The organism is Traorella massiliensis, from assembly GCF_900104665.1.
GTDB lineage: Bacteria > Bacillota_I > Bacilli_A > Erysipelotrichales > Erysipelotrichaceae > Traorella > Traorella massiliensis.
Genome location: NZ_LT629966.1, coordinates 57,672 through 115,342 on the forward strand (window position 1 = coordinate 57,672; position 57,671 = coordinate 115,342).

56 protein-coding genes, 6 tRNA genes, 1 pseudogene and 2 riboswitches (2 of these 65 cut by a window edge) are annotated in these 57,671 nt (G+C 36.9%); of the genes and pseudogenes, 17 read left to right on the forward strand and 46 right to left on the reverse strand.

The annotated features are described in order from the left end of the window. From lepA to BQ5367_RS00525, 6 genes are all read right to left on the reverse strand, one after another. Positions 1 to 1,082, reverse strand: partial view of a translation elongation factor 4 gene (gene lepA / locus BQ5367_RS00500; RefSeq protein WP_071440643.1) — the 5' portion only. It extends 721 nt beyond the left edge of the window; the window shows 1,082 of its 1,803 coding nt (coding positions 1-1,082); the start codon lies at positions 1,080 to 1,082; its stop codon lies beyond the left edge, outside the window. A 243-nt stretch (positions 1,083 to 1,325) separates the two neighbouring features. Then, entirely contained in the window at positions 1,326 to 2,255 is a 930-nt protein-coding gene (locus BQ5367_RS00505) for a DHH family phosphoesterase (RefSeq protein WP_071440644.1), read from the reverse strand. Position 2,256: 1 nt separating this feature from the next. Continuing rightward, positions 2,257 to 3,453, reverse strand: a complete 1,197-nt coding sequence (locus tag BQ5367_RS00510) for an acetate kinase (protein WP_071440645.1) — start codon at positions 3,451 to 3,453, stop codon at positions 2,257 to 2,259. A gap of 12 nt (positions 3,454 to 3,465) precedes the next feature. Then, complete coding sequence (ylxM, locus tag BQ5367_RS00515) at positions 3,466 to 3,777, reverse strand: YlxM family DNA-binding protein (RefSeq protein ID WP_235858710.1); 312 nt, start codon at positions 3,775 to 3,777, stop codon at positions 3,466 to 3,468. Next, positions 3,764 to 4,741: a signal recognition particle-docking protein FtsY gene (ftsY, locus tag BQ5367_RS00520; protein ID WP_071440646.1), complete on the reverse strand. Its 978-nt coding sequence runs from the start codon at positions 4,739 to 4,741 to the stop codon at positions 3,764 to 3,766. Before ftsY ends, ylxM begins: the two co-directional genes overlap by 14 nt. Then, a complete protein-coding gene (locus tag BQ5367_RS00525) occupies positions 4,741 to 7,671 on the reverse strand; it encodes a chromosome segregation protein SMC (protein WP_071440647.1) in 2,931 nt (976 codons plus the stop codon). The genes ftsY and BQ5367_RS00525 overlap by 1 nt, the downstream gene beginning before the upstream one ends. Positions 7,672 to 7,947: 276 nt before the next feature. Between BQ5367_RS00525 and trhA the strand changes: the two genes are divergently transcribed. Then, entirely contained in the window at positions 7,948 to 8,646 is a 699-nt protein-coding gene (gene trhA, locus BQ5367_RS00530; RefSeq protein WP_235858711.1) for a PAQR family membrane homeostasis protein TrhA, read from the forward strand. On the opposite strand, the pseudogene BQ5367_RS00535 reads toward trhA, so the two are convergent. The 4 genes and pseudogenes from BQ5367_RS00535 to BQ5367_RS00550 all read right to left on the reverse strand — a co-directional run bounded on the left by BQ5367_RS00535 (position 8,643) and on the right by BQ5367_RS00550 (position 11,900). Then, positions 8,643 to 9,506: pseudogene (locus BQ5367_RS00535) on the reverse strand (tyrosine-type recombinase/integrase). The gene trhA and the pseudogene BQ5367_RS00535 sit on opposite strands and share 4 nt — an antisense overlap. A 63-nt stretch (positions 9,507 to 9,569) precedes the next feature. After that, the gene (locus tag BQ5367_RS00540) at positions 9,570 to 10,307 is read right to left on the reverse strand and encodes an amino acid ABC transporter ATP-binding protein (protein ID WP_071440648.1); all 738 of its coding nucleotides are present in this window, start codon (positions 10,305 to 10,307) and stop codon (positions 9,570 to 9,572) included. 1 nt (position 10,308) lies between these two features. Beyond that, positions 10,309 to 11,067: an amino acid ABC transporter permease gene (locus BQ5367_RS00545; RefSeq protein WP_071440649.1), complete on the reverse strand. Its 759-nt coding sequence runs from the start codon at positions 11,065 to 11,067 to the stop codon at positions 10,309 to 10,311. 2 nt (positions 11,068 to 11,069) lie between these two features. Then, positions 11,070 to 11,900: a transporter substrate-binding domain-containing protein gene (locus BQ5367_RS00550; RefSeq protein ID WP_071440650.1), complete on the reverse strand. Its 831-nt coding sequence runs from the start codon at positions 11,898 to 11,900 to the stop codon at positions 11,070 to 11,072. 66 nt (positions 11,901 to 11,966) lie between these two features. Beyond that, positions 11,967 to 12,131, reverse strand: a riboswitch (Lysine riboswitch). A gap of 208 nt (positions 12,132 to 12,339) precedes the next feature. Between BQ5367_RS00550 and BQ5367_RS00555 the strand changes: the two genes are divergently transcribed. Further along, entirely contained in the window at positions 12,340 to 13,617 is a 1,278-nt protein-coding gene (locus BQ5367_RS00555) for a helix-turn-helix domain-containing protein (protein ID WP_071440651.1), read from the forward strand. A gap of 429 nt (positions 13,618 to 14,046) precedes the next feature. On the opposite strand, the gene rplT is transcribed toward BQ5367_RS00555, so the two are convergent. The 4 genes from rplT to BQ5367_RS00575 form a co-directional block, all read right to left on the reverse strand. Continuing rightward, positions 14,047 to 14,406: a 50S ribosomal protein L20 gene (rplT, locus tag BQ5367_RS00560; protein WP_071440652.1), complete on the reverse strand. Its 360-nt coding sequence runs from the start codon at positions 14,404 to 14,406 to the stop codon at positions 14,047 to 14,049. 11 nt (positions 14,407 to 14,417) lie between these two features. Beyond that, the gene (gene rpmI / locus BQ5367_RS00565; RefSeq protein ID WP_071440653.1) at positions 14,418 to 14,612 is read right to left on the reverse strand and encodes a 50S ribosomal protein L35; all 195 of its coding nucleotides are present in this window, start codon (positions 14,610 to 14,612) and stop codon (positions 14,418 to 14,420) included. A 12-nt stretch (positions 14,613 to 14,624) separates the two neighbouring features. After that, entirely contained in the window at positions 14,625 to 15,221 is a 597-nt protein-coding gene (gene infC / locus BQ5367_RS00570; RefSeq protein ID WP_074021985.1) for a translation initiation factor IF-3, read from the reverse strand. 117 nt (positions 15,222 to 15,338) lie between these two features. Beyond that, entirely contained in the window at positions 15,339 to 16,085 is a 747-nt protein-coding gene (locus BQ5367_RS00575) for a class I SAM-dependent methyltransferase (protein ID WP_071440654.1), read from the reverse strand. Between the two features lie 77 nt (positions 16,086 to 16,162). On the opposite strand from BQ5367_RS00575, the gene BQ5367_RS00580 reads away from it, so the two are divergent. The 4 genes from BQ5367_RS00580 (at position 16,163) to BQ5367_RS00595 (ending at position 19,390) form a co-directional block, all read left to right on the forward strand. Then, positions 16,163 to 16,498 carry a DUF6176 family protein gene (locus tag BQ5367_RS00580; protein WP_071440655.1) on the forward strand — a complete coding sequence of 112 codons (336 nt, stop codon included), beginning with the start codon at positions 16,163 to 16,165 and terminating at the stop codon, positions 16,496 to 16,498. Between the two features lie 82 nt (positions 16,499 to 16,580). After that, positions 16,581 to 17,915, forward strand: a complete 1,335-nt coding sequence (gdhA, locus tag BQ5367_RS00585; RefSeq protein WP_071440656.1) for an NADP-specific glutamate dehydrogenase — start codon at positions 16,581 to 16,583, stop codon at positions 17,913 to 17,915. 71 nt (positions 17,916 to 17,986) lie between these two features. After that, positions 17,987 to 18,886, forward strand: coding sequence for an AI-2E family transporter (locus BQ5367_RS00590; protein WP_235858715.1), 900 nt, complete (start codon positions 17,987 to 17,989; stop codon positions 18,884 to 18,886). A gap of 18 nt (positions 18,887 to 18,904) precedes the next feature. After that, positions 18,905 to 19,390, forward strand: coding sequence for a hypothetical protein (locus tag BQ5367_RS00595; protein WP_071440658.1), 486 nt, complete (start codon positions 18,905 to 18,907; stop codon positions 19,388 to 19,390). Here BQ5367_RS00595 and BQ5367_RS00600 read toward each other — a convergent pair. From BQ5367_RS00600 to BQ5367_RS00640, 10 genes are all read right to left on the reverse strand, one after another. Next, on the reverse strand, positions 19,378 to 20,541 hold the full coding sequence (locus tag BQ5367_RS00600; protein ID WP_071440659.1) for a cation diffusion facilitator family transporter: 1,164 nt from the start codon (positions 20,539 to 20,541) through the stop codon (positions 19,378 to 19,380). The genes BQ5367_RS00595 and BQ5367_RS00600 overlap by 13 nt on opposite strands. Positions 20,542 to 20,623: 82 nt before the next feature. Next, positions 20,624 to 21,301 (reverse strand): TIGR00266 family protein, encoded by a 678-nt coding sequence (locus BQ5367_RS00605; RefSeq protein WP_071440660.1) that lies wholly within the window; start codon positions 21,299 to 21,301, stop codon positions 20,624 to 20,626. A gap of 284 nt (positions 21,302 to 21,585) precedes the next feature. Then, the gene (locus BQ5367_RS00610; protein WP_071440661.1) at positions 21,586 to 23,028 is read right to left on the reverse strand and encodes an IS200/IS605 family accessory protein TnpB-related protein; all 1,443 of its coding nucleotides are present in this window, start codon (positions 23,026 to 23,028) and stop codon (positions 21,586 to 21,588) included. Between the two features lie 209 nt (positions 23,029 to 23,237). Further along, the gene (locus BQ5367_RS13445) at positions 23,238 to 23,408 is read right to left on the reverse strand and encodes a hypothetical protein (protein ID WP_154667073.1); all 171 of its coding nucleotides are present in this window, start codon (positions 23,406 to 23,408) and stop codon (positions 23,238 to 23,240) included. After that, on the reverse strand, positions 23,401 to 25,503 hold the full coding sequence (locus BQ5367_RS00615; RefSeq protein WP_071440662.1) for a sensor histidine kinase: 2,103 nt from the start codon (positions 25,501 to 25,503) through the stop codon (positions 23,401 to 23,403). Before BQ5367_RS00615 ends, BQ5367_RS13445 begins: the two co-directional genes overlap by 8 nt. Further along, on the reverse strand, positions 25,500 to 26,219 hold the full coding sequence (locus BQ5367_RS00620; RefSeq protein ID WP_071440663.1) for a response regulator transcription factor: 720 nt from the start codon (positions 26,217 to 26,219) through the stop codon (positions 25,500 to 25,502). The genes BQ5367_RS00615 and BQ5367_RS00620 overlap by 4 nt, the downstream gene beginning before the upstream one ends. A 27-nt stretch (positions 26,220 to 26,246) precedes the next feature. Continuing rightward, the gene (locus tag BQ5367_RS00625) at positions 26,247 to 26,912 is read right to left on the reverse strand and encodes a TVP38/TMEM64 family protein (RefSeq protein ID WP_071440664.1); all 666 of its coding nucleotides are present in this window, start codon (positions 26,910 to 26,912) and stop codon (positions 26,247 to 26,249) included. 96 nt (positions 26,913 to 27,008) lie between these two features. Further along, positions 27,009 to 27,449: a hypothetical protein gene (locus tag BQ5367_RS00630; protein WP_071440665.1), complete on the reverse strand. Its 441-nt coding sequence runs from the start codon at positions 27,447 to 27,449 to the stop codon at positions 27,009 to 27,011. 36 nt (positions 27,450 to 27,485) lie between these two features. Further along, positions 27,486 to 27,944: a ribose 5-phosphate isomerase B gene (gene rpiB / locus BQ5367_RS00635; RefSeq protein ID WP_071440666.1), complete on the reverse strand. Its 459-nt coding sequence runs from the start codon at positions 27,942 to 27,944 to the stop codon at positions 27,486 to 27,488. 13 nt (positions 27,945 to 27,957) lie between these two features. Further along, on the reverse strand, positions 27,958 to 29,589 hold the full coding sequence (locus tag BQ5367_RS00640) for a putative manganese-dependent inorganic diphosphatase (RefSeq protein ID WP_071440667.1): 1,632 nt from the start codon (positions 29,587 to 29,589) through the stop codon (positions 27,958 to 27,960). A 139-nt stretch (positions 29,590 to 29,728) separates the two neighbouring features. Between BQ5367_RS00640 and BQ5367_RS00645 the strand changes: the two genes are divergently transcribed. After that, positions 29,729 to 30,202 carry a GNAT family N-acetyltransferase gene (locus tag BQ5367_RS00645; protein WP_071440668.1) on the forward strand — a complete coding sequence of 158 codons (474 nt, stop codon included), beginning with the start codon at positions 29,729 to 29,731 and terminating at the stop codon, positions 30,200 to 30,202. A 9-nt stretch (positions 30,203 to 30,211) separates the two neighbouring features. On the opposite strand, the gene pyrE is transcribed toward BQ5367_RS00645, so the two are convergent. From pyrE to BQ5367_RS00670, 5 genes are read right to left on the reverse strand one after another with little or no spacing between them, the layout of a single operon-like run. Then, a complete protein-coding gene (gene pyrE / locus BQ5367_RS00650; protein WP_071440669.1) occupies positions 30,212 to 30,841 on the reverse strand; it encodes an orotate phosphoribosyltransferase in 630 nt (209 codons plus the stop codon). Then, the gene (gene pyrF / locus BQ5367_RS00655) at positions 30,838 to 31,545 is read right to left on the reverse strand and encodes an orotidine-5'-phosphate decarboxylase (protein WP_071440670.1); all 708 of its coding nucleotides are present in this window, start codon (positions 31,543 to 31,545) and stop codon (positions 30,838 to 30,840) included. Before pyrF ends, pyrE begins: the two co-directional genes overlap by 4 nt. Next, positions 31,542 to 32,456, reverse strand: a complete 915-nt coding sequence (locus BQ5367_RS00660) for a dihydroorotate dehydrogenase (RefSeq protein WP_071440671.1) — start codon at positions 32,454 to 32,456, stop codon at positions 31,542 to 31,544. The genes pyrF and BQ5367_RS00660 overlap by 4 nt, the downstream gene beginning before the upstream one ends. Beyond that, positions 32,438 to 33,172 (reverse strand): iron-sulfur cluster-binding protein, encoded by a 735-nt coding sequence (locus tag BQ5367_RS00665; RefSeq protein ID WP_161940455.1) that lies wholly within the window; start codon positions 33,170 to 33,172, stop codon positions 32,438 to 32,440. The genes BQ5367_RS00660 and BQ5367_RS00665 overlap by 19 nt, the downstream gene beginning before the upstream one ends. A 3-nt stretch (positions 33,173 to 33,175) precedes the next feature. Further along, a complete protein-coding gene (locus BQ5367_RS00670) occupies positions 33,176 to 34,528 on the reverse strand; it encodes a dicarboxylate/amino acid:cation symporter (RefSeq protein ID WP_071440673.1) in 1,353 nt (450 codons plus the stop codon). 288 nt (positions 34,529 to 34,816) lie between these two features. Between BQ5367_RS00670 and BQ5367_RS00675 the strand changes: the two genes are divergently transcribed. Both BQ5367_RS00675 and BQ5367_RS00680 read left to right on the forward strand, forming a co-directional pair. Continuing rightward, on the forward strand, positions 34,817 to 36,070 hold the full coding sequence (locus tag BQ5367_RS00675; protein WP_071440674.1) for an MFS transporter: 1,254 nt from the start codon (positions 34,817 to 34,819) through the stop codon (positions 36,068 to 36,070). After that, positions 36,067 to 36,867 (forward strand): glycerophosphodiester phosphodiesterase family protein, encoded by an 801-nt coding sequence (locus tag BQ5367_RS00680; RefSeq protein ID WP_071440675.1) that lies wholly within the window; start codon positions 36,067 to 36,069, stop codon positions 36,865 to 36,867. The genes BQ5367_RS00675 and BQ5367_RS00680 overlap by 4 nt, the downstream gene beginning before the upstream one ends. Before the next feature lie 15 nt (positions 36,868 to 36,882). Here BQ5367_RS00680 and BQ5367_RS00685 read toward each other — a convergent pair whose 3' ends face one another. The 3 genes from BQ5367_RS00685 to BQ5367_RS00695 are packed head-to-tail and all read right to left on the reverse strand — an operon-like array spanning position 36,883 to position 39,850. Further along, entirely contained in the window at positions 36,883 to 37,872 is a 990-nt protein-coding gene (locus BQ5367_RS00685) for a transketolase family protein (RefSeq protein WP_071440676.1), read from the reverse strand. Positions 37,873 to 37,882: 10 nt separating this feature from the next. Continuing rightward, a complete protein-coding gene (locus tag BQ5367_RS00690) occupies positions 37,883 to 38,719 on the reverse strand; it encodes a transketolase (protein ID WP_071440677.1) in 837 nt (278 codons plus the stop codon). A gap of 9 nt (positions 38,720 to 38,728) precedes the next feature. Then, the gene (locus BQ5367_RS00695; protein WP_071440678.1) at positions 38,729 to 39,850 is read right to left on the reverse strand and encodes a 4-hydroxybutyrate dehydrogenase; all 1,122 of its coding nucleotides are present in this window, start codon (positions 39,848 to 39,850) and stop codon (positions 38,729 to 38,731) included. A gap of 176 nt (positions 39,851 to 40,026) precedes the next feature. Here BQ5367_RS00695 and BQ5367_RS00700 point away from each other — a divergent pair, with 176 nt between their 5' ends. Further along, positions 40,027 to 40,701 carry a GntR family transcriptional regulator gene (locus BQ5367_RS00700; RefSeq protein WP_161940456.1) on the forward strand — a complete coding sequence of 225 codons (675 nt, stop codon included), beginning with the start codon at positions 40,027 to 40,029 and terminating at the stop codon, positions 40,699 to 40,701. A 229-nt stretch (positions 40,702 to 40,930) separates the two neighbouring features. Here the strand turns inward: BQ5367_RS00700 and BQ5367_RS00705 are convergent, their stop codons facing one another. The 7 genes from BQ5367_RS00705 to BQ5367_RS00735 all read right to left on the reverse strand — a co-directional run bounded on the left by BQ5367_RS00705 (position 40,931) and on the right by BQ5367_RS00735 (position 43,103). After that, on the reverse strand, positions 40,931 to 42,373 hold the full coding sequence (locus tag BQ5367_RS00705) for an IS200/IS605 family accessory protein TnpB-related protein (protein WP_071440680.1): 1,443 nt from the start codon (positions 42,371 to 42,373) through the stop codon (positions 40,931 to 40,933). A 221-nt stretch (positions 42,374 to 42,594) separates the two neighbouring features. Next, a tRNA-Gly gene (locus tag BQ5367_RS00710) sits at positions 42,595 to 42,668 on the reverse strand. A gap of 6 nt (positions 42,669 to 42,674) precedes the next feature. Further along, a tRNA-Lys gene (locus tag BQ5367_RS00715) sits at positions 42,675 to 42,750 on the reverse strand. Positions 42,751 to 42,763: 13 nt separating this feature from the next. Next, positions 42,764 to 42,839, reverse strand: a tRNA-Gln gene (locus tag BQ5367_RS00720). A 7-nt stretch (positions 42,840 to 42,846) separates the two neighbouring features. Then, positions 42,847 to 42,931: transfer RNA gene (locus BQ5367_RS00725), tRNA-Tyr, on the reverse strand. A gap of 14 nt (positions 42,932 to 42,945) precedes the next feature. After that, positions 42,946 to 43,021 (reverse strand) — tRNA-Thr (locus BQ5367_RS00730). A gap of 6 nt (positions 43,022 to 43,027) precedes the next feature. Continuing rightward, positions 43,028 to 43,103: transfer RNA gene (locus BQ5367_RS00735), tRNA-Val, on the reverse strand. A 213-nt stretch (positions 43,104 to 43,316) separates the two neighbouring features. Here BQ5367_RS00735 and BQ5367_RS00740 point away from each other — a divergent pair. Further along, on the forward strand, positions 43,317 to 43,733 hold the full coding sequence (locus tag BQ5367_RS00740; protein WP_071440681.1) for a hypothetical protein: 417 nt from the start codon (positions 43,317 to 43,319) through the stop codon (positions 43,731 to 43,733). Beyond that, positions 43,733 to 44,851, forward strand: a complete 1,119-nt coding sequence (alr, locus tag BQ5367_RS00745; RefSeq protein WP_083383111.1) for an alanine racemase — start codon at positions 43,733 to 43,735, stop codon at positions 44,849 to 44,851. Before BQ5367_RS00740 ends, alr begins: the two co-directional genes overlap by 1 nt. A gap of 9 nt (positions 44,852 to 44,860) precedes the next feature. On the opposite strand, the gene BQ5367_RS00750 is transcribed toward alr, so the two are convergent. Then, on the reverse strand, positions 44,861 to 45,565 hold the full coding sequence (locus tag BQ5367_RS00750; protein WP_071440683.1) for a copper homeostasis protein CutC: 705 nt from the start codon (positions 45,563 to 45,565) through the stop codon (positions 44,861 to 44,863). 130 nt (positions 45,566 to 45,695) lie between these two features. Here BQ5367_RS00750 and BQ5367_RS00755 point away from each other — a divergent pair, with 130 nt between their 5' ends. Genes BQ5367_RS00755 through BQ5367_RS00770 form a run of 4 tightly spaced genes read left to right on the forward strand, consistent with a single transcriptional unit; the run spans position 45,696 to position 48,872 of the window. Continuing rightward, positions 45,696 to 46,898, forward strand: a complete 1,203-nt coding sequence (locus BQ5367_RS00755; RefSeq protein ID WP_071440684.1) for an ATP-grasp domain-containing protein — start codon at positions 45,696 to 45,698, stop codon at positions 46,896 to 46,898. A 1-nt stretch (position 46,899) separates the two neighbouring features. Further along, positions 46,900 to 47,652: an esterase family protein gene (locus BQ5367_RS00760; RefSeq protein WP_071440685.1), complete on the forward strand. Its 753-nt coding sequence runs from the start codon at positions 46,900 to 46,902 to the stop codon at positions 47,650 to 47,652. Between the two features lies 1 nt (position 47,653). Continuing rightward, positions 47,654 to 48,418 (forward strand): alpha/beta hydrolase, encoded by a 765-nt coding sequence (locus tag BQ5367_RS00765; RefSeq protein WP_071440686.1) that lies wholly within the window; start codon positions 47,654 to 47,656, stop codon positions 48,416 to 48,418. A 1-nt stretch (position 48,419) separates the two neighbouring features. Then, positions 48,420 to 48,872 (forward strand): GNAT family N-acetyltransferase, encoded by a 453-nt coding sequence (locus BQ5367_RS00770; RefSeq protein ID WP_071440687.1) that lies wholly within the window; start codon positions 48,420 to 48,422, stop codon positions 48,870 to 48,872. A gap of 20 nt (positions 48,873 to 48,892) precedes the next feature. Here BQ5367_RS00770 and BQ5367_RS00775 read toward each other — a convergent pair whose 3' ends face one another. Genes BQ5367_RS00775 through mgtA form a run of 3 tightly spaced genes read right to left on the reverse strand, consistent with a single transcriptional unit; the run spans position 48,893 to position 52,425 of the window. Continuing rightward, positions 48,893 to 49,114, reverse strand: coding sequence for a hypothetical protein (locus BQ5367_RS00775; RefSeq protein ID WP_071440688.1), 222 nt, complete (start codon positions 49,112 to 49,114; stop codon positions 48,893 to 48,895). A gap of 23 nt (positions 49,115 to 49,137) precedes the next feature. Beyond that, positions 49,138 to 49,722, reverse strand: a complete 585-nt coding sequence (locus BQ5367_RS00780) for an N-acetylmuramoyl-L-alanine amidase family protein (protein ID WP_235858713.1) — start codon at positions 49,720 to 49,722, stop codon at positions 49,138 to 49,140. 45 nt (positions 49,723 to 49,767) lie between these two features. Continuing rightward, the gene (gene mgtA / locus BQ5367_RS00785; RefSeq protein ID WP_071440690.1) at positions 49,768 to 52,425 is read right to left on the reverse strand and encodes a magnesium-translocating P-type ATPase; all 2,658 of its coding nucleotides are present in this window, start codon (positions 52,423 to 52,425) and stop codon (positions 49,768 to 49,770) included. 321 nt (positions 52,426 to 52,746) lie between these two features. Next, a riboswitch (M-box (ykoK) riboswitch) is annotated at positions 52,747 to 52,908 on the reverse strand. A 198-nt stretch (positions 52,909 to 53,106) separates the two neighbouring features. Here mgtA and BQ5367_RS00790 point away from each other — a divergent pair. Further along, the gene (locus tag BQ5367_RS00790; protein WP_071440651.1) at positions 53,107 to 54,384 is read left to right on the forward strand and encodes a helix-turn-helix domain-containing protein; all 1,278 of its coding nucleotides are present in this window, start codon (positions 53,107 to 53,109) and stop codon (positions 54,382 to 54,384) included. Positions 54,385 to 54,756: 372 nt separating this feature from the next. Here the strand turns inward: BQ5367_RS00790 and BQ5367_RS00795 are convergent, their stop codons facing one another. The 3 genes from BQ5367_RS00795 to BQ5367_RS00805 all read right to left on the reverse strand — a co-directional run. Then, the gene (locus tag BQ5367_RS00795) at positions 54,757 to 55,140 is read right to left on the reverse strand and encodes a desulfoferrodoxin family protein (protein WP_071440691.1); all 384 of its coding nucleotides are present in this window, start codon (positions 55,138 to 55,140) and stop codon (positions 54,757 to 54,759) included. A gap of 142 nt (positions 55,141 to 55,282) precedes the next feature. Beyond that, positions 55,283 to 55,474: a DUF4177 domain-containing protein gene (locus BQ5367_RS00800; protein ID WP_071440692.1), complete on the reverse strand. Its 192-nt coding sequence runs from the start codon at positions 55,472 to 55,474 to the stop codon at positions 55,283 to 55,285. A gap of 440 nt (positions 55,475 to 55,914) precedes the next feature. Next, a protein-coding gene (locus tag BQ5367_RS00805; RefSeq protein WP_071440693.1) for a discoidin domain-containing protein crosses the window boundary here: on the reverse strand, positions 55,915 to 57,671 show its final stretch. 4,066 nt of this gene lie beyond the right edge of the window; only the last 1,757 of its 5,823 coding nucleotides appear in the window; the start codon falls outside the window, past its right edge; its stop codon occupies positions 55,915 to 55,917.

The window sequence follows — 57,671 nt, forward strand, 5'->3', positions numbered from 1 at the left end:
AATTCTCTTTCAATACGTTCCTGAATGACATCCATATGTAATAAGCCTAAAAAACCGCAGCGGAATCCAAATCCAAGTGCCTGTGAAGTTTCTGCTTCAAACTGTAAAGATGCATCATTGAGCTGTAATTTATCCAATGCATCACGCAAATCATTATAACGGTTACTTTCTACAGGATACAAACCACAGTAAACCATCGGATTTAATTCCCGATATCCAGCCAATGGTTCAATGGCTGGTTCATCCTTTAAAGTAATTGTATCCCCTACACGTACATCCTTGATATTTTTTATCGAGGCAGCGATCCAGCCAACTTCACCACATACCAAAGAATCTTTTTTCACTTCTTTAGGAGTACGGATACCACACTCTAAAACTTCATATTCAGCACCCGTAGCCATGAATTTCATCGTATCGCCCACCTTGATCATACCTTCTTTGATACAAACCTGTACGATCACCCCTCGATAAGCATCATACGCACTATCAAATACGAGGGCTTTTAAACGATGATGACGATCTCCTTTAGGTGGTGGAACTAATTTTACGATCTGTTCCAATACTTCATGAACATTCAAACCACTTTTAGCACTGATCTGTGGAGCATTGTGAGCATCCAATCCAATGACATTTTCAATTTCTTCGATCACTCGTTCAGGCTCAGCACTTGGCAAATCAATCTTATTGATAACCGGTACGATTTCAAGATCATTATCGAGTGCCAGATAAACATTCGCCAATGTCTGTGCTTCAATTCCCTGTGCTGCATCTACCACCAGCACAGCCCCTTCACAGGCCGCCAGAGAGCGAGATACCTCATAGGTAAAATCGACATGACCTGGTGTATCAATCAGATGAAAGGTATAGGTTTCACCATCATCTGCTTTATAATTTAAAGCCACAGCATTCAATTTAATCGTTATGCCTCTTTCTCTTTCAAGATCCATTGTATCAAGCAGCTGATCCTTCATTTCACGAAGTGCCACTGTATCTGTCATTTCAAGTATACGATCTGCAAGTGTAGATTTTCCATGGTCAATATGAGCAATAATAGAAAAATTACGAATTTTACTCTGATCCATTCAATCCCTCCAATTCACTCACCTATTATAAAGAAAACATTAAAAATAAGCAATAAAAAAGAGATTAAGTTGGTACCGAATCTCCCCTTTCATAATATAATAGTAAGCAATTGAGCGACATTACAGACATTTATTTCGATTAGATTATAATACACATATAGATGAAAGCCATACTTTAGATAGTTTTATATACGAACGATAATGTCTAGATATTCTTGCATTTTTTAACAAAAAAAGCCAGAATTACTTCTGACTTTCATGCATACGATCAATCAGTTTTTGATTCGCTTTTTGAATATCTTCAAGGGTAAGATTTTTAGCGCCACTGGCAAAGTTATGCCCGCCACCGCCAAAATGAGCCGCAATATCATTTAATACTGTTCGTTTTGATCTGAAGGATGCGGAATAGTTTCCTTCAGGCTGTTCAGTATATAAAACATAAGATTCGATTTCTTCAACATTGGCCATGACATTCACTTTTTCTTTTGCTTTTTCAAATGAGATATCAAACTTTTCATAATCTTCTTTACTAGCGATGATATAAGCAAGCGAATCCTTGTAGATTACTTTATTGCGAAGATAATTTTCAAATTCATATTCTTTCAGATTGACTGAAAACATCTTTAAATTGCATTTTTGAATATCAACTCCAAAACTAACAAGATAAGAAGCAACTCTTAATGAACGTTCACTAACAGTTGGAATTGAAAATCTCTGTGAATCTGTCAAAAGACCACAGTATAGATACGTAGCTGTTTCTAAAGTTAATGTTTCCTGGTGATCCATCAGCATTTGCGCAATTACTTCACAGGCTGCACATGTCGTATCATCAACGATATTTAAATCGCCATAGCTATCTACTACCGGGTGATGATCGATTTTAATGACCTTGGCACATTGATCCCAGCCTTCACCATCAATTCTTTCACGGTTTGAAGTATCACAGATGATAGCCAATGCTTTTGAAAAATCAATCTTTTCCTGATCACAATCTGGGAAAAAGGAATTTGGTGTATCCTTTCCTAAAGCAACGACCTTTTTATTCGGATATTTGCTTTCGATCCATGATTTCATGCCAAACTGACTTCCCTTAGCATCACCATCCGGTAAAATATGACGATAGATGCAAATCGTGTCAAACTGTTCAATCAATTCTATGATCTGATCCAGCATATTAAAACCCTAAAATGCGATATGTATCTCTTGCAATCACAAGTTCTTCATTTGTTGGCACAACATAAACGTCTACCTTACTGTCATCATTGCTGATTTTCGCTTCTTTCCCATGAATCTGAGCATTCAGTTCTGAATTGATGCTTAAACCTAAACACTCTTTCATTGCATCTAAGATCAAACCTCTTAAGTGAGCGTCATTTTCACCTAGACCTGCTGTAAAAGATATCGCATCAACATGTCCTAACTGCATCACATAGCCACCAATCATGTTGATAACACGATTTACATACAGCTTTAATGTCAGAATAGCTCTTTCATTTCCTTCATGATAAGCTTTTTCGATATCACGGGCATCACTAGAAATACCACTGATACCTAACATCCCTGATTTCTTATTAAAGGCTGTATCCAATTCATCAGGAGTCATTCCAGCCTGTCTAGCCATATATACAGCTACAGCAGGGTCAATATCACCACAGCGTGTACCCATCATGATACCTCCTAATGGTGTAAGACCCATAGAAGTATTTACACACACACCGCCGTCAACAGCACTGATAGAAGCTCCATTTCCTAAATGACAGGTAATGATCTTTGTGTCTTTGATATCCTTGCCCATCAGTTCAGCTGTACGCTGAGAAATATACTGGTGACTTGTTCCATGAGCACCATATTTTCTTACTTTGTAATCCGTATACCATTCATATGGCAATGGATATAAGAAGCTTTCTGGTTCCATTGTCTGATGGAAGGCTGTATCAAATACAAATACATGAGAAATTTCTGGAAGAGCTGCTTTGAAAGCACGATATCCAATTAAATGAGCTGGATTATGAAGTGGTGCCAAAGGTGCCAATTCTTCAACCTTATTAACAACATCTTCATCAACCAAAGCACTTTCCTTAAAATAGTCGCCACCTTGTACGATACGATGTCCTGCTCCCTTGATTTCATCCAGACTTTCTACGACCTTGTAATCTACAAGCGCCTTCAAAAGTAAATCAACGGCAACCGCATGATCTGGAATCGGTAAATTCTGTACATGCTTTTCACCATTCACCTTGATTGTGAAAATACCTTCTTCCAAACCGATTCTTTCAGCATTACCACTTGTCAGAACTGTTTCTGAAGGCATGTCGAAAAGCTGAAATTTTAAACTTGAACTTCCTGCATTCACTGAAATAATTTTTGTCATGTTGTCCTCCTACTAATCTAAATCTTCAATTTTTTCTAAATACTGATTGACTTCTTTGATATTCAGCTTTCTTATTTTATCATAAATTTGCTTTCTTGAATGATATTTCTCAATTAAATGCATCTTTTTTTCATATTCGAACAGCATCTTCTCACTTCTTTTAACCGTATCCAATACTGCTGCCCGACTGATTCCATAATTTTCAGATATCTCTGATAAAGAAAGATCTTCTTTAAAATATAGATCACAGATATCCTGCTGCTTTTCTGTTAGCAAGACGCCATACCAGTCAAGGTATTCATTCATTTCCTCAGTTTTCTTCATGATCGATAAAACCTTTGCCAATCGAATAAAGATAACTTTCCAGATCAAATGGCTTCAAGTCCTCCAGCTGTTCGCCAAGGCCAATAAACTTAACGCCTAAATGAAGCTGATCCTTAATTGCGATGACGATGCCACCCTTGGCAGTCCCATCTAGTTTAGTCAGAACGACACCGCTCAGATCTGCTGCTTCATTAAATATCTCTGCTTGAGATAGACCATTTTGACCTGTTGTCGCATCCAATACAAGCCAGGTTTCATGAGGAGCCCCTTCGATTTCCTTGCCAACCACTCGTCGCATCTTTGCCAGTTCATTCATCAGATTCACCTTATTTTGAAGTCTGCCTGCTGTATCACAAATAAGAATATCCATCTTATGCTCTTTCGCATAGCGGCAGCCATCGACAAGCACACTGCTAGGATCAGCATTTTCTTTTCCTTTGACACAAGGAATATTCAAACGATCTGCCCATTGTGCCAGCTGATCGACCGCTCCGGCACGGAAAGTATCTGCCGCAGCGAGGCAAACACTTTTTTGCTGAGAAAGAAAATAGTTTGCCAGTTTCGCAGCGGTTGTTGTTTTTCCACTGCCATTCACACCGACCATCATGATCACTGTCACGCCTTCTTTATTTTCATTAAAAGGTTTTTCATCATCCTGACGATACAGATTGCTTAATACCTCGATCAGGCATTCCTCTATCTGATCCGCAGTCTTCAATTTCTGATCCAAGGCTCTGTTTTCAACCTCATCAACAACTTTTTGGGCAGTATGAATACCCAGGTCTGCCTCTAAAAGAACCATCATCAGTTCTTCTAAAAATTCCTCATTGACACCCGCAAAATTTAAAGATATCTTACGAATTTTTTCTGAAAAACTGTTTCTGCTTTTTTCAAGACCGCTTAAATAACGATCATGATCCTTTTTTGAAGAAAAAGAATTTTTTAACTTTGAAAGAAATCCCATTATTGACCTCCCTTTTCATCAATATAATCTAAAGCTTCATTCAGCTGAACTCGCAGCAATGAGCTAACACCTTTCTGTTTCATCGTAACACCATATAACGCATCACACTGTTCCATCGTACCTGGACGATGGGTCACGACGATAAACTGTGAACCATCTTTGAAATGTGAAATATATTTCGCAAAACGCTCTACATTAGCTGTATCTAAAGCAGCTTCCACTTCATCAAAGACACATAGCGGCATGACAGAAGATCTTAAGATTGAAAAGAGTACACAAATGGCCACCAAACTCTTTTCTCCGCCACTCAGAAGCGTCAAATTTTGAATATTCTTACCTGGCGGCTGTACATCGATATCAATTCCTGTGTTAAGGATATCATCCGGATCAACGAGTTTCAGTGAAGCCCTGCCTCCGCCAAACAGCTTTCTAAATTCATCATTCAGCTGAGCATTGATCGCATCAAAGCTTTCTTTAAACTGTTTGATCATGATTTCATCCATCTCATCGATTGCCTCTAAGATCTTATTTTTCGCATTTACCAGATCTTCTTTCTGATGCGTCAAAAATTCATAACGTGAAGAAACTTCTTCATACTGACTTGGCGCTTCAAGATTGATATTTCCTAATGCCGCAATCTCATTTCTAAGCTCTAATACCCTCTTCTTCGCTTCCGCTGTATCCTGATCGATACGCTGTGTTCTCGCAAACTCATAAGTCATCTCATAATGCGTGCTTAAACGATTGAGCGCATTCTCCAGGTTGGCTTCCGCTTTGGCCATCTCAACTTCCACATCTTTTTGCTGCGTATTAAGCACGTTGGTTTCTCGGCGAATCTGACGAATCTGCATATCAATTCTCTCCGATTCAGTTCCTGCCTTCATTCTTCTCTCACGCTTGATCTTGATCTGGGAAGTGATTTCATCACGTTTTTTATAAGCATCCGATAACTGTGAGATCAAAGTATCCTCATGAGAAATTTCAATTACCTCACCCTTAGGTGCCAATTCCTCATACTGTACTCTTAAAGAATCCATTTTTGATTTCTTCGCATCAACAATAGGGGTTAAAGTGGCTAAATCGATCTGAAGCTGAACAATTTCACTAGAGATCGTTTCTCTTTTTGAATTTAAAGAAGCGACTTTAGTATCCAGTTCATTGACTGTGAACTGACGTTTTTCAATCTGATCTCTGACATCTTTCAATTCTTTTTTCAAAGTCATCGGCGATGACTGACTTTTTGAACGGCCACCGCTCATCGATCCATCACGATTGACTGTTTCACCATCCATGGTGACGATCTTATATTTATAACGCAACGCCTTTGCCAATTCATTCGCATTAGCTAAAGTATCACATACTAAAACATTACCTAATAAATAACTATTTAAGATCTGATAGATAGGATCACAATCCACAAATTCGCTTGCAACTCCTAAATAACCATTCATATTTTCACATATGATCTGATGCTCCTTATTCAAAACTCGCTCTCTACATACGCTTAATGGCAAAAAAGTAGCCCTTCCTGACTGATTTTTCTTAAGATATGTAATTGCATGACGAGCACTCATTTCATCTTCACAAACGATATGATACATGGCTCCGGCAATCGCACTGCTGATTGCCTGTTCATAAGAATCATGAGGTTTTAAAACCAGAGAAACAACACCTAAGATTCCCATGAAAGAATCTTTAGCATTCATGATCGTCTGAACACCTTGCTGATGATTGAACGGTGAAGATACAAGGTTCTCTAATACAGAAGAACGATTCTTCAATCGATTTAAATAAGCACTCTCTTCTCGGAAAGAATCACGCTGTTTATTTAACTCTTCCAGCAATAAACGATCTTTTTCCTGTTTAGAAGCAAGAGATACTTTCAGATCGCTCACACGCTTCTGACGATCTTCATATTCATACGTGACTTCTTCCAGCATCGCTTTGATTTCCTTCAGCTTATCCTCATTTGTTGCTGTCTGAAGCGCATATTTTCTCTTCTCATCAATTTCGGTCTTACTAGCTTCAAGACGCTGAATATCATTCATGACGCTAACAAAGCTTTCCTGCAGTTTATTAATTTCCTGATCCAACTGACTCATTTCTTTTTTCAGATCAAGATTTTTAGCTTCGCCTACACCAATCGTCGTTTCATGAATCGCTTTTTTAGACTCTAATTCAAATGCCTCTTTCTTCAATTCATCAATTTTTTGAGTCAACGTTTCAATTTCATCTACTAAAACACTGATTTCAATTGTTTCCAGTTCTTTTTTCTTTTCTAAATATAAAGCTGCTTTTTTCGCCTGACGTTTCAATGGATTGACTTGTCTTTCCAGCTCTAAAAGAATATCCTCTAATCGATCTAGATTTTCCTGTGTTCGATTTAACTTTCCTAAAGATTCATTCTTTCTTTTCTTATATTTAGATACGCCTGCAGCCTCTTCAAAAAGACCACGTCGCTCTTCCGGTTTACTTTCTACAAAATTAGAAACCGTCCCTTGTGATATGATGCTCAGTGAATCCTTTCCTAATCCTGTATCCATGATCAAATCTTTGACATCTTTTAAGCGGCAAGGGGTTTTATTGATAAAATACTCCCCTTCACCTGTATTACGATGCAAACGTCGAGTAATCTCCACCTCTTCATAATCCACATGAAGATAATGCTTCGAATTATCTAAAACAAGTGTCACCTCAGCTACATTCACAGGCTTACGTGTATCTGTTCCATTAAAAATAACATCACTCATCTTTTCACCACGTAAACTTTTCACTGACTGTTCACCTAACGCCCATCGCAGAGCATCTGTAATATTACTTTTACCGCAGCCGTTGGGACCTACGATTCCTACTACTTCACTATCAAAGTTAATGATCGTCTTGTCCGCAAATGATTTAAATCCCTGCAATTCTATTCTTTTTAGAAACATAGATCCCTCCATTTGACTTAACTATAAAATTATAACATATTTCAGGCATAAAAGAAGTACACTTTCATGTTTTCATTCTATAAATTTTGTACTTTTTACCGTAAATTACAAGATGAAAGGAATGTTATAGTACCATTCCAGTAAATTGATGTTTGTTCATTTATATATAATCTAGTTTTGAATACTAGATTTTATGCTTTTTAAGACAATATGATAAAAATGTCTGGTGCTGAAACTTTGATCTGATGTATAATAGTAACAAGCGAGGTCTTATTTATGGAAAATAAAAAAGCAATCACTTCTGATGAAGCCATGAACCGTAACGGTTCTATGAAAAATCTGATTCAATTGAGTTTTGGTGAAGAAGTAGGAAATGCCATCACCCATGGTGTAATGGCTGTAATTTGTCTTTTTCTGCTTCCGGCTGTAGCTATAAAAGCGTATCTGGAAGGCGGTGTCTTACAAGCGACAGGAACTAGTATCTTTATTATTTCAATATTTATGATGTTTTTAGTTTCTTGTCTTTATCATTCCATGAAATACGAAACACCTCAAAAAACAATCTTTAGGATCCTTGATCACTGCTTTATCTATGTAGCCATTGCCGGCAGCTATACTCCCATTGCTTTATGTATCATTGAAGGCTGGCAAGGAATCCTGATCTTAATTCTTCAATGGGCCATGGTCTTAGCAGGTGTCTTATATAAATCAATTGCCCGTCGTTCTTATCCTAAGATCAGCGTTACCATTTATCTCATCATGGGCTGGATCGCTGTTTTATTCATTCCGCTTCTTTTAAAGAAAGCGAGTACGATTTTCTTAGCGCTTATTGTTTTAGGTGGTATTTTTTATTCCGTTGGAACGCTTTTTTATAAAAAACAATATAATAAAAAATTTTATCATATGATCTGGCATTTCTTTATTAATGCCGGAGCCATCTCACATATGATTGCCATTATCTTCTTTTTGCATTAAATCAAATCACGTGGATTTTTATTCATTAAAATTCTTTTTTGCTGAGAATTGCTGATATGCGTATAGATCTGAGTCGTTGTAATCGAACTATGACCTAAGATATATTGAATATTACGAATATCCACCTCTTCCTGTAATAGTAAAGAAGCAAACGTATGACGAAACATATGTGGAGTCATATGTAACTTGATATGTGCATGATCGGATGCTTTATGAATCAGATTACGAATACTTTGTTCCGACATTTTCTAATCAAATTTATTGGTGAAGTAATATTCACCTTTTTTTTGAACATTTTTCTCATAGTTCTTTAAAGATTTCATCACTTTTTCCCCTAAATAGATCATTCTTTCTTTTTTTCCTTTGCCATGAACCCGAATCAATCCTTCATGTAAATCTACATCTTCTTTTTTTAAGGAACAAAGTTCAGATACCCTTATACCTGTCGATATTAAAACATCCAAGATCGCAATATCACGATACTTGCCACTGTATGACATAGAAGCAAACAGCTGTTTTAAATAATCAGTAGCGATTGTTTTTGGAAGCGTCTTTTCTTCTTTGATTCGATAGCGGATCTTACGAAGCGGATGAATATCAATCAAGTCTTCATATTCACCATAACAAAAATAAGCATGAAGTGAGGCAAGCTTTCGTTTGACCGTTTTAGCTTCATAAACTTCATTTAAATATCTTACATAACTGCCAATTCCAGTCTTATCATCCTCCAGATGATTTTTATCCATATAATCATAATACTGATTTAAATCAATGCGATACGCTTTTAGCGTATGTGAGCTTAATCTTTTGTTTTCACATTCCTGCAAGTAGTCATTCAAATACTTTCGTTCTAATTTCATATTGATTCCTCCCAAAAAGTGAAATCATTGTAACATAAGAAAAGCATACCCTTGAAGATATGCTTAATTTGTCTGACTTGTAAAACGAGCCAAAAATTTTTGAAGCTGTTCACTTTTCGGTGATACAAGAATATCCTGTGGAGCACCTTCCTCAACGATAACACCCTTTTCCATGAAGACGACACGTGAACTCACATCTTTAGCAAAAGCCATTTCATGCGTTACAACGACCATCGTCAGTCCTTCTTCCGCAAGTTTCTTCATGACATCTAACACTTCACCGACAGTAACAGGGTCCAAAGCGCTTGTAGGTTCATCAAAAAGCATGACCTGACAATCCATACACAAAGCTCTAGCAATTGCTACACGCTGTTTCTGTCCGCCTGAAAGCTGGGTTGACGGTTTATCCGCAAAAGCATCCATGCCTACCTTTTTTAAATTCTGATGGGCAATCTTTAAAGCTTCTTCTTTATTTCTTTTTAAAACCTTGGTCTGAGCGATCATACAGTTTTCAATGACAGACATATTATTAAAAAGATTAAAAGACTGAAACACCATGCCTACTTCACGACGATGCTGATTGATATCCCCTTCCAGAACATTTTTTCCATTAACATAGATTTCTCCACTATCCGGCATTTCTAACAGATTGATACAACGCAGCATCGTGCTCTTCCCTGAACCGCTGCTTCCGATCACACTGACAACTTCTCCCTTAGATACCGTAAAATTAATATCTTTTAAAACTTCCAGATCACCAAAGCTTTTAGCTAAGTGTTTAATTTCAATTACCTTTTCCATATTATTGATTCTCCATATTTTCTACCACGGTCGAACTGGCAAAATAATTCGATTCAGTATGGTTGATCCGCTTTTCAAGTTTCTTCATGATAAAGGAAGCTAAACTTGTCAATATCAGATAGATAATGGCCGCAATCATATAGGCAGGAACTGTCTTATAGGTAGAACCTGCAATCGTTCTGGCCTGATAAAAAAGCTCCGTGATCATGATCGTACTTAATGTACAACAATCCTTAATATTCACGATCAATTCATTTCCAATAGAAGGAAATGCATTACGGATCGCTTGTGGAAGCACGACATAACGCATAGCCTGCATACCGCTCATGCCAACGCTTCTAGCCGCTTCTTCCTGTCCTGCATCGATCGACTGAATTCCAGAACGAATAATTTCTGCCATATAAGCCCCTGTATTTACTGAAATGACTACTAATCCGGCTATAAAAGGATCCCACTGCAAGCCAAGATCAAAGACTCCAAAATAAATGATCATTGCCTGAACCATCATCGGCGTACCACGGAATATCGTAATATAGATATTCATGATTGCATTAAGCAGCCATTTTAAGCCTTTGGTAATACTTTTTTCTGTTGGTTCATGCTTTACACAAATCACACGTAAAGCTCCAACGATCAGCCCAATAATCAAACCTACTACGGTTCCTACGATTCCAAGTATCAATGTACGATAGACACCTGTCAGCAAAAGACTCTGATATTCTGTGGCAAGATCTATCATCGTATTAATAAAATCTATCATATTTATTCTTCATTTGCAGGCTGTCTGCTAGCCGCATCCTTCATCATCTGATCACGTTCTTCCTGAGTGATGGAAGCCAAAGCATTTTGAACATCTTCGAATAATTCACTATTCTTTGCAATGCCAATAGATACAGAAGTATCCGTCAAATCAACATCAAAGCCTTTACCGTCTTCAAATTCAACCAGAGTCAATGCATCGCCATTAGCAGCAACATTTCCCTGTCCAACAGGAGTTTCAGCCGTTACACCATCCACAACACCACTTAACAGTGCCTGTACAAGTAATGGATAATTTTCCATCGCAGTTGCATGATTGACATTAGGAATCTGATCAATAACCGTATCATAAAGCGTTCCCATCTGTCCGGCAATGGTTGCCCCAGAGAAGTCTTCCAATGAAGTAGCATTGGCATACTGTGAATCTGAACGTACGATGATCGTCATATCTGATTCATAATAAGGATCAGTAAAGTCAATAGCTTCACGTCTTTTTGGAGTGTCCGTCATCCCCGCAATAATTAAATCAATCATATTCGAATTGATACTTTTCGTAAGAGAATCCCATTCCATCTTAACAACTTCCAGATTCATATCCAAACTCTCAGCAATTCTTTTCGCAATCGCAACATCATAACCATCACAATAACCGCCAGAGCTCAATGGAACATTGGTATCATTAGCCTCTGCATCTGTCCAATTAAATGGCGCATAGTTGCATTCCATACCTACACGCAATGTTTCTCTATCTGATTCTACATCTTCATTTGCATTTTGTGAGCAGCCTGCAAGAACCAAAGATAGCACACATAAACTAGTCAATAATTTTTTCATTCTTTTTTCCTCTCTTTCGTATAAAAAATAAAGCCGTGCTATTATAAAGCACGACTTTTGTCATCTCAATATAATAGCGCCTCTACATCAGTAGGAGTGTCATAAGTATTCCCTAAGACCCCAAGATACTGTTCTGCCAAACAGCTCTTTCGGCGATGGTTGCCTTTCACTCACTTCTCTGTCTGCCGACTCCATGAGTTACTCATCTGCATCGCTACCTCTATCGGTTTTATTGAGTATAATCCTAAACTTGTTTGTATCATTTGTCAATAGATATTGACTATTTTTCTATTTTTAGTAAAGTGAAAAGTTAAATTCTACTTTAATATAGGAAGAGATGAATTTAATCTTTCACAAAATTCATGTTGAATTTACTCTTTCAATATGTCATATTGAAAATGACCGGAAGCAGCCAGAATCACAAAGAAAGGAGGCCCTTATGGCTGCCACAAATAAAAATAAACATATGACCGAAAATGAAAGAAAAATTATTGAATCAAGTATTCGTAATGGTGCCACCCATACGGCCATTGCACAAGTCATCGGTAAAGACAAGTCTACCATAGGAAAGGAAATCAGGCTTCATCGGGTCCTGACTTATAAATGCAATCTTCCTCTGGAATGTGTGAACCGATCCAAATGCTCTCATAATCACAGCTGTAAATTGGAATGCCCTGATTATATCCGGTTTAAATGCTCACGAAGAGACAGAAGTCCCGGGGCCTGCAATGGCTGTTCAAAATTTCATTCCTGCAGATTCAATAAATATGTCTATCAGCCCGAAACAGCTCACAGAGAGTACAGGAATACGCTTGTCGATTCAAGAGTGGGCGTGAACCTGACAACAGAGGAGGCAAAAAAGATGGGCGGAATTGTCAAACCGCTTCTTGATCAGGGCCAGTCCCCTTATCAAATCATTCAGGCTCATCCGGAATTAGGAATTACTGAAAGAACCCTCTATACTTATATCGAAACAGGCGTATTCAGTATTGTCGGAATCAGTGTTATGGACCTAAGACGCCAGGTATCCAGAAAAAAATTCAAGTCTAAGAAAGCCGCTTTAAAAAAGCGTGAAGACAGAAGATTCCTGAAAGGGAGAACCTATAAGGATTACTGTAACTATCTCTCCGAGAATGAGGACGCCAGAATCGTACAGATGGATACGGTATACAACGATATATCAAATGGTCCATTTATTCAGACATTCAAATTTGTGAAATACGGCTTCCTGTTCGGCATCCTTCACGAAGAGAAAACAGAGGAAGCGATGGTTTCAGGCGTGAATGCTTTAGAAAATCTTTTAGGCAGCGAACTTTTCCATGAAGAAGTTGAAATTCTTCTGACAGACCGCGGAAGCGAAATGGCCGATGCAGAAGGAATTGAAAAAAAAGAAAACGGAGCAAGAAGAACCCGTGTCTATTACTGTGATCCGATGCAGTCCACACAAAAGGCAACCCTGGAAAACAATCATATTGAACTGCGCTACATTTTTCCAAAAGAAACAGATTTAAGAGCTCTGGGGCTAACATCTCAGAAAGCCTTGAATACTGCACTGTCGCATATTAACTCGATGTCAAAAGAAAAGCTCAACGGAAAGTCACCCATTGAGCTGATGGAATTTCTTCATCCTGAACTCATGAAGAAATTCAACGATTTTGGAATTACCAGAATCGAAAAAGATAACATTATTCTAAAGCCCTACTTATTGAAAAAATAATGAATTAAAAACCAGCTGCTTCACGGTCTTTCAAACAAAACATAGTAGAATTTAGTCTTTCCAGCCAAAAAAATTTCTAAATTCTCCTATCCTTTATTGCGGCCTTTTTATGTTATCGTCAATAATATTATATACCTGAAACAGTAATTCCTACAATAACAAAAAGCAAATAACTATCCGTCTGTCCTGATAACTATTTCATTTTAGAAATGATGAACGACTAATTTCCACATTTTTTTGTCGCTTTTTAAAGTAGAATTTAACTTTTCACTTCACGATTTTTCTATTTTTTTAGTTCATAACTTTATAAAATGACAATAATCCCTTAAATTTTATCATTCATTTTATGACCATCTGCTCACAAAAGATACTGACTGACATTTTATCTTGATATAAGAAAAAAGCACGACCAAGGTCATGCTTTCAGTCTTATTTTTCTAATGCTTTCTTTGCCTTATCACAGATTGCTGTAAATCCCTTTTCATCGTGAATAGCAATTTCAGATAACATCTTTCTGTTGATCGTGATATTAGCAAGATTCAAACCATGCATCAGCTTAGAATAGCTTAAACCATTCATTCTTGCAGCTGCATTGATACGAGCGATCCACAGCTTACGCATTTCACGCTTTAACTGCTTTCTATCTCTATAAGCATAGCGTAATGAACGCATTACCTGCTCATTCGCAGTTCTATAAAGCAAATGCTTGGAACCAAAATATCCTTTAGCTAATTTTAATACTTTCTTTCTTCTGTTGCGTGCAACAGTTCCGCCTTTTACTCTAGCCATGACTCATCCTCCTATTTCTGTAACATCAATTTAATTCTCTTGTAATCTGAACTGCTAACGAGTCCTGATTTAGCTAATTGACGTCTCTGTTTTTTTGTTTTTCCGTGGAAACGGTGAGAAGTATAAGCATGACTTCTCTTTAATTTTCCTGAACCAGTTCTTTTCACACGTTTTGCAAGTCCACTGTGTGTTTTCATTTTTGGCATAATCTTTTCCTCCTATTTACCAGTCTTTTTTGGTGCCAATACACAAGACATCGTATTGCCTTCCAGGTTTGGCTTCTTTTCCACATTGGCCACATCGCTCATGGCTTCCACAAATTCATTCATGATCTTGCGGCCAACCTCAACACGAGTAATCAAGCGTCCGCGAAAACGCATATCGATCTTGACCTTCATTCCATCACTTGCCCACTTGCGTGCTTGACGTAATTTCGTTTCAAAATCATGCTTATCAATCACAGGTGATAAACGTAATGGTTTTACCTCTGTAACATGCTGTTTCTTTTTCGCTTCCTTTGATTTTTTCTGCTGTTCAAAATGATAGCGTCCGTAATTCAGAATCTTGCACACCGGCGGATTTGAATTCGGTGAAACACATAACAAGTCCAGATCTTGACTATACGCAATCTCTAATGCCTCCTGACGAGATTTGATTCCCAGCTGCTGTCCCGTAGGACCAATAACAAGAACCTCTCTAAAACGAATTTTTTCATTTACCAAATCGTCGTTGACATTATTTGGAATCACTTTTTTGTTAATAATCGACACCTCCAGTTTTTTTAAAAAGAAAAAATGGGCACAAACCGCACCCATGCTTTGTACTTGAACACTTTTTGTACAATGTCGCATTGACCCACAGACGCTTATCTGTCGGGTGAGAAGGGGTGCTTCTTCTTTCCACATTTCTTCAACGGGGTAATCATACCCTATTTAAAGCCTTTTGTCAACAGTTTCTCTCTTTTTTGCTTTTACCATCAGCATCATCGGCCGACGCATCTCATCCTGCATCCATAAAAGTGAACGGGCCTCTTCACTTGGCAATGCTTCTTCCACATGTTCGATCTCAAAACCACACTCTAATAGACCATTTAAGATCTGTGTCAGCGTATGGTGATATTTCATGACTTTTTTTCCCAAAAATACGGTTTCTCTTTTCCCTGGATAAAAATAATGATCTATTGGCCAATAGAGTGCCTTTCCCTGATCATCTCTGATCCATTCTTCATAAACACCTGAAGTAAAAGAAGGATGTTCGATATTAAAAAGAAAAATTCCTGACTCTTTGAGGGTCTTATAAACATTCTTATAAACTGATTTGAGATCTTCGATATAATGCAAAGCTAAATTTGAAATCACAAGATCATAGGCATTCATCGGATATTCATACTCTTCAATACCACAATTGCGATAAGTGATCTTTTCATCAGCATTTCTTGATTCTGCTTCCTGGATCATTTTCATGCTCATATCGATTCCTAAAACACTTTTAGCCCCTCTTCTGACAGCTTCTTTACAATGCCATCCATAGCCACAGCCAAGATCTAATACGTTTTTATCTTTGACATCAGGAAAGATTTCTTTTAGCTGATACCACTCACCAGCCTTATTCAATCCCTGGCTTCTTTCCATTTTCGCATATTCTTTAAAAAATGCTTCATCATCATATATATTTTTCATCTTGATCGCCCTCTATATTAAATCGAAAATAAATTTTTAAGTCAATATATTATGATATAATTGTGAAGGGTGATCATATGAAATGTGAATGTTCAAGATTTAAGGTTATCGAAGGTAAAAGTGCTTTGGTAGATGAATGGCTGAGTTTTTTAAATCATCATATCAAAGAAACTTCATTGACACTTGCCGATGAGAAAATCTATGTTGAAGCAATCTTTCGTGAAAGAAATGATGAGGGAGAATTTCTATATTGGTTTACGCTTGAAGATGAAGGAGGACAAAAGGTGGAAGAATCTACTTCCTGGATCGATCAGAAGCATCTGGAATACTGGTATGCATGCATCGATGAGGATTATTCGTCCATGACCTTGGAAAGTGAAGTCCTGTTAATTCATCCTGATGTAAATCTGTGAAAATTTTATGAAATTTTTTTAAATTTGTTTTCAAACTTTGAAAATGAGGTTATAATATAAAACATAAAGGAGAAATCATTTTATGAACCAATTCGATGCAGTAAAAGAAAAACTATTAAAACGTAATCCTCATGAACCTGAATTTCTTCAGGCCGTAGATGAGGTACTAGATTCATTAAAGCTTGTTGAAAGCAAGCATCCGGAATATTTAAAAGATAACCTTTTAGAAAGAATCGTAGAACCTGAAAGAGTTGTCATGTTCCGTGTTCCTTGGGTAGATGATGAAGGAAATGTACAGGTCAATCGTGGTTACCGTGTTCAGTTCAATTCTGCTCTTGGTCCTTATAAAGGAGGACTTCGTTTTCATCCATCTGTTAATTTAAGTATTATCAAATTCTTAGGTTTTGAACAGGTATTCAAAAACTCTTTGACAACATTGCCATTAGGCGGTGGAAAAGGCGGAAGTGACTTTGATCCAAAAGGTAAGAGTGATGGTGAAGTCATGCGTTTCTGCCAGAGTTTCATGAATGAATTATATCGTCATATCGGTGCTGATACCGATGTACCAGCAGGTGACATTGGGGTTGGTGCTCGTGAAGTAGGTTATCTGTTTGGTCAATATAAAAAGATTGCCAATCAGTTCACAGGCGTATTAACGGGTAAAGGTCTTACTTGGGGCGGTTCATTAACACGTACGGAAGCTACAGGTTATGGTCTTTGTTACTTCACTGAAGCTATGTTGAAAGATCATGGAAATTCATTTGATGGCAAAACAGTAGTTATCAGCGGTAGTGGTAATGTAGCCATCTATGCAGCTGAAAAAGCAATGCAGCTTGGTGCTAAGGTCGTTGCCCTTTCTGATTCAAGCGGTTATATCTATGATGCACAAGGCATTGATCTTGATCTTGTTAAAGAAATCAAAGAAGTAAAACGTGGACGTATCAAAGAATATTGCGACACACGCACAAATGCTGAATATCATGAAGGAAGCTCAGGCATCTGGACCCTTCCTTGCGATATTGCGTTACCATGTGCAACTCAAAATGAATTAGATGAAAACAGCGCAAAAACATTAGTTGCAAATGGATGTATCGCAGTAGCGGAAGGTGCTAATATGCCAACGACTCCTGAAGCGATCCACGTTCTCCAGCAAAACCATGTGCTCTACGCTCCAGGAAAAGCAAGCAATGCTGGTGGTGTTGCCTGCAGCGGACTTGAAATGTCACAGAACTCGCAGCGTCTTAGCTGGAGCTTTGAGGAAGTTGACAGCAAATTAAAAGGCATCATGGAAAATATCTATGCAACTGTTTCTAAAACAGCTAAAGAATATGGCGTAGAAGACAACTTTGTTGTTGGAGCCAATATCGCTGGATTTGAAAAGGTTGCGAAAGCCATGCAGGCCCAAGGAATCGTTTAAGGCACTTTGGTGCCTTTTTTTTATTTGAAAACATATAATGAAACATGAGCGCTACAAAACTTAAGCTAGTCATGATTCCCTTATTGACCTATCTTTTTCTAAAATATTGCTTTCCTTTTTTAGCGCCTTTTATCTGTGGATTCATTCTTGCGAAAATGATTTCACGTTTTAAAGGTTCATCGTTTATGATCTATTTTTTCTTTTTACTTTTTATTTTTTTTATCATATTTCTACTGATCATCTTATTTTATGTGCAAATGAAGCAGGTTTATTTTGATTTGCCTGCTTTTATAGAATCGCTGCTCACTTATATGAATGGCGATCATTTTCTTCTACAGCTCTTACATGAACCGGCAATCGCTTTGCTTCAAAAAATATTCCCGCTTCTTTCTTCCCTTTTGATCTTGCTTCCTAAAGCCTTTTCCTTTCTCTTTATGACAATGTTTCTTACCTTTCTTTTTCTTTTCGACATTCATGCGTTTGGACGTATTCTCTATACGCTTTCACCCAGTCTTTTCAAACAGGCACAAAATCTTCAAAGTGTCTTATTTGAGACTTTCTTTTCCATGTTGATCTCTTCATTTAAACTTTTTTTGATTACTGGCAGTCTTTGTTTTATAGGTCTTTTCCTTATCAATATCGAACATGCCCTGTTTATATCCTTATTGGCCGCTTCTTTTGACTCAATGCCTCTCATAGGTATCGGCTTCATTCTGCTTCCCTATGCGATCTATTTGTTTCTCATACAAAGTAACAAAGCCATTGCAGTTTTGCTTATTTATATCATCATTACAGGACTTCGCTTTTTTATCGAACCTAAAATTCTTTCTAAACAGTTAAACATTCCCCTTTTGCTTCATCTATTGATGATGTTTATCTGTTCTCAGTTATTCGGATGGATCGGATTCTTCTATGCACCTGTTTTTTGTGTTTTAATTCTTGTATGGTATAAAGAAAAGCAAAACGGCTAGAATAACAAGGGTGATCTTATGAAATATTTACTTATGCTGATGCTTTTTTCTACTACGAGTGTTCAAAGTGTGATTTATAACACACCGACATCTCAATATTATGTTATTGATACTACTGCCGATCCTATTCAGATTTTAGTCTTAGAAGAAAATATGAATCTTCCTGTAGCTTGTATCGCTGATCAGAAATATCTGCTTAGTCATGTGGATTTTTCAAACCAGAGTGATTGTCTGATCAAAACATTGAATCAAGCTTATGATCTTAACATTCAAAAATATGTTGATCTAAAAGATTTATATACAAAAGATGAATTATTAGCATTGAAAGAGGCAAGCTTGCCTGCTTTGTTACAGGCCGTATTTTCTATTTCACATTCTTATTCCCTCTCAGAAATCTATTCAGTTTATGCAAGTGCAAATAAAAATGAATTTCGTTATGAAATTCATTATTTGACATATGTGAAGATCGATGATGAATATCTTCCTCTTAATTATCCGTTATAAGGTCTTTCAAAAGTAATGACACAATAATAGGTTTCTTTTTTCTTTGAAAGCATCTCTTGCAGATGCTTTTCAATTTCCTCTTGTTTGATATGACAAGAGTAGGGAATGACACAATCAAAAATCAAATTAGAATGCGTTTTCCCTAAAACAGCACGGAAATCATGTATCTTTAAATCCCCAGAAAGTTCTTTGACGCTGGCACTGACTTCTTCTTTAAGCTGATTGATCAATGGATTATCTAAAACGATCGGATCTAGATGAATGACCAGATGAATTCCTTCCTCCAGAAAATCTTTTTCAATTCGGTCAATCAAATCATGCGATACAAGAATATCGACCTTGCTGTCTACTTCGGCATGTGCACTGACAAAACAACGATTAGGTCCATAACTATGAACCATCAGATCATGGATGCCATAGATGCCAGGATAGCTGCAGATCTTCTTTTCCATAGAAGCTACAAAATCTTTATCAGGTGCTTCTCCTAAAATCTTATTTGCGGCATCTTTCATGATAGATATACCACTAATAAAAATCAAGATTGCAACCGCAACACCCATATAACCATCTAAATTAATATTCATGAAACGAAATAACAATGTAGATATTAATACGGCAGTTGTTGAATATACATCATTGATACTATCCTGAGCGCTGGCTTCCAGCACCGTTGAATCAATACCTTTGGCACAGCCTTTATAAAACTTATATAAAAGAAGCTTTCCCAGGATCGATACACCTAACACGACTACTAATAAAATTGAAAAATCAATATCACTAGGATGCAAGATCTTATCAAAAGAAGATCGAAATAATTCTACGCTTAAAAGCAAGATCGATAAAGCGACGATACAGCTTGCCAGATATTCGATCCTTTCATGACCAAAAGGATGCTCAGCATCCGCTTCTTTACTGCTTAATTTAAAACTGATCAGAAGGATCAGCGAATTACCGGCATCAGAAAGGTTATTGACACCATCCGCCAAAATAGAGACCGAATGGAAAATAAGGCCCGATATCATCTTCATAACAGAGAGGGCAATATTCAATGCGATCCCTACATAACTGGTCATTTTACCTACCTGCTCACGCTGTTCAGCCGTAGCTTTCCCCTGAACATTTGCTTTTTTTAATATAAACTTACTTAACATATTCTCACCATTTTGATATTATACAACTTTTACAAAAAGATGCAATTATTAAAGCCATCTTCCTGAAAGAAGATGGCCCCTTTTATTTCTTAGGCACCAAAGCGATGATTCGATCTGCCAGAACGCTAAATGGCATGGTCTGCAGCCAAACCTTTCCAGGGCCTTCCAATGTCGCAACAAAGAAGCCTTCACCAGAAAATAACACATTCTTCATTCCTTTAACTGAATCAATATCAAATTTCACTGTTTCTTCAAAAAAAGCAATATATCCCTGATCTACTTTAATTCTTTCTCCAGGTGCAAGTTCTCTTTCTACTAAATCTCCATCTACCTCTAAAAAAGCCACTCCTTTACCGCTAAGTCTTTGTAAGATAAAACCTTCGCCACCAAAAAATCCGCTACCTAATCTTTTACGGAAATGAATATTAAGTTCAACACCTTCCTCACTTGCTAGAAAAGCTGTTTTCTGTGCAATGATCGACTTGCTGCCATCAAGTTCGATTGGCAAAATTCTTCCCGGAAAAGAAGAACCAAAGGCAATCGTTCCCTGATCTTTAATACAAGTATAAGATGTCATAAAGATTGATTCTCCACTAAAAGCCCGCATCAATCCTTTCATGGCACCGCCACGAGTAGATGTTTCCATCTCGAAGCAATCATCCATCCAGCACATACCACCTGATTCTGTTACCATTCGCTCATTTTTTTCCAGCGTACAGCTAACGACCGGAAGCTGTCCTCCAATGATTTCATATTTCATATGTATACCCTCCATCTATGTATAGTATATCATAGACAAGAAAATGATTTTGTAACCAAAATCATATGCAAATAAGCAACTCCCTATCTGCATACCCACCTGCCTTTCTAGCGGCGTGGTTCCACCGACACCTTCACATCTCCTTCTTTTGCTCCTCTCTGAAGCGTAAGGCATTGGCGAAATGTTCCAGTGTCAGCTTATTATTTTTTTCTGGCAGGATTCCATCCCTTTGCCATGCTTCCATCTTCCAGTGAATCGCATGACTGCCGGGTCCTGCTTCTTTTCTATCTGAACAGGCATAAATACGGAGTTCTCTGACATTCCTCCAATGTCGCTTTCCCCAGATCCCTGATCACTTCTTTCCATTCCCTGTATTCATGATATTCGTTCGGTATCCTTTCCCGGTACCCTTCTCCCCTCCTTGCAATCACATACGCTGCACTGTGGTGGATGCTTAGCCCTAGCCGCTTCGCATATTTCAGCTTCCCGATCTGAGTTGTGTGCCTTGGATCCACCTTCCTTAAATATACTCCTTTTTCCATGCATTTCCTTTCGATCTTCTCCTCCAGCCTCTTATATGCAAATGTTCCCAGCATCCGGTTATAGTTCCTGTCCCTGTACAGGCTCTCTTCTTTCTTCCTCTCGAATTCTAAATCTTCCATGATCAGATTCTTTTTCTTGCCCGCACATTCCTCTACGATCCGTTTCACTGCCACATACCTTTCATATTCCCTCTGGTTCCTTGTTCCTCTTTCTTTCAATGGAATCCTCCATGCCTTTACCAGATTCCCTTTTCTGTCGGTTTCTGCCAGCGCTATATGATCCCTGTTGATATCCATTCCGATACTTCCTCTGCCGGATGGTAATACCGGCTCGCCAGGATATTCAGCAATTGCTTTGATGATAAAATATTCTCCATGATCATACAGCTCATACGCAATGGCCTTCCCGGGAGTATTGTGCTTCATTCTTACTGCTCTTTCTATATGCTCCCTGTGCTGATGAAAAACAACCGGCATCCTTATTTCCTGTCTGATTCCCCGGTAGACAAGAATCCCTTCATCGATATGATATTTGAAAAGATTATTGCCGTACTTTCCCTGCCTTCTTCCGCAGATCAGCATCCTTTTTCTGCGGTTATAGCGGTAGGTATCCATATCATGCTTCAGATTCTTCCTTCCTCCGAAGCATACGCTTTTCGGCTTTTCCATGAATCTTTCCTTTTTCTGCTTTTCTCCTGTTAACCGATACTTTAATAGTTTGATCTGATTCTTCAGATTCTTTATTTTAGGATCGATCACAGTTGCTTCATACAGATAGTCCTTTTCTGTAGTTCCATGCAGTTTCGTTTTCCGGATCATCTTTTCCTTTTCACAGATGACCTTTTCCAGTTCCGTTTCCTTTTCTCTGATCTTCATTCTGATCCTATTCATTCTTTTATCTGTTTTCCGGATCAGTTTTTTATTCAAGGCAGCATTAGCCTTTAGCAGGGCCTTGGCTTCATGGACAGCAGACAGAGGGATATAGTCATTGAGATGAAACTGCTTTTTAAGGAGCTGGTGAAGCTCGCTGTCCTTAAACGCGGCTCCCTTATAGGCACGATCGTAAAGACATTTATAGGCCTTATGAAGGACACGGTTGTAGACATCAAGATCATGAAGAACGGTGTTCTTCAGATCAGGGAATTCGCGGTAATAGAAACGGTTGGAAAGAGAAAAGACTTTCATGATGCCTCCTTGACAGAAATGAGATGTTTTGTACAGATATTATATCATATTAATAACTATAATGATACTATAATTTCAAATTAATTATATATACTATCATAAGCATAAATAACATTTAACTTTTTTATTTTCTTTCATCATCTTTCTATCAATCAAAAAATGAAATTTTCTAATATATAAAAATAAATAACTGCAGGTTTTTACTGCAGTTATTCAGAAAATTGTCCCATCTTAAAAAAGCAATACATTCCAATGCCAAAGCAAAGAATTCCTCCTATTAACATGATTGTTTCATTCATCTGAATTCCTTCCATTATAGCCATCACAGCGATCAGTGAAAAAACAATTCCTAAAATAAGATGACGTATTGTCTCATTCATCCGTATTTACCTTTCTGTGAAAACGTAAAATCACCTTAAAAAGATCTCCATCGATTTCAATCTTAAATTCACCATTTTGAATTTCGGTAAAGCTTTGGGCAATCGCCAGTCCTAATCCACTGCCACTTTCATGCCTTGATTTATCACCACGGACAAAACGTTCGACAATCTCCTCTGGTGTGAAATTCATTTCAGCTTCTGATATATTTTTAAGTTCAATTCGAACAGATTCATCTTCATCTTTGACATCGATATATACACGGCTATCCGGCATAGCATATTTACCAATATTCGTGAATAGATTTTCAAAAATACGACATGTCTTGCCACCATCCAGATGCAGCATGATCTCATTTCTATCATAGCGAGTGACCACTTTCAAATTCTTACTCATCAGCATCTCTTCACTTTCAGCACAGATCTGTTCGATCAAAGCGACGATATTTAGATCAACACATTCCAGTTGAACATTACCACTGTTAACTTTGCTGACCTCGAAAAGATCTTCGATCAAAGTAGTCAGACGACTTGAATAATATTCTAGATTTTTTAAATATTCCTGACGTGTTTCTTCACTGATCGTTTCATCCTGAAGCAAGACGATATAGTTTTTGATACAGGTCAAAGGTGTTTTTAAATCATGAGATACATTGCTGATGAGTTCTGTTTTCATATTGGAAGATTTGATCTCATCTTCAACCGCTTTTTCAAACCCTGTTTTTATATGGGCAAACTTTTCATTTAAAGCATTAAATACACCCACATCTTCATTCATCTTGTGATCAAAATTTCCTTTACTTAATTCTTCAGCTGAATTCAATAATTTTTGATAATCATTTTGAATGATCTTGACTTTATTTAATAGCCAGAAGAACAAAGCTACTACATAAATGATTGCCAATACATAGCCAAATGGCCCCCAAACAAGCAATAAGATAACACATAACTGAATGAGCATAAACTGTGCCAATTGACGGTTTATAGGCTGAGCAAGATCTACTTCTGTAAGCCGGTTCATTTTTCTTTTAATCCAGTTATAGAAAGTACCAAGCAGCGTGTCTTCCTTTAGATAACGGCAAAATCCATGAGCAAACATATACTTGATATAAAATAATCCCAATGAAATAACTAAAAGCGTAATAAACCATACTAAAGCATTGACAAAAGGCACGATATATTGCGAATAAGAAATCTGATAAAGTCTTAGAAGACGACCAAAAGAGTCATTCAAAGAATAATAGCTGACAAAAAGACATGCTGTACAGCCTAGACATATCAAAGTAAACAGAATGATGAATATGAATTCTCCCTTTAATTTAATGATACTTCTAAATAAAGGGGCTTCTTCAACCGTTGAAATCGGATAAATCAAGAAAAACAAGACTAATACAGCTGAGAAAAGCATTAATGAAATAATAGCGAAGCCATTATAATTTTCCCATGTATCTAACATATGTGTGACATAACCAAATGAGGTCAATGTTTCTGGCACTATCATCTTTATTTCAATATTTTTAGGCATTGCGATCGTCACACCTTCAAAAGAAGGTAATTCATCACCAATATAATATGCTGCATTTTGATAATCACCATAATAAGAAATAATTAAATCAAAAAGATCAAAATCAGCCGCCTCTTCAATCTGAAGATCTCCTTCATTTATAATATTTCCTTGACCATCAAATGTTAAGTGATCATAAAAATAATACTCACTAATATCATCATCTTCCTGAATACGATTTAAATGATTTGATAATTGTTCTCCTGTTGCTGTTTGCGTAATTTGATAGACAAAATCAGCATCATCATCAAATTTATATTTGATTTCCTCCATCACTTCATTCACGATTTCTACGATTTGTTCTCTTTCCTGAACTGTCACATTTTCATCAAAAAAGAGCATCTGATAATCCTCATCAACTTCCTGTACCAATGAAAATATAAACATCTTCATTTCTTTTTCTAGCGATGGATAAACCTGCATGTTTTCTTTGACGCTCGCACTTGCTTTACCCGATAAGAAAACAACACTTAAGCTCATCACAAGTAATAACAGTGTAAATACGACTATAAATATATTTTTCCTTTTTCTCATTTTTTTACCTGCTTTCTTTCTATTTTATAGCCAATTCCCCAAACAACTTTTAAATATTCCGGATGTTTAGGATTTACTTCAATCTTTTCACGTAATTTACGTACATGAACCATGATCGTTTCTGTATTGATAGCCTCCTCTTTCCATACCGCTTCATAGATTTCTTCGGCTGAATACACACGTCCTGGATATTCCATCAAAAGCTGTAGGATCGCAAACTCTTTCGCCGTCAAACGAACTGCTTTCCCATCTACACTGACTTCTTTTGTAAATGTATCTAATTCCAATCCGCCTACGATCAGTTTATGAGCGTCTTTCTCATTATCATGTCCACCCTTCAGTTTTAAAATCTGATCATATCTTCGAATATTAGAATTAACACGGGCAATCAATTCCATCGGTTCAAACGGCTTTGTGACATAATCATCTGCTCCCAGATTTAATCCCGTGATCTTATCGATATCTTCACTTTTCGCACTTAAAAAGATCACTGGTACATCATAATTCTCTCGTAATTTCATCACCATCGTCAAACCATCCATCATTGGCATCATCACATCAACAATTGCCAGATGGATCTTATGAGTTTTCATCATTTCAAGTCCTTCAAACCCATTTACAGCTTCGATCACTTTATAACCTTGATTTTTTAAAAAGACAGCCACTGTCTCTCGGATTCCCTTTTCATCTTCTACTACCAATATCGTATGTTCCATTCTTTCCCCCTGCTTTCCTTTTCCATTTTATACGGTTTTATCCTTTTTTTGAATGACTGTTTTATAATAAATGGCTCCGCCCCCTACTAAAAACAAAGTAACCATGGCAATCATAAGAGTCATCACTAAATCTCCGCTTTTAAAAGAAGCCGACAAAAAAGTAGAAGTAATGATGCTTGGAATACGTCCGATCGTTGTCAATGTCAGCCATTTAAACAAATGAACATTTCCAAGGCTGACTACATAAGTCATGACATCTTTGGGTGAACCCGGAATCAAAAATAAAACAAAGATCCAAAACATGCTTTTTTTAGAAGCTACTAAATTTTCTGCTTCCTTCACTTTATCAGAATCAAACATGACATCAATGATTTTATGACGAAAAACACGCACCAGACAATAAACAAGCAACGTTCCAATAAAGGAACCAATAAGACAGATCAATGTCCCGCTCCATGCCCCAAATAAATATCCGCTCGCCAGTTCTAAAGGCTCTCCTGGAAGAAACGCAAGGAATATCTGGGCAGCAATTAATCCGATCATAGATAAGGCTTTTAAGCCTATAGGCATCGTTTCAACCGTCTTTAAAATTTCATTCATATCAAATTTACATAATCCGATCACTGTAATGATCCCTAATGCGATCAAAAATAATAAACAAAGTATTTTCGTTCTTAATGTCAGCTTTTTCATATCTAATGCTCCTAACACTTTCAGTTTATCGTTAACTTATAAAAAGAAAGTATAGGAATTTCTTAAATTTTTCTAAAAAAAATAGAAGCTAAGCTTCTACTTTATTTCATACTTTTTAAAAACTTCTGACAGTTTATTTAAATCCGTTCCCTGTTTTGTTACCATTAAATACTCTCCATTGATCAAAGCATCATAACTTTCATCTGTACCATTCTGATTAATCGTTACTTTACCAGTATTTTTGATTTCATCCATCCACCCAGATATTTTTTCATCTTGCATATTCATACGATACAGATAAACAGGGTTACCTTGATATTCAAAAGCTTTTCCTTCATGAGCATTAATATCAACTACTTCCATATCTTTTGAATTAGCATATTCTAGACCTTGTTCATCAAAATATGTAAATAAGTCTTTCATCTCATTGGTTTTTGTCTCATTTGCAGGTGGATTCTCTTGTACGGGTTCATCCTGATTAAACCATCCACATCCGCTTAACAAAACAGATAAACATACTATATATAAAAGTTTCATAATATTCCTCCCATAGTTACTATGGGAGGAATTGATTTATTTATTCATAAAAGTTTCATCATTTTCAATATCTTGGATCATTTGAACACGCTGAGCATGACGGCCACCTTCAAATTCAGCTTCCAGCCAGCTGTCAACGATCATTTTAGCTAGCTCAACACCAACGACACGCGCCCCAAATGAAAGAATATTTGAATTGTTATGCATTTTAGAAAGCTTAGCGCTATATGGTTCTGAGCATGTTGCACAGCGAATGCCCTTCACCTTATTTGCGGCAATACCAATCCCTATACCGGTACCACAAATCAGAATCCCGCAATCCACCTTTTTCTCTACAACTGCATGAGCGACATTTAAAGCCGCTGTTGGATATGGATAGCTTTCTGTACTATCCGTTCCATAATTCACAATTTCATATCCTTTTGACTGTAAATATTTTGAGATTTCCTGTTTCATCTCTACTGCTGAATGATCATTTCCAATTCCTATTTTCATATTTTCTCCATTTCTACATCATTTTTAATAAATTCGAAAGCTTAGGTACAAGCTGCTGCTTACGAGAAATGATCTCACTATCATAACCGCTCATTTCATCAATTTCTGTCTCGATCAGATCCTTCATGATATTTTTAAGTGGACCGCTATATACAAACATGCTTCCTTCAGCCATGATATTTGAGAACATCATGATCACCAGATCATAATTTTTCTGACCCTGCTCTTTTTCAATATACTCCTTAAATGAAGGAAGAATAGACTGGATATCCTCCATATGTTTAAAATTAGTTTGACCGATAGCCACCTTATATTTACCAATTTCATAAGTTTTAAGGTCACGGTTCAAAATATTTTCAGGGGTGCTCTTTTTTAATGAAATAGAAGCACTGAGAACACCTAATGCAAATTCATTAAGATCGACCTGAGCCAGATCAGCAAGCCACTGAGCCATCTTCTTATCAAAATCAGTTGTTGTTTTTGATTTAAAATACATCGTATCACTAATGATGGCTCCTAGCATCAATCCGGCATATTCTCTTGCCGGCGTAATACCATTTTCCTGATATATTTGCGCAATGATGCTCGATGTACAGCCACAGCGCATATTACGATAATAGATAGGATAGGTCGTTTGTATATCTCCAATATGATGATGGTCGATGATTTCTTCGATCACAGCTTCATCAATATTGTTGATCGTCTGATTTTTAGCACTATGATCGACCAATATAAATTTACGACGCTCATAATTGCTTAAATGATAGCGAGAAATTGCTCCTACGATATTACCAAACTGATTGATGACCGGATATGAACGATAACGGGTATGTGATAAACGTTGTGAAACATCGTTGACATACTCCGTATCAAGACAAGTAACAACATTACGAGTCATCACATATTTTACTGGGATCGCTTCAGTGATCACTCGTGCCACTTTCATGGTATCTAGATCTGTCTGAATGATCGCACAGCCTTTTTTCAATGCAAGCATCCGGTTTTCTGCGGATACTTGTTCCTTGCAGGTAATGATCAGACATTTGACACCACATTCGATCAGCTGACGCTGTTTTTCATCACCATCACTTAAAATAACGATACTGCCTTTAAATTCATCAGCATAATGCGATCCATTGATCAGCGTAACGATATAAATACTTCCATTGCTTTCATAACCTTCTGGTTCAATAATGATTTTCCCTTGAATCGTATCTGCAATCTGAGCAATCGATGCCTTTGCCATCAATGAATTTAACTGCTCATCCTTCATACCACGGGTACTAGAAAGATTTGAAGTCGATATGATTCCTTGCAGTTTTGCATGTTCATCCACCACAAATAAAGATTTGTTTTTTACTGTATAAAGCTTCTGCCATGCCTTTGCCATCGTCATGCTCATAGGAATCAGCGTAGGCTCATCCATGGCAATATCTCTTAGCTGACTACGTGCATCTTTTAAAAGAAAAGGTCCCTCAACATCAAATCGCTTAAGAATATACTTCGATTCATCGTTTAAAGCACCTAAGCGTACAGCAATCGCACTTTCCCCTAAAAGCTGTTTTAGATTCGCATAAGCCAGTGCACTGCATATGGAATCAGAATCAGGGTTTTTATGTCCTGTTACAAAAATTGTTTTATTCACTTTTTACCACCTGTCTTAATGATAAACGAAATACGTTCTTTTTTCAATAAAATTAACCATAGCAAGAACTTTTTGATTCATTTTCTAAATTTAAATCTTTTGTGATATATGCTAGAATGTAAAAAATGGAGGTTTTATTATGCATATAAGAAAAGCTGTAGAAAAAGATTATAAACGTGTAAATGAATTATTGATCCAGGTCAATCAGCTTCATCATGAAGGAAGAAAAGATTTATTTAAAGCAGGTGGTAAAAAATATAGTGATGATGATTTTAAAAAGCTGGTACATGATGAGAATCGTCCCATATTTGTAGCAGTAAATGAAAACGATGAAGTGCTTGGGTATGCTTTCTGTATTTTCCGGCAATTTATCAATCATCCCATCATGACAGATATCAAAACACTTTTTATTGATGATTTATGTGTTGATGAAACATATCGGGGTCAGCATATTGGTACGAATCTTTATCATTATGTCGTTGATTTCGCAAAGAAAAATGGCTGTTACAACTTGACATTAAATGTTTGGTGTCTGAATGAAAATGCTATGAAATTTTATGAATCTTTAGGACTTCAGCCTCAAAAAATAGGGATGGAAACACTATTAAAATAAAATGCTGGATTATTTCATCCAGCTTTCATCACTTGGGTTATCTCTAAAACGGAGCAGATTTTCAATCTGTTCTTTCTTTATATAGCCTTCTTCTGCTGCTACCTCTAATAATGTATCATAATCACTTGCCGATACGTTTTGAACATGATGTTCTTCAAGACGCTGTGTTGCTTTTTTCATACCGTAAGTAAAGATACTTGCGACTCCTAAGACTTCTGCACCTGCTTCTCTTAAAGCTTCTACGACTTCCATACAGCTGCCTGCTGTCGAAATCAGATCTTCGATCACAACTACTTTCGTATTCGGTTCACATTTTCCTTCGATACGATTATTACGTCCATGATCCTTAGCACTAGCACGTACATAACCCATAGGCTTATTGAGAATAGTTGCAACGATGGCTGCATGAGCAATTCCAGCTGTGCTTGTTCCCATGACTGCTTCACATTCCGGATAATGCTCCTTGATGATCGTAGCTAAAGCATGTTCGACATCATCACGCACTTTGACATCCGATAATGTTAAACGATTGTCACAATAGATAGGACTTTTGATACCACTTGCCCATACAAATGGTTCTTCAGGACGTAAAAAGACCGCCTGAATAGACAATAGATCTTTCGCAATTAATCTTTTCATGCTTCAACCCCACTTTCAAATTCTTTGCTTGCTTTACGATAAGCTGCAACCGGATCACTGCTTTCTGTAATTGAACGACCCACAACGATATAATGAGATCCTAGCTGATGTGCCTTTGCTGGTGTTGTTACACGTTTCTGATCACCTTTAGAATCACTTGCAAAACGGATACCAGGAGTCACCGTTACAAAATCACGGCCACATTTTTCACTTACTGCTTCTACCTCTAGTGGTGAACAAACGACGCCATCACAACCGGCAAGCTTGGCGTTATATGCATAATGCTGAACTGTTTCTTCCATGCTGTGATCGATCCATAATTCATCATGCATCATTTCTTCACTGGTACTTGTTAATTGTGTCACCGCTAATAAAATCGCATGAGAATCCATTTTCACCAAAGCATCTTTAGCTGCCTTCATCATTTCGATCGTACCTGCTGCATGAACATTGATCATATCAACATCCAGCTTTGCCAGATTCATCATTGCTTTATGAACCGTATTTGGAATGTCATGAAGCTTTAGATCTAAGAATATCTTATGACCTCTTTTTTTGATTTCATTGACAATATTTGGTCCAGCTGCATAAAGCAGTTCCATTCCAATTTTAATAAATGGTTTTTCTTCTGTAAACTGATCTAAAAATTCCAGTGTTTCCTGCTGACTTGAAAAGTCACAGGCAATAATTACTTCTCTTTTCATCGATGTGCCCTCCCTACTATATCACTGATTTTTTCAATATTATATTCTTTACATTTTTCTTCTAATTCATGGATAATCTTAACACTGCAAAGTGGATCGATCAGATTTTGGGTACCAATTTCTACTGCAGTGGCACCCGCAGACATCATCTCGATCACATCATCGGCACTTGTTACGCCCCCACATCCTATAATGGGTATTTGAACTTCTTTATAGACTTCATAAACCTTATAAAGCGCTTGTGGAAAGATACCTGGACCACTCACACCGCCTGTTATATTGGATAGAATGGGCTTACCGCTCTTTTTATCCAATCGCATTCCTAAATAAGTATTACATAATACAAGTCCATCTGCCCCTGCTTTCTCTAAAGCAGCACACATGCCAGCTAAATCAGAACACTGTGGTGTACATTTCACATAAAGAGGTTTATGCGTTACTTTTTTTACTGCCTTTGTCACTTCACAGGCACTTTTAATATCTAAACCAAAACTGATACCGCCACCATGAACATTTGGACAAGAGATGTTCAGCTCTAAGATACCAACTATCGGTTGTGTATCAAACAATCTGGCACACTCTACATATTCTTCAATAGAAAAGCCGCCAATATTCGCAAGCACTTGCCCTTGATATATTTTTTCAAGCTTTGGAAAGATATTTTGAATCACATCATGGACACCAGGATTTTGTAATCCCACACAGTTAAGCATGCCACCTTCAAATTCACTAATCCGTGGCAAAGGATTCCCCTTTCTTTCATGTAAGGTCGTCCCTTTGATGGCAAAGCTTCCCAAAAGATTTACATCATAGAAATCCAGATAATCCATTCCATATCCATAGGTCCCACTGGCTGCGATCAATGGATTTTTCAATGTCATGCCCGATAAATTCACCGCAAGTTTTCCCATAGAATCTCCTCTTTTTTAAATACGGGACCTTCTTTACAGATACGCTTCATCCCGCTTTTCATTTCTACTGCACATCCCATGCAAGCCCCAAAACCACAACCCATACGTGTTTCTAATGAAGCTAGACCATAAGATGAATTATGTTCACAGACACTTTTCATCATAGCAACGGGACCACAGGTACAGAAAGGAAGATGATCCCATTTCATTTCGATCATTTTATCCACTGCATTTTCATTTTGACCATCAAAGCTATATCTATATTCAACGCCTAGCTGTTCAAGTTCTTTTTGAAACAAAGCTTCTTGTTCATTTTTAAAACCAAAGATCACTTTTACATTTAATCCCCGTTGAAGAGCTTCTTTGAGCGTCCCCATCAACGGTGCACAGCCAATTCCCCCGCCAATCACTAGCACTTCACTCTCAAAGACATCTAAGTCAAAGCCATTTCCTAAACCGTTGAGAATTTCGATCTCACCGCTTTTTTTCATCGATAAAAGCTTTGTTCCTTCACCAGCGACCTTATATGTCAATACGATATGTTTTTCATCATAACAGGTAATTGACAACGGTCTTCTTAGCTTTCTAGAGTCAACAGCTACATTGACAAACTGACCACTTCTTTTGATCCATGAAGAATCACATAGAAGCTTCATTTGATAAGTGTTCAAAGCAATCTTTTCATTATTTACAATCAAACATTTTTCAAGTTTCATCATTTATTCTTTACTTTCAGCATAATAAACTTCTTCATCAAGCATCTTTTCACTCTTCGCTACGACCATCGAAGTTGCGGTATCTCCTACAACATTTAAGGCTGTACATAACATTTCGATTGGGCGGTTAATTGCCAGGATCAGCGTATAAGCCATCAGTGCCATATCATTTCCATAACCCATACCAGAGAGAATCGTAAACAGAATGACAGCTCCTGCACCTGGTGCAGCCGGTGTTCCAACCGAAGCGACTAACGCTAAAATACCAACTACTAATAAAGCCTGGAGTGTAATTTCATAGCCACCGCAGCTTGCGATAAAAATCGTCGCAATCATCTGCATGATCGCCGTTCCATCCATATTCACAGTCATACCTAAAGGAATTACAAAGGAAGCAATTTCTTCATGTACCCCTAATTCTTCAGTAGCTGTTTTTAAATTTAATGGCAGCGTTGCAGCACTTGAAGATGTTGAAAAGCCAAATAAAGCTACCTTGCTGACCTTTTTCACAAACTGACGTGGATTGACACCTGCTGCCGCCCAAACAAACAATGCATAGCCAAATATCAGTACGACAAGCAATAATACAACGGTCAAGATCACATAAGCTAAAGCAGGCTTTAAGTAATTAACACCATATACCGCAAAAGTTCTCGTAATCAATACAAAGATTGCTAAAGGACCAAACTTATTAATAATAAAACTTAAGATAATCGTAATAATATCACTTACTTCTTCACAAAGCTTCTGGAAGACTTCCATTTTCTTCTTGCTGGAATTCATCGCCAGACCAATGGCAATCGCCATGACAAGCACCGCTAACACACCACTGTTATTTGAAAATGCTGAAGCAACATTATTTGGCATCGCTTCTAAAAGGATGTTTAAAGGATTACTTCCGGTTGCACTGGTAGATGTTTTTAGCCCTGCTAAAGAGGTATTGCTGAAAAAACCCATCTGATACGTAATATATCCAGCAGTTGCTGCCACAATCAAGGCCACTGTCGTAGTAAATAAGAAACATATCAGTGTTTTTGATGATATACGTCCTAATTTTTTAGTATCAGTAATTTGGATCATCGCCAATGTAATACTTGTAAATACCATTGGGATAATAACGACCTGTAACGCTCTGATAAATAACTGCCCCACGATATAAAAGATACCTAATGCACTTTCATTTCCCTCGGCAGTAATATCAGCAAATAGTATTGAATTGATCTGATTCCACACACTTGCATTGCCATTCGCATTCAGACTTTCACGTAAAGCAATCATTGCAACACCGCAGACAAGCCCTAAAAGCAGAGCAATCATCATTTTCGCAGCTAGTTTTTTTGAAGACTTTTTTGACATAACTCTCTCTCCTTATAAAAAACCCTCACAAGCGAAAGACTTATAAGGGTATCATATAAACAGATATAGATAAAAAGATGTTTATTGTCGTCCTTCATAGTCTCTCGTACTATATTAAAGGTTGTTCGTATCTATTATAGAAAAAAAGAGAAAAATGTCAATCATGAATTTTGTCATTTTTTAGTAAAATTCAAATAAAATATAACTAAATTATATAAGTTATCCTGTTTTTTTGTTTTGCTATGAAGAAATTAATGCTACAATAGAGATGAAAAAAAGGAGCTTACAATGAAACTAAATACAAAACAAACATTTTTTATCGGTCTAGCTTTTATGTCTATCTGTGCTTTCTGGCAGCTATATGATCAAATGATCCCTTTGATGCTAGAACAAACTTTTCAATTAAACGCAACTCTTATCGGTGTCATTATGTCATTTGATAATATCCTGGCTTTATTTATGCTGCCTCTTTTTGGTACTCTTTCTGATAAGATTGATACCCGGTTAGGAAGAAGAACACCTTTTATTTTGATAGGCACGCTATTGGCAGTCCTCTTTATGATCATGATTCCAATAGCTGCTAATATGAAGTCTATTGGTTTTTTCATTATCGCATTAGCATTGACTTTGATTGCCATGCAGTCGTATCGTTCACCTGCCGTTGCACTTATGCCGGATCTTACACCTAAATCCTTGCTTTCTAAAGCAAATGCCATTATCAATTTGATGGGAGCTATCGGCGGCATGGTAGCCCTTATCCTGATTAGTCTTTTAGTTCCCGAGGGTGTTGTAAATTACCTTCCATTATTTATTTCTTTAGCGGCTATCATGCTCGCTAGCGTTACATTACTATTGATCACTGTCAAAGAAAAAAAAGCCGCTTTAAAAAGTATCAAAGATGAATCGATCGTACATGAACATAAAAAAATGCCTAAGGATGTCAAGCGTTCACTTTTCTTTCTGTTATTTTCAATAGCTTTTTGGTTTATGGGTTATAATGCTGTCACAACAGCTTTTTCACGCTATGCCGCAGCTATATGGGATAAAGGAGCAGGATCCAGTGCCACTTTGATGCTGATTGCTACAGCTGCCGCAACGATTGCTTATCTTCCGATCGGACAGCTTTCCGCAAGATTCGGCCGTAAAAGAATGATTCAATTTGGTATCATCTTATTAGGATTTGGCTTTCTTGCTGGGGGCCTGTTCACTGAACTTTCGCCTCTTGCTTACCTTATTTTTGCTTGTGTCGGTATTGCCTGGGCAAGTATCAATGTCAATAGTTATCCTATGGTCGTTGCTATGGCCAGCGAAGGTGATACAGGAAAATATACGGGGATTTATTATACCTTTTCTATGTCAGCTCAAATCATTACGCCTATTCTTTCTGGTTTTTTTATTGATCTAATAGGATATGAAGCCTTGTTCCCTTATGCTTTTATCTGCACTTTACTAGCTTTTATGACTTTCATGAAGGTAGCTCATGGCGATGAAAAGCCATCAGCAAAGAAAGGAATTGAAGTATTTGAGGAGGCAGATGCATGATCTGGTTACTAATGCTGATTTTTTTTCTCATAGCACTTTATCTTTTTGCGATCTTTCCTCGCTTTTCAAAGAAAAAAGAACTATTAAAATATCAGTATGTTCCTTATGCTCATCGTGGTCTGCATAATGAAGAATACCCTGAAAATAGTCTAAAAGCCTTTGAAAATGCACTAAGACACGGTTTTGGCATTGAGCTGGATGTTCAGCTTACAAAAGATAAAGAGGTTGTGATATGCCATGATTTTAACTTAAAAAGAGCCTGTGGGATTGATAAAGAAATTGATGCATGTACATATGAAGAATTATGTCAATATTCACTGTTTAACACAGAACATACGATCCCCAGGCTCAAAGATGTTCTTGATTTGATCGATCATCAAGTACCCATCATCATTGAGATCAAACAAAAAGGCATTAACTGTGAGACATGTAAATTAACAGCAGATCTATTAGATATCTATCATGATTCTTATATCGTAGAATCTTTTAATCCCATGGCAATGCATTGGTACATGAAAAACCGTCCGCAGGTCATACGTGGACAGTTAAGCAGTGATTTTTCTAAAAATAAAGATGTTCATCCTGTTATGGGCTTTCTGTTTAAACATTTATGTGCCAATTTTCTCTCTCGTCCTGATTTTATTGCCTATGATATTGATGAATCCCATGAGTTTAGTTTCCAGCTATTAAAAAAATGGATATGTAGTGTCGGATGGACATGTAAAAGTGAAAAAGAATATGAAAAAGTGAAAAAAGATTTCGATATCATTATTTTTGAAGGTTTTATCCCAAAATAAAGCAGCGTGAAATGATCACGCTGCTGATTTATTAACAAAATATTTTTTCTTGGCAATCGCTTTTCTGGCAGCATCTTTGATATCCTCAACGCTCATATGTAGAACCTCTTTCAAATAATCAACAGTTCCAACCTCCCCAAAGCGATCCTGAGCTCCTAAACGAACAAGACAGGCCGGTGCCTCTTCACACATGACTTCTGCCACAGCACTTCCAAGTCCATTCATGATATTATGATTTTCTATTGTTACAATAGCTTCTGTTTCTTTAGCGGCCTGAATGATTGCTTCACGATCGATCGGTTTGATCGTAAACATATCGATAACTCTCGCCTTGATTCCTTCCTGCAAAAGCTCATCAGCAGCCTTACAGGCATCAGCAACACAAATGCCGCTGGCAATCACTGTCACATCGTTTCCTTCTCTTAGTAAATTTGATTTTCCGATCGTAAAAGTTGAACCTTCCTGATAGATCTGTTCGCTCTTTTTTCTTGAAAGACGAATATAATATAAACCATAAAGATCTTTTGTCTGACGAAGCATATCAGCTAATACGATCGAATCGGCGGGTTCAAGGATCGTTGCATTCGGGATACAACGCATCATTCCCATATCTTCAAAAGGAATATGGGTACCGCCATTGCTTCCGGCAGTAATACCGGGATCAGAACCGATAATACGGACATTTAAATTTGCATAAGCTACTGATACAAAAATTTGATCCATGACTCTTCGAGTAGCAAAAGGGGCAAATGTATGTGCAAATGGTATAAGTCCCGTTTCTGATATACCGGCAGCCACACCGATCATATTAGCTTCCTGTATACCGCAATTAATTGTTCTTTGCGGATATTTTTTAGAGAAAGCTGTCATTTTAATAGAATTGATGATATCTGCATCCAGATAAACGACTCGGGAATCACTCCTTGCCAGCTCATCCATCACCTGTGCAAATACTTCTCTCATTTCTTTTTCTTCAGGCTTGATTTCTTCACAAATCCGATACATAAGGTTCCTCCTAACTCAGCCTTTCAATCAGCTGATCCAAATGCTGATTCGCTTCATCCAGCTGTTGCTGCGTAAATGTCATATGATGATTATAAAAAACATCTTCCGCAAAAGTACAGTCTTTTCCTTTTATCGTATGTAAAACGATTACTGAAGGCTTTTCATTTTGTTTTTTAGCATTTTCAATAGCACAAGCAATACTTATTACATCATGACCATCTACATCTTGTGCATACCAGTCAAACTGTTCAAACTTTTTAGCCAGATCCCCAACATTACAAATATCCTCTGTATAGCCATCTAGCTGTTTCTCATTTTTATCGATCAGTGCAATTACATGATTCAGTTTTTTTGTTGATGCAAACAAGGCTCCTTCCCAAACCTGCCCTTCATCACACTCTCCATCACCTAAAAATAAATACGTATACGCATCATTCTTCTGATAACGCAGGCCCCATGCAATTCCTAGAGCTGTTGACATTCCCTGTCCCAATGATCCGGTTGTCATATCAATACCAGGAACCCTATTTTTATCGCAGTGGCTTGGCAGTTTTGTCTCTGGCTGATTGATCGTCTTCATCCATTCCATCGGGAAGAAACCTTTCACAGCCAAAGCAGCATAAACGGCAGGCCCGCAATGTCCCTTAGAAACAACCAAACGGTCACGTTCCTCCCATTTTGGATTTTTAGGATCTATCTTCATTTCTTTTCCATATAATACAGCCAAAGCATCACTCATTGACATAGCTCCCCCAACATGTCCTGCCATGGATGTACTTAAACCATAAAGAATCGTCTTTCTTATTTGTGCTGCTAATAATTTTAAGTCTCTTTCAGCCTTATCCATAATTCTCTCCTATTTATCAAAAACACTATGATAAATCTGCATCATATCGTCATATGACAGCTCGACATAATTATTATTTAAAAGACGCTGCTGTCCTTCTAAGACACTTTCAGTGAAAACTGGAAGTTCTTCCTTCTTTATGCCATATGTACATAATGGCTTGCGAACTAAAATTTGATCCATCAGCTCATATAAAGCTTCTAGGCTTTTTTTCTTCTCAACACAAAGCTCATTGGCCAGAACCTCTTTAAGATCTTCAAGATGTCCATGAGGATCTTTCTTTTCATACATGCGTAAAACTGCTTCAAACATAAGCTGGTTTGCTTCTCCATGAGGAATATGATAAGTACCTCCCAAAGGATAGCTCATAGCATGAACCGCCGCACAACCTGCATTACCAAAGGCAATACCTGCAAAGTTACTTGCTATTAAAAACTGATCAGCTAACTGATTCCATTGATCTTTACCCTTTTGAACTACAACCTGATATCCTTTTAAAATCATTGATATAGCCTTGCAGGAAAACATCTTGGAATATTCACTCGCTTTTGGTGATAAATATGATTCAACCGCATGAACCAATGCATCGATAGAACTCGTAGCAAAAAATTTATATGGTAAACTCTCAACTAGTTCTGGAATCAAGACTGCTTTATCAGGATAAAGGGCATCATCGGCTAATCCTTTTTTCGTTTTACGGCTCATCAGCTCTGCAATCGCAACATTTGTCACTTCACTTCCAGTACCACAAGTCGTTGGAACTACGATCAATTCTCTGGCTTTATGATATTCTTTTTCTTTCATGATCATTTCATCTATACTGCCTTCACTCTCTAAAACAAGAAATTTCGCAATATCGATGACCGTTCCACCGCCAATAGCAAAGATTCGCAAAACATCCTTTGGCATATTCCTTTTAATAGCCATGACCATTTGATCGGTTGGTTCACCATTTCCATATTCTTCCTGGAAAATCACTGAAGCATCTTCAATATATCCCTTCAGTTTGCCCTCAGCCATAAAACGATTTGTAATGATCAAATCACTTTTGGTCAGTTTTTGAGATTCAAAAAATTCTCGAACACTTGTAAATTGATGAATCTCTGTTTTTAATAAAAACATTTTTTCCATATGTCATCCTTACCTCCGTTTTCATTATAACTCTTATTGTCGACAATTACAATATTATTGTATACATATTTTATATACAGTATACTTTATTATAAAATAATGCACAAATATAGAGAATATTGATGAATTTACTATCTGGCTGTGATATGATAAAAATATCAATGAATGGAGAACCTATGAAAAAGAATATATCAAGTTTAAGTGAAGAAGTATATCAACATTTATTAGATCAGATTTTCAGCAATCAATTAAAACCTAATGAAAAAATTGCGGAATCTAAAATTGCCGCAGAATTTAATACCAGTAGAACGCCGATTCGTGAAGCTATGCGTAAGCTGCAAAGTCAAGGTCTTATTAACATCTATCCGAATCGTCATGCAGAAGTCGCTTCTTTCACCACAAAAGAAATCCAGGATATCGGTACCCTACGTATTTCTTTGGATCTGCTTTCTATCAAACTGGCTGCTCTTTATGGAAGCCGTGCCGATTTTATATATTTACAGGATCTGGCGAATCAGTGTCTACAGGCTTTTTATAACAATAACGGTTATCTTAGAAGGAAACTGGATACTGATTTTCACATGGAATTATGTCGTATATCTCAAAATGAGCTTTTGTATCAGATGCAGAAAGATCTTTCATTAAAAATTCAATTTATTCTTCTTCATTATGAATTTCCAATTGAAAATGAAGAAGAACATCTCAAACAGCATCTAACAATAATTGACTGCATTATGAATAATGAAATTGATAAAGCTAAAAAAATAAGTATTCAGCATTTAATGGAATTCTACCATCTTGATATCAAAGATCCTGAAGAATTCTTTATGAAACAAGAAAATGATTTCTAACCAAAATCATATGCAAATAAGCAACTCCCTATCTGCATACCCACCTGCCTTTCTAGCGGCGTGGTTCCACCGGCACCTTCACATCTCCTTCTTTTGCTCCTCTCTGAAGCGTAAGGCATTGGCGAAATGTTCCAGTGTCAGCTTATTATTTTTTTCCAGCAGGATTCCATCCCTTTGCCATGCTTCCATCTTCCAGTGAATCGCATGACTGCCGGGTCCTGCTTCTTTTCTATCTGAACAGGCATAAATACGGGGTCCTCTGACATTCCTCCAATGTCGCTTTCCCCAGATCCCTGATCACTTCTTTCCATTCCCTGTATTCATGATATTCGTTCGGTATCCTTTCCCGGTACCCTTCTCCCCTCCTTGCAATCACATACGCTGCACTGTGGTGGATGCTTAGCCCTAGCCGCTTCGCATATTTCAGCTTCCCGATCTGCGTTGTGTGCCTTGGATCCACCTTCCTTAAATATACTCCTTTTTCCATGCATTTCCTTTCGATCTTCTCCTCCAGCCTCTTATATGCAAATGTTCCCAGCATCCGGTTATAGTTCCTGTCCCTGTACAGGCTCTCTTCTTTCTTCCTCTCGAATTCTAAATCTTCCATGATCAGATTCTTTTTCTTGCCCGCACATTCCTCTACGATCCGTTTCACTGCCACATACCTTTCATATTCCCTCTGGTTCCTTGTTCCTCTTTCTTTCAATGGAATCCTCCATGCCTTTACCAGATTCCCTTTTCTGTCGGTTTCTGCCAGCGCTATATGATCCCTGTTGATATCCATTCCGATACTTCCTCTGCCGGATGGTAATACCGGCTCGCCAGGATATTCAGCAATTGCTTTGATGATAAAATATTCTCCATGATCATACAGCTCATACGCAATGGCCTTCCCGGGAGTATTGTGCTTCATTCTTACTGCTCTTTCTATATGCTCCCTGTGCTGATGAAAAACAACCGGCATCCTTATTTCCTGTCTGATTCCCCGGTAGACAAGAATCCCTTCATCGATATGATATTTGAAAAGATTATTGCCGTACTTTCCCTGCCTTCTTCCGCAGATCAGCATCCTTTTTCTGCGGTTATAGCGGTAGGTATCCATATCATGCTTCAGATTCTTCCTTCCTCCGAAGCATACGCTTTTCGGCTTTTCCATGAATCTTTCCTTTTTCTGCTTTTCTCCTGTTAACCGATACTTTAATAGTTTGATCTGATTCTTCAGATTCTTTATTTTAGGATCGATCACAGTTGCTTCATACAGATAGTCCTTTTCTGTAGTTCCATGCAGTTTCGTTTTCCGGATCATCTTTTCCTTTTCACAGATGACCTTTTCCAGTTCCGTTTCCTTTTCTCTGATCTTCATTCTGATCCTATTCATTCTTTTATCTGTTTTCCGGATCAGTTTTTTATTCAAGGCAGCATTAGCCTTTAGCAGGGCCTTGGCTTCATGGACCGCAGACAGAGGGATATAGTCATTGAGATGAAACTGCTTTTTAAGAAGCTGGTGAAGCTCGCTGTCCTTAAACGAGGCTCCCTTATAGGCACGATCGTAAAGACATTTATAGGCCTTATGAAGGACACGGTTGTAGACATCAAGATCATGAAGAACGGTGTTCTTCAGATCAGGGAATTCACGGTAATAGAAACGGTTGGAAAGAGAAAAGACTTTCATGATGCCTCCTTGACAGAAATGAGATGTTTTGTACAGATATTATATCATATTAATAACAATAATGATACTATAATTTTAAAATAATGATATATATTATCATAACATAAATAACATTTAACTTTTTTTATTTTCTTTCATCATCTTTCTATTAATCAAAAATGAAATTTCCTAACATATAAAAAAAAGAGATATACACAATGTTATATCTCTTTGTTCATACATGGAGCGGGTGATGGGAATCGAACCCACGTAGTCAGCTTGGAAGGCTGAAGTTCTACCATTGAACTACACCCGCAAAAGATGGTGACTCGTTGGAGATTCGAACTCCAGACCCTTTGATTAAAAGTCAAATGCTCTACCATCTGAGCTAACGAGTCATATTTTACTATTTGGCTGGGGCAACTGGATTCGAACCAGTGAAATGCTAGAGTCAAAGTCTAGTGCCTTACCGCTTGGCTATGCCCCAACAAAAATGGTGGGGGGAGGCAGATTCGAACTGCCGAACCGTTAAGGAACTGAGTTACAGTCAGCCGCGTTTAGCCACTTCGCTATCCCCCCAGTTCAAATAAAACTGGTGCCGACTAGAGGACTTGAACCCCCAACCTACTGATTACAAGTCAGTTGCTCTACCAGTTGAGCTAAGTCGGCAAAAAATGGTGGAGGTTAACGGGCTCGAACCGCTGACCCTCTGCTTGTAAGGCAGATGCTCTCCCAACTGAGCTAAACCTCCGTGTATATTCAACCTGGTTTGCCAGGTGCTTTAATATAATACCATTGAGATTATGTGATGTCAACAAAAAAATTCTACTTTTTTTCAAATTCTTAAAATATTGAATTACTACCGCAGCTATTTCTCCATTTATTCAAAATAAAACAGGTTTTCATTCTCCTCTCTATTAAGAAAATTAAATTTATGTTATAATCATCATCAAGGAGTGATCTTATGGAAATTTTCAATACAAAGATTTTAAATCAGCGTCAAAGATGGAATAGAGCTGTACTGTTTGCGATTGGCGGAACTATTTTAAGTATCATTATCTGTGTGTTTCTTCAGCGTCTGATTAACATTCGTTCTTCTCTATTTTATCTGGCTGCTGCTTATTTTTTAAGCTGGCTGATTTTAGAAACTGGTCATGGTGTTCAAGTAAAGTTTTCAATTCTTGCCGCTGTATGTACTGTGATCGTCATTATAGTATCTGATATGTTTGTTACTTATGGAATGCTTACTTTTACTTTTCCAGTAAATGCTATTCTTAGTGTTTTAAGATCGTATGTTTCTATATCGATTAATTCTCTGCTTTCTTTAATTATTAAAATAGGAGCCATTTCTTTGGCATATGGAAAGGCTAGAATTGTCTGATGTATTATCGTGATACTTATGCGAAAATTGATTGTGATGCGATTGCTCACAATCTTTCTTTATTAAAAAAACAATCCTCGAAAGCTCTTATTGCCGTTTTAAAAGCAAATGCCTATGGTCATAATGACTACTGGACAGCAAAAACTGCCATGGAATCGGGATGCTGCATGGTAGCTGTCAGTTCGCTTGACGAAGCTCTCTCTTTAAGAAAACAGGGATTTTATGATCAAATCCTTATCTTAGGTCACATCCGCCCTCAGGATATTCCAATAGCCATTGAACAGCATGTGAGCGTTTCAGTAATATCAGCAGAATGGCTCAATCAGGTCGTCGCCTGCTGTTCTGATCTAAGAAAGCTTATTTTTCATATCAAGGTTGACACCGGGATGAATCGCATTGGATTAAAAAAGATTGAAGATGTCCATCGTGCAATTGACCTGATCTTAGATCATAATGGGATCCCTGAAGGAATATTTACACATTACGCCTGTGCTGACAGTGAATCCAAAGAAATGTGCGAGCAGCAATTTTATACATTCAAAGAAATCATATCTGCCTGCAAATATCCTTTTAAATGGATGCATGCTGAAAATAGTGCCGCTTTATTATCTTATGAAGACACTTTAACAAACGCTGCCCGCTGCGGACTAGCGATGTATGGTATTTCTCCTGTTAAATCAGACTTAGACTTACACCCCGCTCTTTCCTTATTTACCCATATAACATGTGTAAAAAGAATAAAGAAAGAATATGTAGGTTATGGAGCTGCCTTTCAAGCAAAAGAAGATTGTATCATTGCAACGCTTCCTATTGGTTATGCTGATGGTTTTTTAAGAACCAATCAGGGACGTTTTCTTTACTGCAGCCATGAATGGATAGAAGTCGTGGGACGTGTCTGTATGGACCAATGTATGGTTAAGTTACCTTATATGCTTCCTGTAGGCACACCGGTTGAAATCATTTCAAAGCATTGCCCAGTCACTCAAATGGCTAAAGATTTGAATACGATACCTTACGAGATACTTTGTATTCTTAGCGATCGAATTCCAAGAAAGATCTACTATCATCAGCAAGAAGTTGCCATTATAAATAATCGGCTTCATGATCAAAACCCATGAAGCCTTTTTTTATTCTTTACTTAGCTGTTCTAAAGCCATTTTTAATGTTTCTCTATCTACTGCCACATAATTGCCATCATCATAGTAAGTTTTTTTAGCGGTCATATGGATTTGTCCACACTTTGCATTTGCGGCAATATCTTTTATATTCGAAGGTGTAATGCCTCCACCTACAAGCAATTCAATCTTTCCTTTATATTTTTGGTACAGTTCACCAATGACCTGACTTCCCTTATCGATCGAAACTTTGCCGCCACCACTCAATATACGCTCTACACCACAATCAATCAATGTCTGTAAAGCTGCATCTAAATCTTTACATTCATCAAAAGCCTTATGAAAAACCGCTTCACGATGATACGAATGAATGAGTTCAACCATTTCTTTTGTATGTTTGACATCAACGCTATGATCGCTATGTAAAAAACCAAACACGATGCCGTCTGCTCCTGCTTCTAAAAGATCCCTTGCATCCATCATCATGTTTTCAATCTGATGTTTCGTATATACAAAACCAGCTGTACGGGGACGAACCATACAACAAATTGGCAAACGAGTCATTCTCTTAGCCATCTTCAAAGTAGACACTGTTGGAGTTAAACCGCCTAGTTCTAATGCGCTATTCAGTTCAATACGGTCAACGTCAAACTCATTTGCACAAATGCAGTCTTCAATTGTTCCACAGCAAATTTCTATTTTTATTCCTTGAATCATATCATGTTTCCTCCTTATTCATTATACTATAAATGTGAATGTAATTTTTTTCTTTTTTATTGAAAATTATGAAAATGAAATTGAATGATATGCTTTTTAATGATAAAATATGACAAAAGGGGGATCAGATATGAACTTTGTATTTTTATCGCCTAATTTTCCTAAGACATATTATAACTTTACAGCCTGTCTAAGAAACAATGGCGTAACAACTCTAGGAATTGGGGATGCACCTTATGATCAGCTCAGTGAAGAATGTAAAAACTCACTCTGTGAATATTATAAAGTCAATAGCCTGGAAAACTATGATGAAGTCTTTCGGGCATGTGCCTATTTTTCATTTAAATATGGTAAGATCGACTGGCTTGAAAGCAATAATGAATATTGGCTTTTAAGAGACGCCCAATTACGAGAAGATTTCAATATCAATACAGGTTTAAAAAATGACCGTATTGACGGTATTAAATTTAAAAGTAAGATGAAAGAATTCTATGCTAAAGCCAATGTACCAACGGCTCGCTATCACATGGTTTCTACATTAGAGAAAGCCCGCAATTTTATTAAAGAGGTGGGATATCCGGTTGTTGTCAAACCTGATAATGGAGTTGGCGCTTACGCTACCTATAAGCTGAAAAACGATGATGATCTTATCAGTTTTTTTGAAGAACTTCCAAATGTATCTTATATCATGGAAGAATTTGTTAATGGAACGATCGTTTCTTATGATGGAATCTGTAATTCTAAAAAAGATATCGTATTTGAAACCAGTCATTATTTCCCTGATCCCGTCATGGATCTTGTCAATGACCAGTTAGATACATGGTATTATTCTAAAAAAATCATTCCTGAAGATTTAAAGGATGCAGGAAGGCGAGTCATCAAGGCTTTTGATTCTAATTCCCGTTTCTTTCATTGTGAGTTTTTCCGTTTAAATGAAGATAAAGAAGGATTAGGAAAGAAAAATGATATCGTTGGCTTAGAAGTGAATATGCGTCCTCCTGGAGGATATACGCCAGATATGATGAATTATGCGAATGATATCAACGTCTATCAGATATGGGCCAATATGGTATGTTACGATGAAGGCTTCTTTGATCCAAATCAGCGTCCTTACGTTTGTGTTTATGCTGCGAAACGTGATGCCCATCTCTATGCTCATACCAATGAGATGATTTTTGAACGTTATAAAGATCATATCGTTATGTATGAACGAATGCCTGAGATTTTTTCAAGTGCCATGGGAAATGATGCTTTTATGGCACGTTTTACAACTGAAAAAGAAGCTATTGCATTTGCACACTATACATTAAAGAAAGTAAAGAAGGTAAAATGATATGCATATCCAATATTTTAAAGAATATTCACACAAATTGGGACGTGATATGGAATTTAAGGTCTTTGGACACAGTGGCCGTCCCTTTGTCATTTTTCCTTGTCAAAACGGTAAATTTTTTGACTTTGAAAATAATGGCATGATCGATACGATTGCTGATAAAATTGAAGATGGCAAGGTACAGCTTTTCTGTGTTTCCAGCATTGATGAGGAAACATGGAGTGCAGAGGGCGATTACCATGGACGAATCATGTGGCATGAACAATGGTTTAGCTATATCTGTGATGAATTTATTCCTCGCATGTATCAAATTCATAATGAGCTCGCTCATGAAAATTATACTGGTAAGCCTATTTTAAGTGGAGCCAGCATGGGTGGCTATCACTGTGTGAATTTTTATTTGCGCAGACCCGATATCTTTGGCGGCTGTCTGTCACTAAGCGGTCTTTTCCATGCGGGATATTTTTTCCCAAACTACAATGATGAAACGATTTACTACAATTCTCCTGTAGATTATCTTCCTCATTTGCACCCTTATCACCCTTTGGTGGATCAATACCGGCAAGGGGATATCATCATTTGTTGCGGACAAGGCGCCTGGGAAGATGAAGCAAAGGTAGATGCACGTATCCTAAAGGAACAGTTTGAACGGTTGCAGGTAGACGCCTGGGTTGATTTATGGGGTGAAGATGTAAACCATGACTGGCCTTGGTGGCTGATTCAATTTCCTTATTTTGTAGAAAGGCTTATCTAACATGTTGAAAAAAGAAGCGATTTTTATTCCTTATCTAAAAAAAATGCGCACCTTGCACATTTATATACCTGATCATTTGAAAAAAGATGAGCGTTTACCAGTCTTTTATATGTTTGATGGTCATAATCTATTTTTAGATGAAGATGCTACTTATGGGAAAAGCTGGGGCATTCTTAAATACTTTACAAAACACCGTGTTCGCTGTATGGTAGTTGGTGTTGAATGTAATCATATAGGAAATCATCGCTTGCGAGAGTTTTCTCCCTATAGTTTTAAAGATGAGGAATGGGGTAATGTTAAAGCGAGCGGCAAACAGTTTTTAGAATGGATGACGAGTGATCTAAAACAGTATATTGACGCTCATTATCCAACTCTTTCTGATCGTGAACATACATATCTTGGAGGCAGCTCAATGGGTGGTTTGATGGCGGTTTATGGCGGAGCCATCTACTCAAACATTTATTCTAGAAGTGCTTGTCTTTCACCTTATTACGACCATGTATTGGATCGTTTGACCTGTGATTTAAGAAAACTTGATGATTTAAATGATTCTATCTTTTATATCAGTTTTGGTCGTCATGAATGGCGTACAAAACGTGCTCTTTCAAGAGGCGTTGAGGAAAATTTAAGCGTCATGCGGATCTTAACTGAAAAAGGTGCAAAATGTTATATGCACTGTTATGAGTTTGGCTATCACAGTGAAGCTAGCTGGGAAAAAGAAATTCCTCATTTCTTACAAGATTTAGGAATTCAAAAGAAAAAATAGCATGAAGATAAGAGAAATAAAAGAATCTGATTATCCTGTCATAGATAAAATGGCAACGGAACTTCAAATTCTTCATGTAAACCACACAGATGATATTTTTAAAGAAACAGCACATACTTATTCGTATGAAGAATTTTTAAATTGTATCTGTGATGATCGAATCGCATTGATTGCGGAAGAAGGAAATGATGTCCTTGGTTATTGTTTTGCCAATGTTTTTGAGAATCCTGCTTTTAAAGATCGTACACTGCATATCAGTGATTTATTCGTTGATCAGCATGCCCGGCGAAAGGGTGTTGCGAAAGCCCTTCTCGATGAAGCGGTAAAGCGAGCAAAACGTTTAGGTGCTAAACGAATGCAGCTCATGGTCTGGAGTTTTAATGAAGAGGCACGTCATCTTTATGAGTCTTATGGCATGGAGATACAGAGCTATAATTATGGAAAAAAGATATAAATGAGGATAGCCATAAACGGCTATCCATTTTTTTCTAAATAATTTTCCATTAATACTTGTATTTCATCTGCCTTCTCTTCCTTTACAAGCGTCAGCAGATATTCAAGAAATCGTGTGCATTCACCCAGATCAAATTCTTCTTCCAAAAAACAGTCCATGGCCATTGAACATTCTTCCTCATATTTTTTATCCACATTTGCCTGAATCATGACAAATAATTTTTCTAATTCTTTGATATCCATGATGAACTCCTTTCATATTCATATCATATCATGAAAGAATCATTTTGAATATAGCCAAAAAATCTTAAAATTCCTACATATATTCCTAATGAAAATAAGAAAAGATCATTTCTCAGTAATTCTGCATCTTGCATATTTGTCAGATAAGCCATTTCTACAAGGATCGCTGGCATCGTCGTGGCTCTTAAAACATAGAGCTGAGGATTCACTCGTACACCATTATCACGTGTATGTGCTACCTCTACCATGCCATTTAGAACTTCTCTTGCCAATCTTTCAGCAATGCTTTCATATGAATAAATATAGACTTCACTACCTGAAATAAGAGGATTGACATTATAATTTCCATGCAAGGAAATAAAATAATCTGCCGGCCAATCATTTGCCATTTGGACCCTTTCTTGCAAAGAACTACGTATATCATAACCTAATACTTCTAAAGGCGCATTACGAGTAAGACGAACTTCAAAATCACAATTCGTTTCCAACAATTCTTTTAAATAGATACCTGCCTGATAAGTCAGTTCTGATTCAACTAAACCATTCGCACTGGCTCCGGCATTGATCGTTCCTGGATTATGACCTTGATCGATCAAAATCTTTATCATTATATCACCCTATTTATATTTATGAAAAAAATGATTCAAACAGACCTATAAAAGTTTCCCAAATTTTTTTATATAGATTTTTTTTATCAATGTAGTTAATATAATATATCCAAAAATGATCATAGCCAGCATACCAAAATATTCAACGGGCAATACGCTAAGTTCTAATGCACTGGCTATAGGGGTAAAAGGCATCAAAGTAATAGCAAAGATAGCGATAAAGCTCATGATGCTTAGCGATGCTGATGCACAGCTTTGAACAAAAGGAATCTTGGCTGTACGGATCATGTGAATGACCAATGTCTGGCTCCACATCGACTCAATAAACCACCCTGTCTGAAAAAGAGCTATATATAAGCTTTTTGTCATTGGATTACTTATTTGTGTATACAACAAGCCATCAAACATCATTGGGCAAATAATAAAATACATGACAAAATAAGTAATGATATCAAAGATAGAGCTCACCGGTCCCATCCATAACATAAACTGACTGATTCCGGAAGCACTCCATTTTTGTGGTTTTTTAAGATTCTCTTCATCAACATGATCCCATGAAATAGCTGTACATGAAAGATCATAAACCAGATTCAATAAAATCAGTTGGATTGATGTCATAGGCAGAAATGGTAAAAAAGCACTTGCTACAAGAACAGATAGCATATTGCCAAAATTGGAAGAAGCCGTCATTTTGATATATTTCATCATATTGGCATAGGTTTTTCTCCCTTCTATGACCCCTTGTTCTAACACCATCAGATTTTTTTCTAAAAGTACGACTGAAGCCGCTTCTTTCGCAATATCCACTGCACTGTCTACAGAAATACCAACATCCGAAATATTCATTGCTGCAGCATCATTGATACCATCACCCATATATCCGACACAGTGTCCGTTTCTTTTAAGGGCATCGATAATGCGTGCCTTTTGAGAAGGAGATAACTTCGCAAATATCTGAACATTTATAACTTCTTTTTCAAGTTCTTCTTCACTCATTTTTTCAATCTCATCACCTAAAATTACTTTTTCAGCATTTAATCCTACTTCTTTACAAATTGCCCGGGTGACTTTTTCATTATCCCCTGTAAGTACCTTTACATCTACTCCATATTCCAAAAGGGTTTCAAGTGCTTCTTTTGCGGCTGGTTTAGGAGGATCAAGAAAGGCTAAAAAGCCAATCAATACCATTTCTTTTTCATCAGCACATGAAAATTCACCAGCTGGGGCAGGATTTGTTTTTTGAGCAACTGCAATCACACGCATGCCTTTTTGATTTAACTCTGTTGTTTTCTTAAGGACCAGATGACGTACATGCTGTGTCAAAGGCAACACTTCACCCTTGCACTCAGCATAGCTGCAGCAGCCAAGCATCTCTTCTACAGCTCCTTTACTGACAAGCTGACTCTTTCCTTCTCTATCTTTAACCACAACGCTCATACGCCTTCTTTCAAAGTCAAAAGGAATTTCATCTATTTTTTCATAACGGTTGATCAGTGATTCAGCCCCTAATTCTTCTTGCTTGGATATTACTGCCAGATCAATTAAATTTTTTAAACCTGTCTGAAAATAACTATTAAGGAATGCATGCCGCAAAACACGCTCATCCTCATTACCCTCAATATTCAAATGATATTCCAAAACAACTTTGTCCTGAGTAAGCGTACCTGTCTTATCAGTACAAAGAATATCCATTGATCCCAAATTCTGAATCGCATTAAGATTTTTAATGATCACCTTCTTCTTGCTCATAACAAGAGCTCCTTTTGCAAGTGATGTCGTAACGATCATAGGAAGCATTTCCGGTGTGAGACCTACAGCAATAGAGATTGCAAACAATAACGCCTGCATCCAGTCATTTTTAGTCATTCCATTCACAACAAAAACAATAGGAACCATCATAAGCATAAAACGTATCAAGACCCATGAAACGGTATTAACATCTTTTTCAAAAGATGTCTTTGGAGGCTTTTTATCTAAATTTTTTATCATAGATCCAAACATCGTATCATTACCAGTCGCAATGACAATCGCAATCGCCATACCACTAACCACATTACTGCCCATAAAAGCTAAATTCGATGCTTCTATCAAAGATGTTCCATCACTTATTTTAGAACTATTTTTTTCAACAGGCTCACTCTCTCCCGTTAGTGCCGATTGACTGACAAACAAATCTTTAGCCATTACAATTCGCAAATCGGCTGGTATCATATCTCCTGCTGACAAATAAATCCTATCGCCTACGACGACATCCTCAATCAATATTTCTTCTTTTACACCTTCACGTTCTACACAAACTTTCGTATAAATCATACTGCTTAATTTTTCCGCAACATTGCCACTGCGTGTTTCTTGTATAAAACGAAGCAATCCTGAAATAAAAACCATCGTTGTTATAATAATGACCGTAATATAATTACGATCATCTGCACCAGCAAGCACGATATCCGTAAAAACAGAAATAATCGCTAAAACAAGCAATATTACTGTAAATGGATTTACAAATGCTTCAATAAGCCTTTTTAAAACGGAATGTTTTTTACCATATGTAAAAATATTTTTCCCATATTCCTCTCTTAAATTTTCAACTTCTTTCTTGCTTAAACCTCTTTCAGTCAATTCATATTTGTCCATTAACTCAGTGATACTATGAGAGGCAGCCCAATATAAACACTGACGAATATTTTTATTTAACTTTTTCATGACATTCTCCTTTCCTTATTTCTCAAAGAAGAAATGCATCATCAAAAACAGATGCGAAAAATTTCTTCTTTCTAAAACAATACTTTTACATTGATCTCCATTTTCCGCATCCATCATTTTTCACCTCCTCTATTACATCAAAACAAGTACAAAAAAACCATTGCGGATTTCAGCAATGGCTTATTAATTCAGACACTATAAAAAAATGCATCGATACCTATGCCATCGCCTCTTTAACCATTTACACCATTGATAACCATCCATACGTATCACTCCTTTTCAAAAAAATCTCGTATGTCCGATAAACATACGAGAGTGCATCCTTCCACACATTCGTTTGAGCTTTAACTCTGCAGGGCGATGAAACTGTATTATGATACACCTTGCTTTCGATGTACCCTGTTCAAACCATCTCATAGTGTCTCCACTATTTTGCGGCAACAGTCCGTATCCCTGTAGGAGCCTTACCTACCGAACACATGAATCGTAACAAAATTTTATTTGTTTGTCAACAGCATACAACCATTTATAAATTTTAAGTAAAGTGAAAAGTTAAATTCTACTTTAATATAGGAAGAGATGAATTTAATCTTTCACAAAATTCATGTTGAATTTACTCTTTCAATATGTCATATTGAAAATGACCGGAAGCAGCCAGAATCACAAAGAAAGGAGGCCCTTATGGCTGCCACAAATAAAAATAAACATATGACCGAAAATGAAAGAAAAATTATTGAATCAAGTATTCGTAATGGTGCCACCCATACGGCCATTGCACAAGTCATCGGTAAAGACAAGTCTACCATAGGAAAGGAAATCAGGCTTCATCGGGTCCTGACTTATAAATGCAATCTTCCTCTGGAATGTGTGAACCGATCCAAATGCTCTCATAATCACAGCTGTAAATTGGAATGCCCTGATTATATCCGGTTTAAATGCTCACGAAGAGACAGAAGTCCCGGGGCCTGCAATGGCTGTTCAAAATTTCATTCCTGCAGATTCAATAAATATGTCTATCAGCCCGAAACAGCTCACAGAGAGTACAGGAATACGCTTGTCGATTCAAGAGTGGGCGTGAACCTGACAACAGAGGAGGCAAAAAAGATGGGCGGAATTGTCAAACCGCTTCTTGATCAGGGCCAGTCCCCTTATCAAATCATTCAGGCTCATCCGGAATTAGGAATTACTGAAAGAACCCTCTATACTTATATCGAAACAGGCGTATTCAGTATTGTCGGAATCAGTGTTATGGACCTAAGACGCCAGGTATCCAGAAAAAAATTCAAGTCTAAGAAAGCCGCTTTAAAAAAGCGTGAAGACAGAAGATTCCTGAAAGGGAGAACCTATAAGGATTACTGTAACTATCTCTCCGAGAATGAGGACGCCAGAATCGTACAGATGGATACGGTATACAACGATATATCAAATGGTCCATTTATTCAGACATTCAAATTTGTGAAATACGGCTTCCTGTTCGGCATCCTTCACGAAGAGAAAACAGAGGAAGCGATGGTTTCAGGCGTGAATGCTTTAGAAAATCTTTTAGGCAGCGAACTTTTCCATGAAGAAGTTGAAATTCTTCTGACAGACCGCGGAAGCGAAATGGCCGATGCAGAAGGAATTGAAAAAAAAGAAAACGGAGCAAGAAGAACCCGTGTCTATTACTGTGATCCGATGCAGTCCACACAAAAGGCAACCCTGGAAAACAATCATATTGAACTGCGCTACATTTTTCCAAAAGAAACAGATTTAAGAGCTCTGGGGCTAACATCTCAGAAAGCCTTGAATACTGCACTGTCGCATATTAACTCGATGTCAAAAGAAAAGCTCAACGGAAAGTCACCCATTGAGCTGATGGAATTTCTTCATCCTGAACTCATGAAGAAATTCAACGATTTTGGAATTACCAGAATCGAAAAAGATAACATTATTCTAAAGCCCTACTTATTGAAAAAATAATGAATTAAAAACCAGCTGCTTCACGGTCTTTCAAACAAAACATAGTAGAATTTAGTCTTTCCAGCCAAAAAAATTTCTAAATTCTCCTATCCTTTATTGCGGCCTTTTTATGTTATCGTCAATAATATTATATACCTGAAACAGTAATTCCTACAATAACAAAAAGCAAATAACTATCCGTCTGTCCTGATAACTATTTCATTTTAGAAATGATGAACGACTAATTTCCACATTTTTTTGTCGCTTTTTAAAGTAGAATTTAACTTTTCACTTCACGTTTATAAATTTTAAGATTGTCCTTATTCATTTACAAAAAAAGACCATATGCATAAGATTCTGTTCACTCTCACATACAGTCTGATTATATTTTATTTACAGTGTTGTCTTCCAAAGACCATGTAAATTGCAGTATTCATAAACGGCTACAACATTTTCACCTTCGGCTAATTTAAATGAAGCTGTTGGCCCTTCATTAGGATTCAGGATTTTTTTCATACCACCCAAATTAGTTTGTACATAAATCCATTGAATTAAGTGTTCAGGAAGCATTGGATGATCCACGCTGCCAACACGAACAAGAACATGATCTCCCTCTACATTTACGACAGGAACATGCTTTTCTCCAGCCCCGTCACTCGTATTTGGTACCAATTCCTGCATTTTTTCACCACAGCAAAATAGAGGAACTCCTACATCATGAACCATTTCTACAATATTGCCGCAATGACTGCATCTATAAAATTTAACATCTTTCATTTCAACATCTCCTTTTCTTTAGACATATTATATAAATATATCTATATTCGTGCAAGTAAATAGCTCTTTAATTAATAATAATTATTATTACTAATATTTTTATAAAAACTGTATCTGCCTTACTAGATACAGTTCTATTTTTTTAATTTTCCTTTTCAAATATCAAGTCAATTTTCCTCAGACATCCTTTTGCATCAATCAGCTTTGGAATGTATCCCACATAGGAATATCCCTTTTCTGCATATTCATCAATGATTTTCTTATAATCATCAGTCATGAGAAATAAGATATCTTTAGCTTCATATCTTAATTCAGCATATTCATATCGCTTCATATGATTATCTCCCTATAAGTCTTTTACCAGTAATATCTTTTTAGTAAGAATCCAGGATATGATGAAAACAGCTAATGATACAGTTATAATTATAAGTGGTTATATTTATACAAATTATATGCAATTTTGATTAAACAAATGGATCAATTTTTCACGAACAATTTCTCTAAAAATATTCCATATAAAATACCCTTTTTATTTAGTATCAGTTGATGGCCATTTTTAAAAGATCTATTTCAATGTATTCAATTTTTGTGGAAAATGAACCCTGTTTTAAAAAAAGCTTTTTAGATAAGTATCTGATATGTGAGAAACAGATAAACTGTATATCAAATATTTATCTTTATAACTTTTTTAACAAATTTAATATATATGCTATATCAGTATATAAGTAGTCAAATTCCTTATAAAGAGTTAGTCATTCGACTAACCCTTATATGTTATTTTGCTTCTCTTTTTCTTTTGATAAGCATTAATACAAGTACTCCTGCACTTAGAATCAGCAATCCTGTAAATACTGCAACATGATAGTTGTCACTTGTACTAGGTCCTTCTGGTTTATCAGAATCAGAATCAGTTGGTTTATCACTATTTCCTGTGTCCTTTTTCACCAATCCATTGATCGCATTTTCAATGGCTTTTGCCATTGCATCCACTTCTTCCTGTTCGGTGATATTCTTGCCATCCTCTACACCTGCTAGTGCATCATTCAACGCTTTTACTGATTCTTCTGTATAGACGCTTAGATCTTCCGGTACTTTTTCTTTTTCCTTCTCTACAGCACTGTAATCGGCCTCTTTATATTCAAGAGCACTGATTGCATCTTCGATTGCTTTTGCATATCCGTCTACCACTTCTTGTTCTGTGATATTCTTTCCTGCTTCTACTTCTTTGATTGCTTTTTCTACTGCACTAAAGTCTTTATATAGATCTTTATCTAATGCATTTGCAGCTTCGATTGCTTCATTAACTTTACTATAATCTGCTGGTTTATATACTAAAGCTGAAATAGCATCAGTAATAGATTCTACTTTTTCATCAACTTGAAGTTGTGTTGTCTTTGTATCAGATATCAATTCTTCTGCTTCATTCACTAAATCTTTCAATACTTTTACAGTTTCATCTGTATAATCGCTATAATCTTTATTGTTAACTTCAGCGATTAGATTTTTTAGTTCTTCAAAATTAACTTCTTTTATATTATTTTTAAAGTAATCAACTTTACTTTCAAGAGTACTCCAATATTTTGCAATAGAAAGTTTGTCTTCAGATTCAATTAAATTTTCTATCTCTTCTAAAGCATTTTCTAATTCAGTATAAGCATTATTCAATACAGAACCTTCTGGAGTCTCATCTAATAATGTTTTTACCTCTTCTAAATATTCTAATGCTTCATCAGTTAAGATTTTATTTTCGTCTTCTGTTCTAAAGATTTCTACTTCAAAGATACCTACATTATTGTAAGTTGTTGCACCATTTGCTTTAGTAATATAAATCTTAACAAATCTTCCTTCTACCAATTTGTCAAATAAATGCGAATCTAGTATTGGATTGGCTGCTCTATTAGGATCATTAAATTCTTTAATAGTCTCCCAACTATCATCTTCTCCTGTATCACTTATTTGAATCTCATAGACTGATCCATTCGCTTTTTGCCAATAAATGTCAACTTTATCAAATTTTGTAACGTTTCCTAAATCAATAACAAGTTCGGCAGCACCTTTAGTCTCAATATTTGATGATGACCATCTGTATGCATAATTTGGATCACTTGTATCATGTACATCTGGTTGTGCTGGCTTAAGTCCATCCGTTACATATTTTGGAATAAATGATGTATTAATTTCTACATGATTAGCAGTTGCATCTTTTAAGTATGCTAAGTTATTGCTATTAGCAATAATATTTTTATTATAAGCATCTGGTAATGTTTTAGCTGTTTTAAATTCATTTAAAACAACGAGATTATCTATCGATCCTTTCAATTTATTGCCAATCTTGCTTAATCCCGCTACAAATGTAGTTGAATCTATTTCTCTAATCTTAGTGCTATCTACAGTTATATTGGAGTGTTTATTAATGGCAGTATATGTATCTTTTCCATTAACAATTAAATACGTATTTGTACCGTCACAAGTAATTGCTAAATTGGTCCATTCTTCTTTTGGTAATTGATAATCAAATTCAAAACTATATC

Bases quoted from the DNA above. Each gene is read 5' to 3' on its own strand.
- alr (WP_083383111.1), top strand. From the start codon at position 43,733: ATGTATTATCGTGATACTTATGCGAAAATTGATTGTGATGCGATTGCT.
- BQ5367_RS00680 (WP_071440675.1), top strand. From the start codon at position 36,067: ATGATCTGGTTACTAATGCTGATTTTTTTTCTCATAGCACTTTATCTT.
- BQ5367_RS00670 (WP_071440673.1), bottom strand. From the start codon at position 34,528: ATGTCAAAAAAGTCTTCAAAAAAACTAGCTGCGAAAATGATGATTGCT.
- BQ5367_RS00545 (WP_071440649.1), bottom strand. From the start codon at position 11,067: ATGATAGATTTTATTAATACGATGATAGATCTTGCCACAGAATATCAG.
- BQ5367_RS00625 (WP_071440664.1), bottom strand. From the start codon at position 26,912: ATGAAAAAGCTGACATTAAGAACGAAAATACTTTGTTTATTATTTTTG.
- BQ5367_RS00765 (WP_071440686.1), top strand. From the start codon at position 47,654: ATGTTGAAAAAAGAAGCGATTTTTATTCCTTATCTAAAAAAAATGCGC.
- BQ5367_RS00800 (WP_071440692.1), bottom strand. From the start codon at position 55,474: ATGAAGCGATATGAATATGCTGAATTAAGATATGAAGCTAAAGATATC.
- ftsY (WP_071440646.1), bottom strand. From the start codon at position 4,741: ATGGGATTTCTTTCAAAGTTAAAAAATTCTTTTTCTTCAAAAAAGGAT.
- BQ5367_RS00790 (WP_071440651.1), top strand. From the start codon at position 53,107: ATGGCTGCCACAAATAAAAATAAACATATGACCGAAAATGAAAGAAAA.
- BQ5367_RS00690 (WP_071440677.1), bottom strand. From the start codon at position 38,719: ATGGATAAGGCTGAAAGAGACTTAAAATTATTAGCAGCACAAATAAGA.
- BQ5367_RS00605 (WP_071440660.1), bottom strand. From the start codon at position 21,301: ATGAAATATGAAATCATTGGAGGACAGCTTCCGGTCGTTAGCTGTACG.
- pyrE (WP_071440669.1), bottom strand. From the start codon at position 30,841: ATGAAAAGATTAATTGCGAAAGATCTATTGTCTATTCAGGCGGTCTTT.
- BQ5367_RS00755 (WP_071440684.1), top strand. From the start codon at position 45,696: ATGAACTTTGTATTTTTATCGCCTAATTTTCCTAAGACATATTATAAC.
- rplT (WP_071440652.1), bottom strand. From the start codon at position 14,406: ATGGCTAGAGTAAAAGGCGGAACTGTTGCACGCAACAGAAGAAAGAAA.
- BQ5367_RS00675 (WP_071440674.1), top strand. From the start codon at position 34,817: ATGAAACTAAATACAAAACAAACATTTTTTATCGGTCTAGCTTTTATG.
- BQ5367_RS00685 (WP_071440676.1), bottom strand. From the start codon at position 37,872: ATGTATCGGATTTGTGAAGAAATCAAGCCTGAAGAAAAAGAAATGAGA.
- BQ5367_RS00575 (WP_071440654.1), bottom strand. From the start codon at position 16,085: ATGAAAAATATATATGATGATGAAGCATTTTTTAAAGAATATGCGAAA.
- gdhA (WP_071440656.1), top strand. From the start codon at position 16,581: ATGAACCAATTCGATGCAGTAAAAGAAAAACTATTAAAACGTAATCCT.
- trhA (WP_235858711.1), top strand. From the start codon at position 7,948: ATGGAAAATAAAAAAGCAATCACTTCTGATGAAGCCATGAACCGTAAC.
- BQ5367_RS00695 (WP_071440678.1), bottom strand. From the start codon at position 39,850: ATGGAAAAAATGTTTTTATTAAAAACAGAGATTCATCAATTTACAAGT.
- BQ5367_RS00795 (WP_071440691.1), bottom strand. From the start codon at position 55,140: ATGAAAGATGTTAAATTTTATAGATGCAGTCATTGCGGCAATATTGTA.
- BQ5367_RS00525 (WP_071440647.1), bottom strand. From the start codon at position 7,671: ATGTTTCTAAAAAGAATAGAATTGCAGGGATTTAAATCATTTGCGGAC.
- BQ5367_RS00610 (WP_071440661.1), bottom strand. From the start codon at position 23,028: ATGAAAGTCTTTTCTCTTTCCAACCGTTTCTATTACCGCGAATTCCCT.
- BQ5367_RS00510 (WP_071440645.1), bottom strand. From the start codon at position 3,453: ATGACAAAAATTATTTCAGTGAATGCAGGAAGTTCAAGTTTAAAATTT.
- BQ5367_RS00770 (WP_071440687.1), top strand. From the start codon at position 48,420: ATGAAGATAAGAGAAATAAAAGAATCTGATTATCCTGTCATAGATAAA.
- BQ5367_RS00740 (WP_071440681.1), top strand. From the start codon at position 43,317: ATGGAAATTTTCAATACAAAGATTTTAAATCAGCGTCAAAGATGGAAT.
- pyrF (WP_071440670.1), bottom strand. From the start codon at position 31,545: ATGAAAAGAGAAGTAATTATTGCCTGTGACTTTTCAAGTCAGCAGGAA.
- BQ5367_RS00540 (WP_071440648.1), bottom strand. From the start codon at position 10,307: ATGGAAAAGGTAATTGAAATTAAACACTTAGCTAAAAGCTTTGGTGAT.
- BQ5367_RS00630 (WP_071440665.1), bottom strand. From the start codon at position 27,449: ATGAAACTTTTATATATAGTATGTTTATCTGTTTTGTTAAGCGGATGT.
- BQ5367_RS00550 (WP_071440650.1), bottom strand. From the start codon at position 11,900: ATGAAAAAATTATTGACTAGTTTATGTGTGCTATCTTTGGTTCTTGCA.
- BQ5367_RS00645 (WP_071440668.1), top strand. From the start codon at position 29,729: ATGCATATAAGAAAAGCTGTAGAAAAAGATTATAAACGTGTAAATGAA.
- BQ5367_RS00620 (WP_071440663.1), bottom strand. From the start codon at position 26,219: ATGGAACATACGATATTGGTAGTAGAAGATGAAAAGGGAATCCGAGAG.
- ylxM (WP_235858710.1), bottom strand. From the start codon at position 3,777: ATGAAGAAAACTGAGGAAATGAATGAATACCTTGACTGGTATGGCGTC.
- BQ5367_RS00665 (WP_161940455.1), bottom strand. From the start codon at position 33,172: ATGAAACTTGAAAAATGTTTGATTGTAAATAATGAAAAGATTGCTTTG.
- BQ5367_RS00780 (WP_235858713.1), bottom strand. From the start codon at position 49,722: ATGATAAAGATTTTGATCGATCAAGGTCATAATCCAGGAACGATCAAT.
- BQ5367_RS00555 (WP_071440651.1), top strand. From the start codon at position 12,340: ATGGCTGCCACAAATAAAAATAAACATATGACCGAAAATGAAAGAAAA.
- BQ5367_RS13445 (WP_154667073.1), bottom strand. From the start codon at position 23,408: ATGAATGAGACAATACGTCATCTTATTTTAGGAATTGTTTTTTCACTG.
- BQ5367_RS00660 (WP_071440671.1), bottom strand. From the start codon at position 32,456: ATGGGAAAACTTGCGGTGAATTTATCGGGCATGACATTGAAAAATCCA.
- BQ5367_RS00705 (WP_071440680.1), bottom strand. From the start codon at position 42,373: ATGAAAGTCTTTTCTCTTTCCAACCGTTTCTATTACCGTGAATTCCCT.
- BQ5367_RS00615 (WP_071440662.1), bottom strand. From the start codon at position 25,503: ATGAGAAAAAGGAAAAATATATTTATAGTCGTATTTACACTGTTATTA.
- BQ5367_RS00750 (WP_071440683.1), bottom strand. From the start codon at position 45,565: ATGATTCAAGGAATAAAAATAGAAATTTGCTGTGGAACAATTGAAGAC.
- BQ5367_RS00775 (WP_071440688.1), bottom strand. From the start codon at position 49,114: ATGGATATCAAAGAATTAGAAAAATTATTTGTCATGATTCAGGCAAAT.
- rpmI (WP_071440653.1), bottom strand. From the start codon at position 14,612: ATGCCAAAAATGAAAACACACAGTGGACTTGCAAAACGTGTGAAAAGA.
- BQ5367_RS00505 (WP_071440644.1), bottom strand. From the start codon at position 2,255: ATGCTGGATCAGATCATAGAATTGATTGAACAGTTTGACACGATTTGC.
- BQ5367_RS00580 (WP_071440655.1), top strand. From the start codon at position 16,163: ATGAAATGTGAATGTTCAAGATTTAAGGTTATCGAAGGTAAAAGTGCT.
- rpiB (WP_071440666.1), bottom strand. From the start codon at position 27,944: ATGAAAATAGGAATTGGAAATGATCATTCAGCAGTAGAGATGAAACAG.
- BQ5367_RS00590 (WP_235858715.1), top strand. From the start codon at position 17,987: ATGATTCCCTTATTGACCTATCTTTTTCTAAAATATTGCTTTCCTTTT.
- BQ5367_RS00600 (WP_071440659.1), bottom strand. From the start codon at position 20,541: ATGTTAAGTAAGTTTATATTAAAAAAAGCAAATGTTCAGGGGAAAGCT.
- mgtA (WP_071440690.1), bottom strand. From the start codon at position 52,425: ATGAAAAAGTTAAATAAAAATATTCGTCAGTGTTTATATTGGGCTGCC.
- BQ5367_RS00760 (WP_071440685.1), top strand. From the start codon at position 46,900: ATGCATATCCAATATTTTAAAGAATATTCACACAAATTGGGACGTGAT.
- BQ5367_RS00595 (WP_071440658.1), top strand. From the start codon at position 18,905: ATGAAATATTTACTTATGCTGATGCTTTTTTCTACTACGAGTGTTCAA.
- BQ5367_RS00700 (WP_161940456.1), top strand. From the start codon at position 40,027: ATGAAAAAGAATATATCAAGTTTAAGTGAAGAAGTATATCAACATTTA.
- infC (WP_074021985.1), bottom strand. From the start codon at position 15,221: ATGGGTGCGGTTTGTGCCCATTTTTTCTTTTTAAAAAAACTGGAGGTG.